Source organism: Mesorhizobium prunaredense, assembly GCF_900156895.1.
Classification (GTDB): Bacteria; Pseudomonadota; Alphaproteobacteria; order Rhizobiales; family Rhizobiaceae; genus Mesorhizobium; species Mesorhizobium prunaredense.
In genome coordinates, this window is sequence record NZ_FTPD01000011.1 from 1 (window position 1) to 54,722 (window position 54,722).

Sequence of the window (54,722 nt, forward strand, 5' to 3'; positions counted from 1 at the left end):
GAGTGGGAGTGAGCGGGCATCGGCGGCGATTTTCGCTGCCGTTCTGCTACCGTTCCGTCAGTTTCTTCTTCCTTTGGAGCTGCGTGGTCTCCTGTCGAAATTCGCATATCCGATCTGCGTCCAATCCCCGGACAATGTAAAGCGGCTTTAGAGAGCGAGAGGGCTGTGGCGTAGAATAGCGTGCACATAGGCGGGTTGCTGCGTAAGTCGACGACTATTGAGACCTAAACTGTGCGCCAGGGCGGCTGCGGCGCGATTGATGTCGCCGCCGCAATGCCCAGCTCAAGAAAGCTTATCAAAGAAGAGATAGACGGCGGCAATCTTGTCGTCCCGGACGATTATGAAATCGGTTCCGGCGTAAGCTGGCGGCTTGCCAGGACTTCCTGACACCCACTGGACCCGACCGCCATCACCCATCTCCTCAGGCGGAGAGAGCGGCTGATATTGGAAGTCAGGATGGGTCGCCTTGATCACGCCTGCGATGCGGTCGATCTCGTCGCGGCCGTGGTAAGCGCCGTTGGGTTCGTAGAACACGGCGTCTTCGTGGAAGACTTCTTCGATCGCTTTGCGTCGACGCACGGGGTCGATCTCACCGAACACGTCGTGGAGATTGCGAAGCAACAAGGTCGATACGGTGGGGGACATGGTTTCTCTCCGTCTGGTGTCGGGTTCGGCTTGCGCCGTCTTGACGAGGGATGGCTCTGCTGCGGGAAGTGCCCCCGAGGCGCTTGCCTCGGCCGCGCCGCGTGCTCCGCTCAAGAAGGCTGCCGCGCCTATGGCGAGAGTGAGAGCTTGCCTGCGAGGTATGGCCGTCTCTTTTGGTTCTGGGGGCATGGCTTTACTCACACGAGGCAGTGGGGGGAGCGTCGACGGCGTTTTCGGAAGTGGTTTCGTCGGATAGAGCCTGGAGGCCACGGTCGAGACTACGAGAACGCCGTGGCAGACCTTTCAAGCAACCACTTCGCCGCTTGAGCCGAGCTCGCCGGCCTTGCGCCGATTGTCGATGCTGAGCGCACCGGCGCCGAATGCTGCGATCTGCAGAAGCCCACCCGCCATCATCACGTTCTTGAGGAAGTGGATCATCTGGTTCTGATCGGCGAAATTGCTGTGAAACGACATCGCGGTTGCCAGCGAGAACAGGGCAAGGGCAGCGGCCACGTAGCGAGCGCGATAGCCGGCGATGAGAAGCAGGCCGCCACCGAGTTCGACTGCGACGGCCACGGCGAAGGCCAGCGGCGGGAACGGCAAGCCGACGGCACCGATCATCCCGGTCGTGGCGCCGTAGGCGCCAAGCTTGCTCAAGCCGCTCATGGCGAAGGGAAGACCGATCATCAACCGGCCGACAAAGGGAAGGTATCGGGTCGCAAACATTGAAAGTCTCCTTGACGTGGACCTCCGCATCTCGTGGCGGACCAGCCGAGTATTGTTGCTTAGACCGCGTATTCGAAATAGAAATGATTGAAAGTCATCGTTGCAGGAATGTCGATGTCAAAGTTGCCCGACTTCGAGGGACTGGCCATGTTCGCCAAAGTGGCCGAGGAGCGCTCATTCGCTGCGGCAGCCCGGACCATGGGCGTATCAGTGGCTACCGTCTCGCGCGCCGTCACGCGTCTTGAAGAACGCCTTGGGGGGCGCCTGTTCAACAGGACGTCCCGGCGACTTGCGTTGACCGACTATGGTCACACGCTCGCCGAGCGGGCGTCCAAGATCTTCGCCGATGCGGAGGAGGCCGAGGACTTCGCGCGCGAGGCCTCGAGTCGCCCGCGGGGCCTCGTGAAACTTGCGGCCCCGCTGTCCTTCGGCACGCGCTGGGTCGCACCCCTGCTGCCGGAGTTTTTTCGACGCTATCCTGAGATCGCAGTCGATCTGCAGCTGACCGATGCGCAGACAGATCTGATCGGCGACGGCTTCGACGCTGCGCTGCGCATCGCCGCTCTGGAGGACTCATCGCTCGTCGCGCGGCTGATCGCACCTGTTCGGCGGTTCGTCGTTGCGTCGCCGGCCTACATTGCAAGGTTTGGTCGTCCGCAGCACCCACACGACCTCGTCGCCCATCAATGTCTGAGCTACACTAAAAGATCGAAGCATGACGTTTGGCGCTTCACGCATCGGAAAACTGGTGAAGAGTCTGCGATTATGCCGACAGGACCGCTACGAGGAACGAGTGCCGAGGCTTTATTGCCGACTGTGCTCGAGGGGCTGGCGATCACCGAACTCCCCGAATTCATTGCGACCCAGTATTTTCCGGATGGGCAGCTCGAACCGATCCTCACAGATTGGGGGCTACCGGAAGGCGGGTTGTACTTCGTGACGCCGACGGCTCGCGCCCGTCCCGCCAAGGTCTCCGCCTTGGCTGATTTCCTGATCGCCGAGCTGACGGATGCGCGGTGGAGTGCGGAAGTGGTGATGGGCTGGAAACCACCGCCACAATTGAGAAGGCGGCCATAGGTCAGCGGAGCAGCTGCGCTTCATTACCGACATTTCTGCAACGATGACTTTCAAGCCTTTCTATTTCGCAAAATAATCCACCCTCCCAGATTTGTCTCGCCGGCAAGGAGACAGATCATGGCACGCAGACTTGAAGGAAAAATCGCCGTCGTAACGGGCGGCATCGGCCTGGCAACGGCCAAGCGGTTCGCAGCGGAAGGGCGCACGCGTCTTCGTGACCGGCCGCCGTCAGGCGGAACTCGACGCCGCGGTCGCGACATCTCGCTTAGGCTGACAGTGATGATGCGCTCCTCCGGAATTTCCCGAAATCCAGGAATCTTGCGTCGATAACGCGGCCAGCATTTGCCAGCGATGGTCGTCACCGGCATACCCTCGAAGAAGCCACTCTCCGAAGTGTCCGGCGTTTTCGCATCCCCATGAGCATCGAACCAGATCATGCCGACGTCGCCTTCGGCGTCGGCGATGCCGCCCACCATGCCGAGCGAGGCCGAACAGGCGCCGATCGAGGCGATCGGGATACGGCCCGCCTTGCGGGCGACCTGCACCGTCTCGGCAAGGCGGATGTTTTGTACCAGAATGCGGGACATCTGGTCCCCCACGGGCAGAAGGCGATAGTCTCCGCCAGTGTTAGCAGCCGTTGGCTCATCAGCGTCGTCAATCACGACCACTTCGACATTGCCGAATACGCCCGCGAGTGAAGCCGGGGCCGCGTCCGGCGCCATTGCCGTCATTGGGCCTCGTCCTTCCGATGCTTTCCAGCGAGCTTCCAAACCATACAGTGGCACCCCTTACCGGGCGCTCAGCAGAAATGTCGATGCGATACCATTGACGCGATGTACTCGGCGCGGAGGCGCGCCCAAAGCTTTGATGGGCCTGTTGAAGGGCCGCAACTTCGGCAAGTTGTTGGTCAGGATGGAGTGATCCACCGCGGGCAGGAGAGCGGCGATTAGGCCACTTCCTCCCTGATGGTCTTGTCATAGAGCGGATAGTCCGAATAGCCTTTGGCGCCGCCGTAATAGAAGGTCTCGCGGTCGTACTTGTTGAGCGGCAGTTTCTCTTTCAGGCGATGGACGAGATCGGGATTGGCGATGAAATGGCGGCCGAAGGCGACCAGGTCGGCGCCGCCCCTGGCGACGATTGCGGCTGCGTCCGCGGCGTTGAAACCGCCGGCGGCGATGACCGGACCCTGGAAGATTGGCTTCAGGTTCTCCGCAGCGACCGGAGGCATTTCGCCGACCTCCGCATTGCCCTTCACGCGCGGCTCGATGACATGGAGATAGGCTATGCTGCGATCCCCCAGTCCTTTCGCGACATGGGCGAACAGGGCCTGGGGATCGCTGTCGTGCATCTGGTTGAAGGTGTTGCTCGGACCAACTCGGACGCCGACGCGATCGGGTGACCAGACGGTGGTCACGGCGTCCACCACCTCGAAGAGGAAGCGCGCCCGGCTTTCGATGCTGCCACCATGGATGTCGGTGCGCCGGTTCGAGCCGTCCTGCAGGAACTGGTCGATCAGATAGCCGTTGGCGCCATGCATTTCGATGCCATCGAATCCGGCTTGCTTCGCTCGCTCGGCGGCGGCGCGATACTGTTCGACCACCGCCGCGATCTCTTCCATCGCGAGCGCCCGTGGCGCTGTGGCCGGGCCAGGCCGGCCTTTGAGAAGAACGCCCAGGCCGGCGTCGCCCTCGGAGGGAGCGACGGGCACGCCGCCATCGGGCTGCAGGCTGACATGGGAGACGCGTCCGACATGCCAGAGCTGGAGCACGATCGTCGCACCCCTGGCATGAACGGCGTCGACGACCTTCCTCCAGCCGGCCGCTTGGTCGTCGGTCTCGATGCCGGGTGAGCCGAAGCCGCCATTGCCTTGGCGGGCGATGTAGGTCGCCTCGGCGATCAGGAGGCCGCCGGGCGTGGCGCGGGACGCGTAATAGTCGGCCATGGCTTGGCCAGGGACATTCCCCGGTATCTCGGCACGCATGCGGGTGAGCGGGGCGAGCACGACGCGATGCGACAGGTCGAACGCGCCGACGTGGATCGGGCTGAACAGGTTGGACATATCTATACATCCTTTGTGATACCGGCGGCGTAGTCTGCAAACGAGCCGGGAGCTGACTATTTGTGGCCTGGGAGTGGGTGCGAGTAGAGAGCCGGCGATCGGCCTCAATCCGTCAGAGAACCTCAAACACATTGAAGACCGGCCCCTCCGTGACACGATGGCCTATACCGATCGCCAGGATGCCGTTAAGCCAGTCCAGGTCCGCGTCGGCCGTCTCGAAGGTGGGCGCGATCCGGAAATAGTAGCCGGCCGGATCGACGATCTCGCCGCGATCCAGGCGATCGAGGACATCGGCCGGGCCATGGCGGATACCGCGAGTGATCATCGTCACAAGGGCGCCCCGGTCGGTCTCGATGGTGAGGCGGACATCGAGCGTCAGGCGCCTGTCGGGCCGTCTCACCTGCCAGTCACTGGCTCCGTCGAGCACCTTGCCGCGCAGTCGCGCCCCGGTGACCTGCCCGCCGCTGACGAGCGCGATCCGTCGGAAGCCGTCGGGGGTCGCGCCGACGGTCGTGACGGCGCGCACCTGGAGCAGCATGGTGAAAAGGTGCCGGGTACGGATCGTCGATAGCGGCCCCTCGGCGACGAGCGCTGCAATATGCGGTTCCATTGGGCGTTATCTCCATCTTGACATCAGCGCTGCATGGAATAGCGGGCCTGCCCAATGCGCAGGCCCACGGGGTTCAAGGCCGTCCCGTCACGACCATGACCATGGAATCGCGTTCCAGCGGTAGGCCGAGCCTGCGGCTTCGACATAACCGAGACCGGGGAACGGAAAGTGGTAGCCCATCACCAGGGTCCGGTCGGCGGCGACCTCGCCCAAGATCCGCTTTCGTGTGGCGATCGCCTGATCGCCGTCGAAATCGAAGATGACGGACCAGTCCGGATGCTGCAGCCCCGAATCCGAGCGATGAGCCACATCGGCCATGTGGATGAACTGCGCGTTCCCCGAGCTGAAGCGGATGGCTGTGTGGGCGGGAGAGTGGCCGGGCGCGGGAATGAGTGTGATGCCCGGCACGACCTCGGCGCCCGGCCGCACGACCTGCATGCGCTGCCGGAGCGGCGGCAGATAGGTCTTGGGAGCGTAGATCGCCGCCTTCTTGAATTCGTCCGGCGCCTTCGAGGCGTTGATGTCGGCCTCGAACCGGTTGCCGGTCCAGTAGCTCAGTTCATCATCGACGAACACATATCGCGCGTTCGGGAAGACATGGCTGCCCGACTTGGTGACCACACCGGCAACATGATCCAGATGGATATGGCTGATGATCACCACCGTGATGCTCTCGGGCGCGATGCCGGCCCGCGCGAGGTTCGGGACCAGGTAGGGAAACCGGCCGGAACCAGGGCCAAGGACGTCGCCGAAGCCGGTGTCGACCAGCACACGATCGGTGGGAGTGTCGACCACGAGCAGGTTGTTCGTGAACTGCGGCGCCGGATTGAGGTGATTTTCTTTGAGGAAAGGCTCGGCCACCGAAGCGGGCTGGTTCGCCGCGAAGATCGGCCAGAACGGCACGTTGCCGTATCCGTCGGAAATCACGGTCGCCTTGAGGTCTCCGATGCTGAAACGATAGTATCCGGCGCCGTGCGGGCTGTAGCCGGACGTTGCCTTGTCGTCCGCAAGCGCGAGGTTGACCAGGCCCGACGGCATGCCGGCTAGGACGGGAACGGCGACTCCGAAACCGAGGAGCCCTCGACGAGTTAGCTTTGGGGTTGTTGTCATTGCAGTATTGTCCTCTTGTGGAGCTGGGATTGCGGTGAACCGTGCCGTCATTCTGGGTCGGGCCCGGGATGACGGCTGAGTTGTCGTGCGCTAGGCCGCGAAGCGCACGGACGCAAACTCGTTGAAGCTATTGACGAGTCCGTGTTCGGTTGGGCCGACGTTGGACCTGAAAGCCTTGGCGCCTTCGACAACGACCTCGTCGGCATCAGTCTCCAGCACCCTCATCGTCTCCGCGATGAATTGATCGAGCGGCATGGCTTCCTCGGCCTCCCGGCTGTTCATGAGATCGGTGCGGACCCAGGGCGGCGCGATCTCGAGAACGCGCACGCCGGTATCCTTCAGCAGGAAGCGCTGTGACAGGGCATAGGAGTGAAGAGCCGCCTTCGTCGCCGAGTAGACCGAGGTGACCGCCATCGGCACGAAGGCCAGGACGGAGCTGGTGTAGGCGATGACGGCGTTCTTCCTGCCCTTCAGGTGTTCAACCAGCGCCGCGGTCATGCGGATCGGACCGAGCAGGTTCGTGTCCACCGTATCGACCACGAGCGTGTCGTCGATCCGGCCGGCGGCCTGATCCGGCAGCATGATGCCCGCGTTGTTGATGACGACATTCAGATCGGGATGGTCGGCGATCAGCTTGGCCGCGACGGTCTCGATGCTCCCCGGATCGGTGATGTCGAGCTCGACTGCCTCCATGCCGGGATTGGCGGCGGTCACTTCGTCGAGATTGGCGCGTCGACGGCCGGAAATGATGACTTTGTTGCCGCGCTCGTGGAGCGCTTCCGCCAGTCCGCGGCCGATCCCGGACCCGCCACCGGTGATGAAAATGGTATTGCCTGTGAGTTTCATGGTTCTTCTCCTTGTGTGAAGCGAGTGTGTAAAAAGATCAGTCGGGGAAATGGTCACCGAACATCGGCAGGCCGCTCAGCGACTGCGCCTGCGTCGCCTCGTCCTGCAGCACGTCCCAGTGCTCGGCGAGTTTGCCGTCCTCGATGCGCACGACGTCCGCCGCGACCCAGGCGGCAGGCCGGCCGTTGCCGGAGAAGCGCCCATGCGCGATGACGTAGTCGCCTTCGGCCAGGATGAGATGGTTCTCGTATCTCAGCGTGTCCGGCACAGTGCGGACCAGGTCGAATAGGCCGTCACGGCCAGGTGCGATGTGGGCGCTGTGCTGGATGTAGCGGTCAGACCAGTAGCGCTCGGCCGCCGCGTAGTCGCGCTTGTTGAACAGCGCATCGAAGGCTTCGAGGACGAGCGCCTTGTTTTGCTCTGGTGTGGTCTTGGACATGGAAGTTCTCCTGTGGTTGGGATCAGAGGGCGGCCAGCGCCGGGCTGCCGGCGCGCGGTTGGGTGGCGAGGACGAGCGACAGGGAGGCGAGCACGCATCCCGCGCCGACCCAACCGATGGCCAGCGGCGAAATGCTCGCCACGGTGAGCGAGCCGAGCGCGGCTCCCATCGAGAACCCGAGGTATTGGAAGGAAGCATTCAGCGAGAGCGCGACGGGCGCCACCTTGGTCCCGGCAATGCCGATGAGTCGTGCCTGCTGGGCCGGGTAGAACGCCCAGGCCGACACGCCCCAAAGCACGACCGCCAACAGGATCAGAGGAAGCACCGCCGCCGGCGGCAGCAGGACCGGGCTTATCGACAGGCTGGCGAAGGCGAGCGTCAGGACAAGCAGGCTGATGGCAATCACCGGCAGGGGTCCGAAGTGGTCGCTAAGCCGCCCGCCCAGCCGCAAGCCGACGACTGCCGCAACGCCCCAGGCGAACAGGACGGCGCTGACGGCGGTCCCGGCCATTCCCGTGGCGGCCGCCAGGTAGGAGGTGAGGTAGGTGTAGACGGCGAACGCGCCCGTCGCCCACAGCATGGTGCCGAGCAGCGCCAGGAGGACGGCCGGCCGGCGCGCCACGTCGAGGCGCTCGCGTAGGCTGGCCACCGGCATGCGAGTGGTGATGTCGCGGGGCAGCCCGCTTATCAGGCCGACGGCCGCGATCAGCGCCATCACGCCGACGGCCGCGAAGTTCAGGCGCCAGCCGAAGTGACTGCCGACCAGCGCGCCGGCCGGCACGCCGAGCGCGACGGCGAGGCTGCTGCCGCCGGTGACTATGGCAAGCGCCGTGCCCCGATGCTTAGGTCCGACCACGACGCCCGCCAGGGCGCTGGCGCTTGGCATGTAGAGACCGGCGGCGAGCGCGAGCAGGATGCGGGCGGTCATCAGGCCGGTATAGTCATGCGCCGACCAGGCGACGAAGTTTGCCGCCGCGAAGGCCAGCATGGAGGCGATCAGCAGACGCCTGCGGTCGACGCTGCCGGTTAGCGCCGTCAGCACCGGCGAGCTCAGCGCATAGGTGAGCGCGAACACCGTGACCAGTTGCCCGGCGCCGGCGAGGCTCACCGACAGGTCGCTTGCCATCTCCGGCAGCAGCGGCGCGATCATGAAGCCTTCGGTACCGATGGCGAAGGTGCCGAGCGCCAGCCAGTAGAGCCTAGCCAGGGAAGGGGAGGCTTTCGAGGAGGAGGCTATCGCCACAGGGCTTGTCGCAATATTAAGATGGTCGGTCATCTTGTTCTCCGGCAAATTTTTAACAGGGCCGGTTCCAGGCCTTATCCGCATTCAGACGAGGATTTGGTCGAAGGCGACCGTCATGAAACGATCGAAAGCACGACCGCTCTTTTCGACTCTCGCCCGCAGCAATGCGCCTTCATAGGCATCGAGCAGGAACGAGGCGAGATCCAGCGCGGGCGCCTTGGTGGAGATCGAGCCGTCGCCCTGGGCTTCGGCGACCACCGCCGCAAGGTCGCTTGACCAGTTGAGGTAGAGGCTGGCTAGGCGCTCACGGATCAGGTCGCTCTGGCCGGAGAGCTCGGCGCTGAAATTGCCCAAAAGGCAGCCGCGGCCGAAATCCGCGGCGGTGAAGTTCGCGTTCAACCGCTCGAAATGGGCCTGCAGTCGCTGCAGCGGCGGAAGGGATGTATCGCCTAGCAGCGCGCGACGCGGATTGTCGCGACCGTAGACATCGACGATCTCGGCGCCGAGCGCCTCTTTGCTCTCGAAGTGATTGTAGAACGACCCCTTCGGCACGCCGGCCGCGGCGGTGATGTCCTGGACGCCGGAGCCGTTGAATCCCTTCTCGATAAGGACCTTCAGCCCGGCGTCGATGATTTGCTGGCGTACGTTGTGTCTCGGCATGTTATTTAATACGACCGGTCGTCTTAAATGTCAAGCGCGCTTATATCCTTTTTTCTGTGATCCCTGGGTCGTGTTCCCAAGCCGGAAACCGTCTGCTCGGCGGATGCTGGACTGATGTTATTGCCCTAGTCGGAGCGCTGACGGTACTTTTCGAGACGGCTTGGGCGCGTCGTCGGACGCCGTAGGATGCAAAAAAATCGTCCGATTGGTCCCGATAGTTGGTGAAACCTCAAAATATTTTTTGTGGCAATTTTCCTTTTAAAATCAAAAGCGTAACTTTTTGACGGACTGTGCGTCGGCTTTTCAGTGCCGCAAGCAAGAAAAAACCCAGCTAGATCAATGACCTAGCTGAGTTAAAAACAATCGAGTGGGAGTGACGGGAAAGACCTAATAAATTCGGCGAAGCGGCTGTTTTTGAGTAGATTAGCGTAGGATCTTCGGCGGTCCGGGAGTTCATCTGCCGCACATGATCAATGACGATCCTGATCGTCTTGTCACAGTAACGCCCGCCATAGTGATTCCACGAAGGATTCGCGTCCGACGCTGTGATGTCGCCCGGCATATTCTTCTGTTTCGAGGACCAGGCCCTGGAGCAGGCGCTTGAACAAACGCAGGCGCGCCGGGTGCGTCACCTTTCAGTGCTCAACCGGTAGAAGCGGACGACGGGCCTCATCTCGCTTAGTGATATCGCTCAGAAGAGCGAAAGTTCGATCCTCACGCCGCTTACCAAAATCGCCGGGCGCGACGTTGAACGGCACATGCACGCCGCCTGGGGTTCAGGGACGCCTGCGAAAATGGACGAAAGCGGCATGCATCTAGAGGAACCAGGCATGCCGCCCATGAGCCCGACGGAATCGGCTTCCCTTGGAAATCCGTGACGGCGCTCTCGGCTGATCGATGAGCATCGGCGACGGCACGGCGACCCCTGTAGCAGGCGGCGGTTTGTGTGAGCCAATCATGAAGGCCTACCGCCAGGAAGCACTGGCGCCTGAGCACGCAAGTCGGACTTGAAATATGAAGGCGCGCGGCGCACGATGGGCAGAAATGCACCCAGAGGGAGACGGGGCGGACGGCTGGAGCGTAGCAACGCTTGGAGGAAGCCATGAACGTCAAAGCGATTCTCGAGGACAAGGGTCGAGCCGTCGAGACGATCGGCCCGAACGAAGCGCTCGCCGTGGCGATCAACAGGCTCGCCGAGCACAGGATCGGCGCACTGGTCGTTACCAATGGCGATCGCAAGGTGGTCGGCATCGTGTCCGAGCGCGACGTCGTCTGCGCCTTGGACAAGCATGGGGCTGCGGCGCTGGAGCAGAGTGTCCGTCACGCAATGACCGCCAAGGTCAAGCTCTGCACCGAGAACCACACGATCAACCAGGTCATGGAGATCATGACCACAGGCCGCTTCCGCCACCTGCCCGTGGTGAAGAACGGCCAACTGGACGGCATCGTCTCGATCGGCGACGTGGTGAAGAAGCGCATAGAGGAGGTCGAGCACGAGGCCGAAGAGATTATTCACTACATCTGGGCGGGGTAAGCTCGCCAAAGGCCCGCCGTCTGGCCGCGACGTCCTTTTTTCAGGTTTTCAGGGTTTCTGATCCCGTGCCGAACCTCCTTCGGCAGCCTGAATAACGGATAAGCAGGCTGCGGGATCGCACACCGTATCAGATACTGAGACTTGGGCATAACGTAGCGACAAACCATGTAAACTTGAGAAAAATCCGATACTAGGGCACAATTTGTAGACGCATCTGAAGTGCGCAGCTATCTCAAACCCGGCCGTCTTGCGCCGAGTGACAGATCGCGGCGGAGGGTTGGCGTCGATGGATCAGGCGTTCTTTCTTCTGTTCGCTGCGGCGTCCGTGATCACGGCACTGACCGTGGTCCTGGCGCGGAATCCGGTTCACAGCGCATTGGCGCTGATGGCGTGTTTCCTGCAGATCTCGGCAATCTTCGTCTTGCTCGAGGCACCGTTGCTCGCTGTCATCCAGATCTTCGTCTATGTCGGCGCAATCATGGTCCTGTTCCTGTTCGTGATCATGATGATCGATGTGCGCGAAGCGGTGTTGCAGCGGTTCTTGCCGGGCGGCAACCTGCCGGCTCTGGTGCTGCTCGTCCTGCTTGGGGTCGAGATGCTTGTACTGGTGCTCTGGAGCGACCGCTTTTCGGTCACGGAGCCCGTCGCGATGCGCGGCGGCGATCAGATCAGGCAGCTCAGCATGACACTTTTCGCCGACTATCTCCTACCGTTTGAAGCCGCCTCCGTGATCCTGCTGGCGGCCCTGGTCGGCGCCATCGTGCTGGCGCGGAAGGAGCAGGGGTGATGGTTCCGCTCTGGTGGTATATTTTGCTCGGAGTGGTCCTGTTCGTGATCGGAGCGGCGGGCGTGCTGCTCAGGCGCAATATCCTGGTCGTGCTGATGTCGCTGGAGTTGCTGCTCAACTCGGTCAACATCAATTTCATCGCTTTCGGGCGTTACTACGACGATTTCCGCGGGCAGATCTTCGCGATCTTCGTCATCGCAATCACCGCGGCGGAGGTTGCGGTCGCCCTCGGGATTCTGGTCGCCCTCGTGAGGAACAAGTCCACCCTCAAGGTCGACGACGTGACCATGATGAAAGGATAGCGGCTTGGACCCGGTGATATCGATCCGGCCGCTGCTTGCCGTCGCCGTCGCAGGCCTGGCGGCCCTTGCAGTTCTCGTTCTGAACAACCGCGAGAAACTCCGCGATGTCGTCTCGCCCTTGGCCGCGATCGCTATGTTCGCAATTGTCGCCTCGATGGCACCCACGGTGTTGGCCGGCGGGACGGTCGATTTGCGCCTGTTCGAGATTCTGCCGGGGATCGACTTCGCTTTCCGGGTCGATGCGCTCGGCATGGTGTTTGCCACCGTCTCGTCGCTCTTGTGGATCTTGGCGGCGATCTATTCCATCGGCTACATGCGCCACTTGAACGAGCACGCGCAGACCCGGTTCTTCGCCTGCTTCGCCGCCAGTCTCGCGGCGGCCGTCGGGGGCGCCTTCGCCGCCAATCTGTTCACGCTGGTGATCTTCTACGAGGTGCTCAGCCTCGTTACCTACCCGCTCGTCTATCACCACGAGGACGAAGAGGGATGGACGGGTAGCCGCAAGTACCTCGTCTATTTGATGGGGGCGTCGAAAAGCGTGCTTCTCGCCGCGCTGGCGCTGACCTACCATCTGGCGGGGTCGCTTGACTTCGTGCCAGGCGGGCTGCTGGCCGGGGTCGATGCCTCGCCGGCGCTGCTGACCGTGGTCTACTTCTGCTATCTGTTCGGCTTCGCCAAGGCCGCGGTGATGCCGATGCACGCCTGGCTGCCTGCCGCGATGGTCGCGCCGACACCGGTCAGCGCACTCTTGCATGCGGTGGCCGTGGTCAAGATGGGCGTGTTCTGCGTGCTGCGGGTGGTGTTCCATGTCTTCGGCACGGGGCTGGTGGACGGGCTGGGGCTCGGCATCGCAACGGCCTATCTGGTCTCGTTCACCATCCTGATGGCGTCCATCTACGCCCTGACGCGGGACGACCTGAAGGCGCGGCTCGCCTATTCGACGGTCAGCCAACTCTCCTACATCGTGCTGGGCGCGGTCCTGCTGTCGCCGGTCGCGATGGTCGGCGGGATCATCCACATTGCGGCGCATGCGTTCTCCAAGATCACGCTCTTTTTCTGCGCCGGGTCGATCTATTGCGCGTCCGGCAAGCGGAACATCAGCGACATGGCCGGCATCGGCCGCAGGCTGCCCTGGACGATGGGCGCGTTCTTCGTGGCCTCGCTCAGCATGATCGGGGTGCCGCCGACCGCGGGCTTCGTCAGCAAGTGGTATCTGGCGCTGGGCTCGGTGGAGGCGGGGGAGATTGCGTTCCTGGTCGTGCTCTTGGTGAGCTCGGTCCTGAACGCCGCCTACTTCCTGCCGGTCAGCTATGTCGCTTTTTTCGGGACGGAGACACAGGAAAGTCCGGCGACGGTCCGTGAAATTCCGATGGTGACGATCCCGCTGGTCGCGACCGCGATCCTGTCGGTGTCGATGGGTATTTTCCCCGGCTATTTTCTCACCCTGGCGGAAGGAGTGGTCAGATGATCAGGCGTGTCGTCGATTTCTTTGGTGAGGCGAGACACGCGGAGCAACGCCGCCGGCTGTTTTATCTGGCGCTCGTTCTGATCGTCATCGCCGATTTTCTGGTCCCCCGCGAACACGCTGAATACCTGTGGGACCGCTTGCCGGGCTGGTCGGCCGTCTATGGCTTCTTGTCCTGCGTCCTGCTGATCTTCGTCTCCAAGTTCCTCGGCCATCAGGGCGGGTTGATGCGGCGCGAGGACTATTATGATTGACTTCGTCCATCCCGCCCTGCTGTTCATTCTTGGCGCCCTGCCGATCCCTTTCCTGAAAGGATCAATCCGCAAGGCCTATCTGATGTTGATTCCCGCGCTGGCGATCCTCGCCGTGCTCACCGTGCAGCCGGGCAGCTACGGCGCGGCGGAGTTCATCGGGCAGGAAATCCTGATTGCGAAGGTCGACAGGCTGAGCATCGTCTTCGCCACCGTTTTCACCATCATGGCGCTGATCGGCATGGTCTATGCGCTGCACCTGACGGGCGCCGGAGAGCATGTGGCGGCGTTCGTCTATGTTGGCAGCGCGCTCGGCGTGGTGTTTGCAGGCGACTACCTGACCCTGTTCCTGTTCTGGGAAGGTATGGCGTTTGCCTCTGCCTATCTGGTCTTTGCCCAGCGCGGCAAGCAGGCGATCCGTGCGGGGTTCCGGTATCTCATGGTCCATATCACCGGCGGCGTCGCCCTGCTGGGTGGCGTCATTCTCCACGGGCTTGCCACAGGTTCGCTGCTCTTCGGCCCGATCGAGGGGGGGATGGGCGTCGCCGCCTACCTGATCCTTGCCGGGTTCATGCTCAACGCCGCGGTGCCGCCCCTCAACGCCTGGCTGACAGACGCCTACCCGGAGGCGACCGTCACCGGAGCGGTGTTCATGAGCGCCTTCACCACCAAGACCGCCGTCTATGTGCTGGCCCGGGCGTTTCCGGGCACCGAGCTTCTCGTTTGGCTCGGCACGGCAATGGCGCTTTACGGCGTCATCTACGCGGTGCTGGAGAACGACTGCCGTCGGCTCCTAGCCTATCACATCGTCAGCCAGGTGGGCTACATGGTGGCGGGCGTCGGCATCGGTACCGAGATGGCGGTGAACGGGGCCTCCAGCCATGCCTTCGCGCATATCCTCTACAAGGCGCTCCTGTTCATGGGTGCGGGGGCGGTGATCCACGTCACCGGGCGGCGCAAGCTCACCGAGCTCGGTGGGCTCTACAGGACCATGCCGCTGACCGTGGCGCTCTACATGGTCGGCGCCTTCGCGATCTCGGCATTTCCGTTCTTCTCGGGCTTCGTGACCAAATCGATGGTGGTGGCCGCCGCCGGACAGGATCACCGCGCGCTGGTGGTGCTGGCGCTGACGATGGCATCATCTGGGACCTTCCTGCACACTGGGCTCAAGCTCCCGTACTACATGTTCTTCGGCATGGACCGGAAGCTGGAGGCGCGGGAGCCGCCCCGCAATATGCTTGTTGCGATGGGAATGGCGGCGGTGCTGTGCATCGCGATCGGGGTGTTCCCCCAACCACTTTACGCGCTGCTGCCCCATCCAGTCGACTTCGAACCCTACACCGGCGTCCATATCACCGAGAGCCTCGGCATACTGATGTTCACCGCATTGGGCTTCGTGCTGTTCCTCAGGGCGCTCGACCCCGAGAACACGATCAGCATCGACACCGACTGGTTCTACCGCAAAGGCGCGCGGCATTTCATGTGGCTCGCCGAAAAACCGCTGGCGCGCTACGAGAAGGCGGTGAGCGACGTGTCCGAGACCGCGGTGCTGCCCTTCCTGCACGGAACCGCACGGGCCGGACTGCGGATCGATCTCAACGGTGTGGACGCCGTCGTGAACGGCGTCGCCCGCTCAATCCTGCGCGGTGGCGGTGCGCTGCGCAAGCTGCAGACCGGCGTCGTGACCCATTACGCGCTGGCGATGATCGTCGGTGTGATCGCAGCCATCGCCGTCTTCGCTGTGGTGTGGCGGTAGGGGTGCGATGGCGTTCCCGCTGCTTAGCCTCATCGTGTTCATGCCCGCCGCCGGGGCAGCGGTTCTGATGTTTCTCCGCAGCGACGATGCGGTGCGGTGGACGGCGCTAGGTGTCACCGTCCTCGACCTCGCTCTCTGCATCGCTATGCTGGCCGGCTTTGACACCACTACCCACGAGATGCAGTTCACCGAGACGCGCCCGTGGGTGCCCGCGCTCGGAATCACTTACGCGCTGGGCATCGACGGAATCAGCGCGCTCTTTGTATTCCTGACTGCGTTATTGGGCTGGATCTGCGTGCTCGCCTCGTGGGTGGCGATCGACCGCAAGGTGAAGGAGTTCATGGTCAGCCTGCTGGCCATGCAGGCGCTGATGCTGGGGGTGTTCTGCGCGCTCGACCTGTTCCTGTTCTACGTCTTCTGGGAGGCGATGCTGATCCCGATGTACGTGATCATCGGCGTCTGGGGCGGCGACGGCCGGGTCTATGCGGCGTTCAAATTCTTCCTCTACACGCTGGCGGGCAGCCTTCTGTTCCTGATCGGTGTCATCGTGCTCTATTTCCACGGCGGCGAAACCTTCGACATCCGCGCCCTGACGGCGCAGGATTTGCCGTTCCGGGTCCAGTCCTGGCTGTTCTTCGCCTTCCTGATCGCGTTTGCGGTCAAGGTGCCGATGGTCCCGGTCCATACCTGGCTGCCGGACGCCCATGTGCAGGCGCCGACGGCGGGTAGCATCATCCTCGCCGGCGTTCTCCTGAAGATGGGCGCCTACGGCTTCCTGCGGTTCTCGCTGCCGATGCTGCCGGAGGCGTCGCTGTATTATTCGACGCTAATGCTTTCGCTTTCGGCGCTCGCAATCGTCTATGGCGGGTTACTCGCGCTGGCGCAGGACGACCTCAAGAAGCTGGTGGCCTATTCCAGCATCAGCCACATGGGTTTCGTGACGCTGGGTATTTTCACGTTGAACCTCCGCGGGCTCGAGGGCGGCATCCTGCAAATGTTCAATCATGGCGTAACGACGGGCGCGTTGTTCCTGTTCGTCGGCCTGATCTACGAGCGGACCCATACCCGCAGCATCGCGGATTATGGCGGGCTGATGAAGGCGGCGCCGGTCTATACCGCGTTTCTTGCGCTGTTCACCCTGTCGTCGATGGCGCTGCCGGGAACGAATTCGTTCGTGGGCGAGTTGCTGGTGCTGTCGGGCGCGTTTGCGGCCAATCTGGCCGTCGGCGCGGCCGCCGTTTTGGGGGCACTGCTGGGCGCGGCCTATCTGCTTGGCATGTACAGGAAAGTCGCGCTTGGTCCAGCCAGCATCGGCGTGCGGTTCAAGATTCGCGACGTAAACGCCCGCGAACTGGTGGCGATCCTGCCGCTGGCGGTCTTCGTGCTCTGGGTCGGGCTCTATCCGAAACCTTTTCTCAACATCATCGGGCCTTCGGTGAGGCATCTGCTCACGCAGGTGCATTCTAACGGGGGCGGCCAATGACCGCTGCCACGCTTTTTCAGTCGATCCTAGCGAGCCTGCCCGAGATCGTGGTGGTCACTGGGGCCTGCATCTTGCTGATTCTGGGACAGCTTGTGCCAAAGGGACAGGGGTATTTCCTCGTCTGGGCTTCCGCTGCAACCGTGCTGGTTGCGGCCCTGGCGACACTGTTACTGGCGGGCGAGGTGCGGCCGGCCTATTCGGGCATGTTTATCGCCGACCGCTTCGCGGTTTTCTTCAAGATGGTGTTCTACCTTTCGACCATCCTGACGTTCCTCCTGTCGCGAAAATATGCCGAGATCGAGGGGATCGCGTTGAGCGAATACTATGTCCTGTTGCTCTTTGCGCTTTCCGGCATGATGATCGTGGCCTCGGCAACCGATCTTCTGTCGATCTATGTCGGCCTCGAGCTGATGGCGCTCTCGACCTATGTGCTCACCGGCTTCCTCAGGAAGGAGCGGCGGTCGAACGAGGCGGCGCTGAAATACGTGGTTCTCGGCGGGGTCTCGACGGGAATCTTCCTCTACGGCGTCTCGCTGATCTACGGGATCACCGGCACGACGCAGCTCGATGCGATGGCTGCGGCGGTGACCGGCGACCCGCTCGATCCCGGATTGCTCCTGGCGGTGGTCTTCATCGTCGCGGGGCTGGTCTTCAAGGTCGGCGCGGTGCCGTTCCACATGTGGGTGCCGGACGTCTATGAAGGCGCGCCGACGACGATCACCGCCTTCATGTCAGTGGGCCCCAAGGCGGCGGGGTTCGCGGTGATCCTGCGCGTGTTCCTCAACCCACTGGTCGCCGCTTCCGACGCCTGGATCATCGTCGCGGTGATCGCGGTGGTGACGATGGCGCTCGGCAGCTTCGTGGCGCTGGTGCAGGACAATTTCAAGCGCCTGCTCGCCTATTCCAGCATCGCCCATGCGGGCTTCGCGCTCTTCGGCGTGGTGGCGGGTGGCGCCGACGGGATTGCCGGCGTGATGCTCTACCTGCTGATCTACGCCTTCATGAATCTCGGTATCTTCGGCATCGTCATCATGATGCGGAATGGCGATTTCTCCGGCGAGGTCATCGAGGACTACGCCGGCTTCGCCAAGTCGCATCGCGGGCTGGCGCTTCTGATGCTGCTCTACCTGTTCTCGCTCGCCGGCATTCCGCCGACAGCCGGGTTCTTCGCCAAGTTCTACGTGCTGGTCGCGCTGGTCGAGCGAGGTTTCGTCATGCTGGCAGTGATCGCGGTGCTGCTGAGCGCCGTCGCCGCCTACTTCTACATCCGCATCGTCATGGTGATCTACATGCGCGAGCCGGAGCGCGCGTTCGAGCCTGCCCTGACGCCGTCCGTCCGCGCCACGCTCGCCTTGACCGCCGCCGGCACCATCGGCATCGGACTGTTTCCGGCGTGGTTTCTGAGGCTTGCCCAGAGTTCCGTGTTCGGCGGTTGACTACGATTGGATTTGCAATGAACCGGCCAACCGAATACTCTTGGCGCTACGAAAGGATGCCCTAGTCGCTGCACGAGGGCCGCACCGCCGGCCAGAGGATTGGTCGGTCGCAGCTTGAGCAAGCCCTCGGTGGGTGACCGGGGCAGCGCGACATGACTGGAATGGAATTCCTGCCGGTTCTCTTCATGGTCGCCGGAATTGTCCTGGTGGCCGTGGCGACGCTGTTCGTCTCCTCGCTCCTGCGCCCGTCCAACCCCTATCCCGCGAAGAACATGCCCTATGAGTGCGGCATGGACCCGGCCGGCGAGGCCGCGGGGGGCCGCTTCAGGGTGCAGTTCTTCATCCTCGCAATCTTGCTGGTGGTGTTCGACGTCGAGGCGATGTTCCTGTTTCCCTGGGCGGTCGTGCTGAAGGAGATCGGGCTCGTCGGCTATGTCGAGATGTTTGTCTTCATGCTGCTGCTTATCGTGGGCTTCGCCTACGCCTGGCTGAAAGGAGCGCTGGAATGGGAGGAGTAGGCGAAACGATCCGCGACAGCGTGCTGTTCACCACGGCCGACAGCGTGATCAACTGGAGCCGAAGGTCGGCGCTGTGGCCCGAGACCTTCGGCATTGCCTGCTGCGCCATCGAGATGATCTCGGCGGGTTGTGCGCGCTACGATCTCGACCGGTTCGGTGTGGTATTCCGGCCTTCGCCGCGCCAGTCCGACGTGATGATCATCGCCGGCACCGTGACGCGGAAGTTCGCGCCCGTCGTGCGCCGGCTCTATGACCAGATGCCGGAGCCGCGCTGGGTCATCGCGATGGGCACCTGCGCGATCTCGGGCGGGGTCTACAACACCTACGCCGTGGTACAGGGGGCGGAGACTTTCGTGCCGGTGGACGTGCATGTGCCCGGCTGCCCGCCGCGGCCCGAGGCGCTGATGCATGGCATCCTTCTGCTCCAAGAGAAGATCAAGAGGTCCCGCGCGCTGGCCGGGACGCCTCTGGATCGGGTCGCGGCGCCATGAGCGCGAAGACGCCCCTCAACCGCGCCCCCATTGCGGAGCGTTTCGGGGGGGCAATCGAGGATCTTGGCTTCGCGCATGGCGTTCATGCCTTTGCCGCTCCGCCTGAAACGATCGTCGAGCTTTGCCGGTTTCTGAAGGAGCACCCGGCGCTCAGGTTCGATTTCCTGTCCGACATCTGCGGGGTCGATCATCACCCCGAGGCACCGCGCTACGAGGCGGTGTACCACCTCTATTCGCTGCCGAACAAATGGCGCGTTCGCATCAAGTGCCGGCTCGGCGATCCGCCGCGGGTCCCGTCGGTGACGGGGGTCTGGCGTACCGCCAACTGGCATGAGCGCGAGGCCTGGGACATGTACGGGATCAGGTTCGAGGGCCATCCCGATCTGCGCCGGATCTACATGTGGGAGGGGTTCGAGGGTTTCCCGCAGCGCAAGGACTTTCCGCTCCGGGGCTACAGGGACAAGCTGAACCCGTTTGGCGCCGAAGGGCCCCCGCCGACGCAGCCTGACCTCGCCACCAGGAACATACCGTAAGGGAGATCATTCCACGACAGGAAGCTGAGATGACCGAAGTCACGGAACTGAGCAGGCCCGAAGGCGACGTGCCCGACACCAGGGAGGTGCTTCTCAATCTCGGCCCGCAGCATCCCAGCACGCATGGGGTGCTGCGGCTCGTCCTTGAGCTGGACGGCGAGTATGTCGCGCGCGTGGACCCGCATATCGGCTACCTCCACCGCGGCACCGAAAAACTGGCCGAGAGCTTCACCTACACCCAGATTTTTCCGCTGACCGACCGGCTCGACTACCTCTGCCCGCCGTCGAACAATCTGGCCTTCGCGCTGGCGGTGGAGAAGCTCCTGGGCATCCAAGCGCCGATCCGCGCGCAATATATCCGCGTGCTGATGGCCGAACTGGCGCGGATCTCCGGTCATCTCATGATCACCGGCGCGCTGCCGATGGACCTGGGCGCCATGACCGCGTTGCTTTACGCCATGCGCGAACGCGAAATGATCATGGACCTGATGGAGATGATCAGCGGGGCGCGGATGCACACCTCGTTTTGCCGGGTCGGCGGTGTGCGCGAGGATCTGCCCGACGGGTTCTTCCCCAAGATCAGGGAGTTCTGCGAAATCTTCCCGAATCGGATTCGCGACTATGAACGGCTGGTCGAGAACAACCGGGTGTTCCTGAAACGCACGCATGGGATCGGCGTGATCTCCGCCGAGGACGGCATCGATCTTGGCCTGAGCGGCCCGAACCTGCGGGCCTCGGGCGTCGACTGGGACATCCGCCGCGACGAGCCTTACGAGATCTACGACCGGCTCGCTTTCAACGTCATTACCCGCGATGAGGGTGATTGCTACGCGCGCTGGCGATGCCGCGTCGAGGAGATGCGCGAGAGCGTCCGGATCATCGAGCAATGCCTTGACCAGATGCCCGAGGGGCCGTTCCAGGTCGATATGCCGACCATCGCTTTCCCGGTGGACAAGGACAGGGTGCACTGCTCGATGGAGGCGCTGATCCAGCATTTCGACCTCTCGGCCTATGGCTTCAAGGTGCCGAAGGGCGAGGTCTATTCGGCGATCGAGGCGCCAAAGGGCGAGCTCGGGTTCTACATCATCAGCGACGGGTCGCAAAAACCGTTCCGGATGAAAGTGCGGGCACCGTCGTTCGTCAATCTGCAGGCACTGTTCGGGGTCAGCAATGCACGCTACCTGGCGGACATGATCGCCGTGCTGGGCAGCCTCGACCCGGTGATGGCGGAGGTGGACAAGTAGCAGGGGATTTGGACGCGATGAACATGCGCGAAAAGATCGAGGCGGCTGCGGCGCGGTATCCTGACCAGCGCTCAGCGATCATGCCCGCGCTTCTGATCGCGCAAAAGGACCATGGCCATCTGCCCGGCCCGGTGTTGGAAGAGGTCGCCGATATCCTCGGTGTCGAGCGGATCTGGGTCTACGAATTGGCGACCTTCTACACCCTCTTCCATACCGAGCCGGTGGGTCTGTTCCACTTGCAACTCTGCGACAACCTATCCTGTATGCTGCGCCGATCCGAGGACCTGCTGAGGCATCTGGAGACTGTGCTGGGGATCGAAAAGGGCGGCACGACCCCGGACGGGCTGTTCACGCTTTCGACCGTCGAATGCCTCGGCGCTTGCGAGATGGCCCCGGTGATGCAGGTCGGCGACGACTATCACGGCGACCTCGACATTGCGCGGATCGATGCGCTCTTGGACAGGCTGCGCGCGACGGCGGGGCAAGCTACGGGCGCCGCCGATCTCGCCGCCGCAGCACCGCCGGGTGAATAGCGCCATGTTCGAACCGGTCCTTCTCAGGAACATGGACGTGCCGGATGGTCATCTGCTCGCGACCTACGAGGCCGGCGGCGGCTACCAGGCACTGGCGAAGGCGCTGCGCGAGCACACGCCCGACGAGATCGTCGACCTCGTCAAGCAATCGAACCTGCGCGGTCGCGGCGGGGCCGGCTTCCCGACCGGGATGAAATGGAGCTTCGTGCCGAAGCGGGCCGGTAAGCCGAAATACCTGTGCTGCAACGCCGATGAGGGCGAGCCCGGCACCTTCAAGGACCGGATCATCATGGAGCGTGACCCGCACCAGCTGATCGAGGGCATGGCGATCAGCGCCTACGCGATCGGGGCCGAAACCGCCTATGTCTATATCCGCGGAGAATACGTGCTGGCGATACGGCGGCTGGAGCAGGCGATCGCCGAGGCCCATGAGAAGGGTTATCTGGGAACGCGGATTCTGGGCTCGGATTTCAGTTTCGTCGTGCATATCCATTGCGGCGCCGGCGCCTATATCTGCGGCGAGGAGACCGCGATGCTCGACTCGCTCGAAGGCAAGCGGGCGCAGCCGCGTCTGAAACCGCCGTTTCCGGCGGTCGAAGGGCTCTACGCCAGCCCGACCGCGATCAACAACGTCGAGACGCTGGCCTGCGTGCCGCATATTCTGGCGCGCGGGCCGGACTGGTTCCGCGGCATCGGCCCGGACAAGAGCCCCGGCCCGAAGCTCTATTGCCTCAGCGGGCAGGTGCGGAAACCGGGCCTTTACGAGCTGCCAATGGGCATACCGCTGCGCGAACTGGTCGAGGACCACGCCGGCGGGCCGCCACCGGGGCGCAAGATCAAGGCGGTGATTCCCGGCGGGGTCTCGGCGCCCCTGATCCCGGAGTGCGGGCTGGACGTTGGGATGGACTTCGACTCGCTGGCCGCCGCCGGCTCGATGCTCGGCTCGGCCGGGGTGATCGTGATCGACGACTCGACCTGCATGGTCAAGGTCGCCACCCGGATCATCGAGTTCTTCCATCACGAGTCCTGCGGCAAGTGCACGCCGTGCCGCGAAGGGCTGAATTGGGTCGTGAAAGTGCTGCGCCGGGTCGAGGCGGGGCAGGGCGCGCCGGGCGATCTGGAACAGCTGGAGGCGCTCTGCAAGGGCATTTTCGGCAACTCGTTCTGCGCACTGGGCGACGGCGCGGCTATGGGGCTCAAGGCGGCATTGGCGCATTTCGAACATGAATTCGTCGCCCATATCGAGGAGCAGAGGTGCCCGTTTCACTGAGGAGCGCGCAGGGAGAAGGCCGCAAGAAGTCATGGTTAGCGTCACGATCGATGAACAAACGCTGGAAGTGGAGGCAGGCTCTACGGTGCTGCAGGCCGCCGAGCGTTTGGGCATCGAAATCCCGACCTTCTGCTATCTGAAGCGGCTGCCGGCGCTGGCCTCCTGCCGCATGTGCCTGGTGGAGATCGAGGGGCAACGGCGGCTGCAGCCTTCCTGCGCCACCGCGGTCACCGACGGCATGGTGGTGCGGACTAACACGCCGCTGATCGACGAAACGCGCTCTTCCATGCTCGACATGCTGCTCGCCAACCACCCCCTCGACTGCCCGATCTGTGACAAGGGCGGCGAATGTGAGCTTCAGGACCAGGTGATGGCGTACGGGCCCCGCGAAAGCCGATTCCGCGATGCCAAACGTGTGTTCCACTCCGCGGACATCCGTCTCAGCCCCGTGATCATCATGAACGTCAACCGCTGCATCCAGTGCCAGCGCTGCGTCCGGATGTGCGAGGACGTGGTCGGCGCAGTCGCCTTGGGCACCATCGAAAAAGGCATGGATACCGCCGTCACCGGCTTCGAGGGCAGTCTCGCGAGTTGCGACCAGTGCGGCAATTGCGTCGAGGTGTGCCCGGTCGGCGCGCTGATGAGCTTCCCCTATCGCTACAAGGCACGGCCCTGGGATCTGGTCGAGACCGACACGGTCTGCCCGCATTGCGGCACCGGCTGCCAGCTCACCGTCGGCGCGCGCAAGGGCGAGTTCATGCGGGTCCGCTCGAAGTGGGAGCATGGCGTCAATCGCGAAACGCTCTGCGTTCGGGGGCGCTTCGGCCTCGACTTCGTCGGGAGCCGGGACCGGATCAAGCGGCCGATGATCCGTCGTGACGGCGCACTGGTTCCGGTTTCCTGGGACGTAGCCGGGGACTACCTGCGCCGGCGCCTGTCGGCCGTCGAGAGCAAGGCTGCGGGCGGGCTGGCCTCGCCGCGCCTGCCCAACGAGGTGCTTTATCAGTTCCAGAAGCTGATGCGGACGGTATTCCGGACCAACAACATCGACTGCTCGTCGCGCTGGTCCACGCCCTTCGAGACGCTCGGCCCGTTGGTGGCGGGCTTCTACACCCGCGCGCCGCTGGAGGAGGTGATCGGCAACGACTGCGTGCTTGTCGTCGGGGGCAACGTGACCGACGAAAACCCGGTCACCGAATACCTGCTGCGAGACGCGGCGCGGCGGCGGCAGACAACGTTGATCATGCTCTCGGCGCGGCCATCCCGGCTTGATGCCGATGCCCGAGCGGTCGTTCGCGTTGCGCCGGGCGCTGAGGCCGCGAGCCTCGCCGCGGTGGCAGCGGCGCTGGTCGCGGGAGCCGGTCAGAACTCGGTGGGCGAAGTTATTGCGGACATCGATGCGACAACCGGAGGGCCAGCAGCGACCACCGGCAGCGACGGGCCGGACCGTCTGGCCGCCCTACTGCTGAAAGGTCGAAGCGTCACCGTGCTTGTCAGCGCCGACCTCTTGAGGCTTTCCGAAGCGCGCGCAACGCTGCAGCAGCTCACCAACCTGTTGCGGGTTCTCCGCGTGCTCGGCAAGGGCCCAGCGATGCAGTTCCTCTTCGACCGAGCCAACCAGCTAGGCGCTTGGGACATGGGGGTTCTGCCGGCGGTCCTGCCGGGGCTGCGCCCGGTCGGTGATCACGCGGCGCGCACAGCTCTCATACGGGCCTGGGGCGCCGAAATTCCGCCCGAGCCGGGCGCGGATCTCGACGCAATGCTGGCGCTTTGTGACAAGGGGCGGGTAGGCGCGCTTTATATCGTCGGAAGCGACCCCCTGATGACCTATCCCGACCGGGGATTCGTCAAGCGGGCGCTTGATGCCACCGATCTCCTGATCGTGCAGGACACCTTCCTCACCGATACCGTGGGTCTGGCCGATGTCGTCCTGCCTGCGGCGGGTTATGGAGAGGAATCCGGCACCTTCACCAACAACGAGGGCCGGATCCAGGCGGTCCGCAAGTTCCGCGAACCCGCCTTCGAGGCGCGGGGCAATCTGGCGATCTTGGACTTCGTCGCAGCGCTCCGCAACCAGGCAATGCAACCGTCGATGCAAGGCGAAATCTTCCGCGAGATTGCCCGGCTGGTTCCGGCCTACCAAGGGCTGACGCAGGACGGGCTTGGGGCCGACGGAGCATTCACCAAGGCGGCTCCCGGCCCACCGGCCGGCGCGTTCTTCGCCTCTCCACCTGCCCCGAATGCAGCAGACCGGCTCATGTTGGTCACCGGCAACTGCCTGTTCCACAATGGATATCTTTCCGAACGCTCGGAGATCCTGAATACGGTGGCGGATGACCCATATGTTGAGATGAGCGCGTGGGACGCCGCGCAGCTTTGCCTTTCGGATCGCGATCAGGTGGTCGTGCGATCCGCCCAGGGCGAACTGAGGGCGCAGCTCAAGGTCAACAGGCATTTTCCCCCGGGCCTCGTGTTCGTGCCTGAAAACTATAGAGACCTGCGTCTCAACAGCCTTATGCGGCGGGGCGAATACCCTTGTCCGGTGGAGGTTCAAAAGGCGCACGCTGCCTTCGCCACCGGAGTCGGGGCGCGCCCTGAAAGTCGCGGCCAAGGCATTGCCGAGCTTCCGGGCAGTTCACCCTAATCGGCTCCCCCGGGTTTGCATCCTCAGTGATAAGGGGTCCCGGCAATGTAATCGCTCAACGCTTGCTCGGTACGGAGCAATTCGTCGAGCCGGTGCTTGACCACGTTGCCGATGCTCACCACGCCGACAGAAGCGTCGCCATCCATGACCAACACATGGCGCGTGCGTCGGTCGGTCATGAGCGACATCACAAAGGGCAGCAAATCCTGTGTCGAACAGGTCACCACACTGCGGTTCATGATGTCGGCGACCCGCATTGTGGGCGCCTCGATTCCGTATTCAGCCACCGCATAGCAGCAGTCCCGCTCCGACAGCGTGCCCAGGCATTCCCCGGGCGAACGGCTGACGACCACGAATCCGATGTTGTTGTCCCGAAACAGCCGCAGGACTTCTACGACCGTCTGATCTGGTGTGACCGAGATGAGCTCGGGAGATTTGGTCTTCAAGATTTGGCGGACAAGCATCTGAGCCTCCTGTGCTCCGGCTTGACGGCTGCCGCGCGTTCACGTTCGGCGGATATTCCGCCACCAGTCGTATCCCTGCGGCTCGCTCGTCTCGACCAGCACGTCCTGTTCGGTGTTCAGGCGCGCGGCGACCACGCCGCCGCCGGTCGTCGCCTTGCCCGGTTTGTCGAGCAGATCGTCGCGCCCGACCACCAGGTCACGCGAGGAAAAACTCGAGAATTCGTACTGTTGGCCGAGCGCGATCGCGTCCGCCGGGCAGGCGTCCTCGCACAGCCCGCAGAACAGGCACCGGGCCATGTCGATCTCGAATTTTGCCGGGCGCCGGTTGCCCTTCTCGTCCTCGTAGGGGATGACTTCGATGCAGTAGCAGGGACAAATCCGCGCGCAGAGTTCGCAGGCCACGCACTTGATCTCGCCCTCTTCGTCGCGCTTCAGGAAGTGATGCCCGCGGTAACGCGAATAGGGCAACCATTTTTCCTTGTCCGGATACTGCATGGTCACGGATCTGGAGAACATGTAGCCGAAGGTCAGCGCAAGGCCGTCCGCCAGATCGGCGAAGAACGCCCAGCCGATCCATGTTCCACTTCTGTCCGGTGCGTGCGACATCGCCGCCTCGCTGCGGAGCCGCTGCGGCCCCTAAAGAAAAGCAACACCAGTTATGATTATGTTCGCCAATGACAGTGGAAGCAAGACTTTCCAACCGATCGCCATCAGTTGGTCGTAGCGATAGCGCGGGAAAGTGAAGCGGAACCACATAAACAGATAGACGAAGAACGCGACCTTGAGTACGAACCAGAGGAGCGGCGGCAACGGGATCAGCACGCCGTTCCAGCCGCCGAAGAACAGGATGACCGACAGGACCGACACCAGCAGCATGACGGCGTATTCGCTGACCATGAAGAACGCAAAGCGGATGCCGCTGTATTCGGTATGGAACCCGGCCCCCAGATCGCCTTCCGCCTCCGCCAGGTCGAATGGAATGCGCTGCGCTTCGGCCAGCCCGGCGACGAAGAATACGAAAAACCCGACCGGTTGGTAGACGATGTTCCAGACATCGGCCTGTGCCCGCACGATATCGAGCAGGCTCATGGATTGCGCCAGCATGACCACGCCGATGACCGCGAACCCCATCGGGATCTCGTAGCTGATCATCTGCGCGCAGGTTCTGAGGCTGCCTAGGACCGCGTATTTGCTGTTCGCGGCCCAGCCGCCGAAGATGACGCCATAGACCTCGATCCCGATCACCGCGAAGACGAAAAGGAGGGCCACATTCATGTTGGAGACGTAGAGTGTGATCTCGTGACCGAGGACCGAGATGCTTTCGCCGAAGGGGATCGCGACGAACACCACAAAGGGCGGGGCGAGCGCCAGGATTGGCGCCAGTTTGAACAGGAAGCGGTCGGCTTCGGCCGGGATGTGGTCCTCTTTGGTCAAGAGCTTGATGCCGTCCGCCACCGGCTGCAGCAGCCCGTGCCACCCCACGCGCATCGGCCCCATCCGCTGCTGGATGTGCCCGGCGATCTTGCGTTCCACCCAGGTCAGCGGCAAAGGCAGCAGCAGCAGGATCGCAATCAGCAACGCGACCTTGAAGGCGATCAGGCCAAGGGCGACGACAAGTTCCATAATCCGCGGCTACTTGTTCATCGGGTTGAGACTTACGATACTAAGCACTGCGCTTGTCCGGCTTCGCGGAAACGGCAGTCTGCCGGCGGCGACGCAGCTTGTGCAATGGTATCACAGTCTTACCGTTGCTGGCCATGGTGTGTGTGTCGCTTGGCGCTCAAACGGGCCCGCACATCGAGCAATGGCACGCAATGACGGGACCAGATGGCCCCAGCGCCTAATACTGAACGCCTCCACAAACAGCCCCCTTTTTACCGTTCAACAACGGCATTCGGCACGAGACACATTCCTAAGGGCCAGAACGCAGGGCACCGAACCGCTTAATCGGTGCAGGTGACGCTCCCCCACTAAAGGGCAATCCGAACGAGTTGCCGCCCGCCCGGCCAAAAAAGAGACCGACAACGCAGACGAGAAATGGGGAAATCTCGGCAGCGTCATCGGTCCAACGGACCAAAGGCGAGGAGGGTTTGGTGCATTGTCAATGCTATCGGTCATTTCCTGACTGACGACCCGCTTCCTCAGCCGCGATGGGAACAAAAGACGCGCTACAGCCCATCGACCCGTCAGAGCACAAGGCCTCGTTGCGAAGTGGTCTCCTGGCTTCATGGGCTGGCTCAGCAACGGTCGAGGCGAAGCGCTCCAGAGCTGCTCGTCGCGCCTAGGACCATAAGGGTCGGAACGGGATCTGATCGTGACCTTCGACGTGTCCAAGGCAAAAGTCGACAAATGGCGCGACTGCGCCCATTGCCGGCCCGCGGCTTCGATCGACCGGGAGCCCACTAGGCTGAAATCCTCGGCGACGCTCTCACAGCCCATTGTTAGATTCGCTTGCTCGTGTTGAGCGCTGCGGCTGCGGAAGGTGGCATGGAGAAGGACCATGTCTAACAGGAACAGAGGCCACATCGTCGGTCAGAAGCCTCCTCTGAAACCGCGCGAGGTTTGGAGCATTAGAACACGACTGCAGATGTCCGGCGCGGAACGGGATCTGGCACCTCTTCAATCTCGCCATCGAGCAAGCTTCGAGGTTGCGACCTAGTCACCATCACGGTCGGCGACATTGCGCTTTCCGGCGTAGTTTCGCGACCGAGCAGTGATTGTCCAAAGGAAGACGGGGCGGCCGGTACAATTCGAGATCACAGAGCAGACGCGAGCCGCCGTCGGTGCAACGCTTCTATTGGTTTTCGGCCCGCCGCAAACTCCATCGTGCAAGTTGAATATCGTTGTTGAACAGAATGCATTGGTTTCAAGGGCGTCCATGGGCACTTCCGCGAGATTGCTCCCAGCGGGTGTCGGTGCTAAATTTGGTAGAAGCTGCCGCACTGATGTGTCCGAGTGCGCCGCCTGCCGCCGCCGATGTGTTCTTGGAGTGGCCTAGAGGTGGCAGGTTTGGAGACCGGGACGATGAGCTTGACGCGCCGCGATGTTTTGATCGCCGGGAGTGCGGGATTTGCCGGAGTCGCGCTCTTCTCGCCGCCGAGCGCGCGTGCGAACGATGAAGCGTTGGATCTCGTCGAGCAACTCATCGGACGGAAGGCCACGATGTCAGATCGCCTTCATCTGATTATGCCGGCGGACTTCCCGACCGGCTACACCGTGCCCATGAGTCTTTACATCGACAGCCCCATGACCGAGGCCGACCATGTGAGGCAGATGCGCGTGTTCGCGCCGCGGAACCCGCTTATCGAAGTCGCCAGTTTCCATTTCGTCCCGCAACGCAGTCTACCTCGCGTGTCGACACGCATCCGGCTTGCCAAACCGCAACACGTCGTCGCTGTCGCTGAAATGAATGACGGCGTCTTGCTGATGACCACGACGTGGGTCCGTGTCGCCACGGATGGCTGTGCCTGAGATCGGAGAGAGACAGTGACCACCCCGACACCCCGCGTGATCGTGCCGAGCGCCGCGGCGAAGGGAGAGATTTTTCAGGTCAAGACCATCATCAGCCATGAGATGGAAACAGGGCTACGCCATGATGATCAAGGCAACGTGATCCCGCGCAAGATCATCAACAAGTTTGTCTGCCGATACAACGAAACCGTGGTGTTCAGTGTCGATCTCCACGAGGCGATTTCGGCCAATCCGTTCTTCGAATTTTCCTTGCGCGCGACGGAGAGCGGCCGGCTCGATTTCGTTTGGGAAGAAGATGGCGGTGCCGTCTATACGTTGTCGCACCAGTTCACGGTCGGTTGAGGTGGCGGCGCAATCGAGCTGCGCGAATTATGGCGTGACAAGTTGAGTGGGAGCGTGATCGGAAAACTGCGAAACAGACGGGTATTCAGCATGCGCCCCGTCGCGAGATCTGCGATTGCCACGGGCCTCGTGCTGCTCGTCAGCCAATCCGGCGCGGCGGCGGAGGCCGATCAAGGCGCTCAACTCGCCGCGACCTGTGCGTCCTGCCATCGTCTCGATGGCGGCGGCACAGGCATTCCCAGCATCATCGGGCTTGGTGAGGAGAGGCTCACCAACGCCCTGCTTGCCTACCGGGCGAGCGAGAGTTCAAATCACATCATGCACGCTATCGCGCTGTCGCTCAGCGACGAGGAGATCGCGAGCGTCGCGCGCTATGTCGCGAAGCAGGGAAGTAACCCGCGATGAAATCCTGGACGCGTCGCGAGTTCAGCCGCCTCGCCGGAGCAGCGTTGCTAACGGCACTCAACCAGCCGAAGGCGCGGGGCCAGGCCAAGGCGCGTGTCGTCGTGATCGGCGGCGGCATCGGCGGCGCAACGGTCGCCAGATATCTCGCCGCCAGCGCCACGGCTATCGAGGTGACCCTGGTCGAGCCGCGGCAGAGCTACGCGACCTGTTTCTTCAGCAATCTCTATCTCGCCGGGCTGCGCCCCTTCGAATCGCTCAGTCATGGTTATGAAGCGCTGGCAAAACAATATGGTATCATCGTCGTCCATGAGTCCGCCGCGGCGATTCACCCGGCGGCGAAAACCGTTGCGCTGAACAACGGTTCAAAGCTCAGCTACGACCGTCTCGTTGTTGCGCCAGGCATTGCGTTCAGGGATCGGGCGCTTGAGGGCTATGACGAAGCGGCGATGGAGATCATGCCGCACGCCTGGAATGCAGGGCAGCAAACCAGGCTGTTGCGCCAGCAACTGGAAAGCATGGAGGACGGCGGGCTGTTCGTGCTCGTTGCTCCGCCGAATCCGTTTCGCTGCCCGCCCGCCCCCTACGAGCGCGCTTCGCTCGTCGCATCCTATTTCCAGCGCCGCAAACCCAAGGCCAAAATTCTGATCCTCGATGCGAAAGACAGCTTCAACGCGCAGGACCTGTTCCAGGACGCTTGGAACCGCCATTATCCGGGAATGATCGAATGGCTACCGGCCCAGTTCACCGGCGGGGTCACGGCAATCGACGCGAAGACCCGGTCGGTGATCACCGCGGGAGCAACATTCAAGGCCGCGGTGGCCAATGTCATCCCGGCGCAAATGGCCGGACGCTTGGCGCAGCAGGCAGGGCTCGCCAATCGGTCGGGCTGGTGTCCGGTCGATCCGGTCACCTTCGAATCGGCGCTGCAGCCCGGTGTCCATCTGGTCGGCGACGCGATCATCGGCGGGGATATGCCGAAATCCGCTTTCTGCGCCAACAGCCAGGCCAAGGCCTGCGCCTTTGCCATCGCGGCCGATCTCACCGGATCAGCGCGTTTCCCGGCGCATTTGTTCAACACCTGCTACACCTATCTCGCCCCCGACGATGCGTTCAGCAACGCCATCAGCTTCAAACCCGTCGACGGGAAGCTCAAGAGCGTCATCAGCTTCGTCAGCAAGGTCGAAGAAAGCTCCGAGGTCCGCCGGCAGGCTGCGCGCGCGGCGGAAGGCTGGTATGACGCCTTCACGCACGACGTGTTTGGTTGATCACCGTTGCCAAGTGAGGCCAACCGCCGAGGCGGTCTAGGCACGACGACACGGGGCAAGGCGGGCCATGGACAAGATGATGGAATCCACACCGAGTCATGCTCAACCCGCGCCGCAACGTGTCCCGCTGTTCGTGTCGTGACGGACGTACCGCGGCCCTGTCGGAAAGGGTAAGGTTATGCGTGGGCCTGCCCAGCGATGCGGCATCCCTCGTCATCACATCCGGCATTCGGTTTTGCTTCGCCCGCGCGCCTCGGTGTCAGCGTATCCCGATGAGTGTCGCGATCGCAGCACCGAGACGCATGTCATCAAGATGGTCGAACTTGTGAATGTGCAAGTATCCGCGCCGGTCGATTAGAAGCGTTGTCGGCGTGCCCTGCATGCCATAGGCGCGCATGGTCTGTGGACCCTCGCTGCCCGGATCCTGCGCATCGATGCCCACGGGGAAGGTGATGCGACACTCATGCAGGGCCGCGAGCGCAGCGCGCGTTCCTTGCGCTTCGTGATGCTCGAACACGGTGTACAGGCCGATCACGGCGAGATCGTTCTCGGGGAACGCGTCGCGCGCCCGGACAGCTTGCGGCAGGCCGTGACTAACGCAAACCGGGACACAGTATCTGGAACGCCACCGCGAACACAACCTTGCCGCGAAGTTCTGCCAGCGGCGAGCGAGCATTGAGCCAATGGGCGATCTGCCAGTCCGGCGCCGGACGGAGTTCCGCCATCAAAAGTCTCCCTCCCTCGCATAGGGCCTCGACCACAGAATGGCCTGCAGCAACACGGCCTTGCTCCAGGCGGCGTGCATCGCTTCGACCTCGGCGGACGCATGCCCCTTCTTGGCGAGGAACGGCTTCATGGTGACCGAGATCGGAACGGCGAGTGCGAGCACGTAGCGCATGGGGATATGGGGCGCTGCCGAGACCCCGTCCGTCCTGTTCTTGCCGGAGCGGTGATGGCGGCGGCCGATCTCGTCCTGCCAGGCAAGCCATGCCTCGTCGTAGTCAGCCCGGCAGGTGTCGAGGATCCATTGGCCGAAGCGCTTGCGCACCGCATCGAGATAGGCGCCCAACGGCTGATGCGTCTTGGCGTCGCTGAAATAGGCGAGGAGGTGCGGCGTGCTGCCGACGAACCCGTACCAGACGTCGAGGATGGCTTCGACTTGATCCTCGACGACGCCGTGCGCCTGGCGCAGCGCGGCGACGTCCGCGTCTCCGAAGAGCAGCGTTGTCTTGAGCGTCGCGAGATCGTCTTTCGTGAGCGGCGACTTGGGCAGCGTCGTATCGCCGAGCCGGTAACCCGGAATGGAACTGGTCGTCATGGAATGTCCTCCTTGGGCTTGCCGAGATAATTGCTACTAGCTATTACTGCAGCGCGAATCCAAGCCGGTCAACACTGATTAGGAGCAATCATGCCTGTTTCGCCAGAGGCTCTCGAAGCCGCCCATCTGATCGACCGGCTGGAGCGCCTCGCCCGCTCGGGCGAGCAGTCCGGGCGGCTCAATCCCGCTCAGTGGGACGCGCTCAGGTATCTCGCGCGCGCCAACCGTTTCTCGCGCACGCCAGCGGCGCTTGCCGACTATCTTGCTTCGACGCGGGGCACGGTGTCGCGGACGCTGGCCTCACTTGAGTACAAGGGCTATGTGTCGCGGGGTCCAAGCGCGCGCGACGGGCGTTCGGTCGAGTTCGCACTCACTCCGAAGGCGGAACATGCACTGGCGCGCGATCCCCTGCGCATCGTCGCCACAGACATCGAGCAGGCAACCGACGGCAATGTGGCGAAGCTGCTTGACGGACTCAGGCGCACCCTTAGGAACTCAATCGCCCGCAACAATGGCCGCGCGTTCGGCGCCTGTCTCTCATGCTGGCATTTTCGCGTCCGCGTCCGGCTATCGTCCCGGACGCCGCACCATTGCGGCCTGCTCGACGAACCCCTTTCCGAAGCCGACAGCCGCACCATCTGCGTCGAGCAAGAGCCGGCAGCCGCTGCATAGCTGGATTGAGCGATTGTCCGTGCCATGAAGCCGCTGTCGACGGCAAGGCCGAGGAAAGCTCCGGGGTCCGCCGCTAGGCGGCGCGCGGCGGAAGGCTGGTACGACGCCTTCACGTGACGTGTTTGGTTGAAGGCGAGGCTCAGCTCCGCTCGACGGCCGAGCCAGCCATGACCGAAGCGCCGACAGTATGGCGGGCACGCTCCACCTCGGCGCCGGATCGTTGCTCCGGGATCAGCGCTGGAACAGGATCGGGCAGCCGCTCCAGCCGCAGCGAATTCACCACCACGAGGATGCTCGAGCCGGCCATGACCGCCGCCGCAAGGATTGGCTGCAGAAGTCCGAATGCTGCGAACGTCAGGGCGACGAGGTTGTAGCCGAACGCCCACATAAGGTTGGTCAAGATGGTCCTGCGGACCGCGCGGGCCACGTCGACGATCCAGGGCAGCATCCACAATCCGTCCGCAGGCAGCACGAGCGCCGCAGTCTCGCGGGCGAGATCGGTGGCGGAGCCGACGGCGATACCGACATCTGCGGCGGCCAGGACCGGCCCGTCATTCAGTCCATCGCCGACCATCGCCACCGAACCGTGGTCATGGCGGAGCCGATCCAGGGCCAGCCGTTTGGCCTCCGGCGAAAGGCCCGCTTGGACGTCCTTGATCCCGACCAGGGCCGCGATCCGCTCCGCCGCTTGCGCCAAGTCGCCGGTCAACAGCGTGGCGTCGAGCCCGCGCTCGCGCAGGGCCGCGATCGCGGCCTGCGCCTCGGGAAGCGGTGAATCATCGAGCGACAGCACGGCGTGAACCTGCTCGCCCCAACCGACATAGACCACCGAATGACCGCTCGCCTCCAGCGACCGCGCACGCTCGGCCAGCGACGGGGGAAGCGGCCAGCCCAGATCATTCATCAATCTGCCGTTCCCTGCCGCCACGGGCCGGCCTTCGGCGCTGCCGCGGATACCACGGCCGGGAACCGTCCGGACATCGCGGGTGACGAGCGGCGTGATGCCCCGCTGAGCGGCGGCTGCCGCGATGGCCCGCGCCAGACCATGCTCGGAAAGGCGCTCCAGACCGGCGGCGCGCGCGAGTACTTCGTCGATGCCGACCTCCTCGCAGTCGACGCCGACGAGACGCGCTTTGCCCGCCGTCAGAGTGCCGGTCTTGTCGAAGGCGAGCAACCGGACACGCGCGAGGGTCTCGAGCACGCCGGGGTCGCGGACGAGGCAGCCGTGCCGCGCCAGCCGGCCGATGCCGAGTGATGTCGCCATCGGGGCAGCGAGGCCGACGGCACAAGGACAGGCAACCACCAGTACCGAGAGGCCAATCAGCAACGCCCGATCGAACGGCAATGACTGCGCCCAGTAAACGATCGTCAGCCCGCCGAGGGCGAGGACGAGCGGCACGGACACGCCAACGACGCGATCGGCAAGGCGCTGGGTTGGACTGCGACGGCCCAGCGCTTCGCGCACCGACCGGCAAATACGCGCCCAGCGGGTTGCAGTTCCGTCACCACTGCTTTGGATCAGGAGCGGGCCGTCGATATTGATACTGCCGGCAATCACCTTGGAGCCGGCGCCCTTTGTCACTTGCCGGCTTTCTCCGGTAATCACGGCTTCATCGGTGTTCGATTCCCCCTCGACAACCACGCCGTCGACTGGAATGCGCTCGCCCGGCCGGACCTGCACCAGCATTCCGGCCGTCACCTCCCGCACCGGGCGGCGGACCTCTGCCGCGCCGTCGACAACGGTTGCGCTCTCGCTTTCGGCGGCCAGGAGAGGTTCGAGGTCGCGCGCCGCCCTGGCGCGGCCAACTGCCTCGAGATAGCGGCCAACGGTGAACAGCATCAGCACCATCACGGCGGTGTCGAAATAGACATGCGTGCTGCCCTCGAACACGGCAAATGCCGAATAAACATAGGCGGCAGCGACGCCGAGCACGATGAGCGCCGACGACGTCACGCGTCCCTGAATGACATTGAGCCACATGTCGCGCAGATAGGGTCCGCCGAGAATCACCACCGCCGGCGTCGCGAAGATCCAGAGCAAAAGGTGAATCCACGGCAGCACGCCCGCATCGACCCCGGTAAATGCATCCGAATAGAGGAGAAGGCTGAACATCATGATATTCATAGACAGAAAGCCGCCCACGCCGAGCTGGATCAGAAGCCAGGCGGCCTCCCACTCTTCGTGTCTGCCGCTCTTCACCTGAAAGGCGATGCAACAGCCGTAGCAGCAGAACGCGCAAGCCTCACCGTTGAGCCTGCGCTCCATTGGGCGCCGGCCAACAGGCAGCGAGCAATGGCTACACAAGATATTGCCATGCGCAGTCATGCGGGATGTCCGCCCAGCCAAGCAAGGCCGATATGCGCGTCGGAAGGCAGGAGACCACGGCCAAGCGTGATGAGACCAAGCAAAAGAATAAAGCCACCAGCCAGCCGCACGCCGCGCAGCCGCCAGGCTGGCCCGAGTATCCGGCCGACGCCGCCCATCATCAACATCGCAGGGAAGGTTCCCAGTCCGAACGATGCCATGACGAGAAACCCGGGAAGCGCTCCGGCGGTGCTCGCCGCCTGGGCGGCGAAGGCATAGACGAGGGGACATGGCAGGAAGCCGTTGAACACGCCAAAGGCGAGCGGCGCAGCGCTGCTCCGGGCCGTCAGCAGACCGCGCAGGGACATTGCAAATGTGCTGCCGCCGAATCCGATCGCAAGCCGATGAAAGACCTGCAGCAAGCCGAAGAACTGCAATGCCATGGCAATCATGAGCAGGCCAGCGGCAATCGCGAGAATTCGTTGGGCGATGTCGAGGGAGCCGTTCAAGAGCGGCGCCGCCGTTAGACCTTGCGTGGTGCAGATGACCTGACCGAGCGCGCCCGCGAGCCCGCCCAGAAAGCAATAGGTTGTTAGTCGGCCAGTATTATAGAGCAGGTGGCGAAGGACGGTTGCGCCTCCCCCCCGCTGATCGCGGCCCAGCGCGCAGGCAAAGCCACCGCACATGCCGATGCAGTGAAAGCTGCCCGCGAACCCAGCGGCGAAGATCACGAGGTAATAGGTCATTGGCAGACCTCCTGCCGACGCGCCGCTCGTTCAACGAGAAATGTTGCTCCGCCCCGCTAGTGGCGCACGAGGTAAGCCACCCATACGAAGAAGGCGACGGTGGCTATCGCGCCGCCGATAAAGGCGATCGCTTGGTACGGACTCGCATTTGCGAACGAGAAAACGGTATCTGCAAGCATACGCCGCCTCCTGGTCAGCCGAAATAAACAAGTGCAACGTTCATGGCGAGCGCGGCGAGCAGTAGGACAAGATTCAGAATCGCTAAACCCATTACGATCTTAGCTACCAGCATCTCCTGCTCCTTCACTCAACTCGTCAGCCATCACCTAGCGTGCGCGACCGTGCTCCCTAGCCGATCCTTCCCGGCCCGACCCCGCCCCAATAAAGGTAGGCGTAGTAGAGCCCCCAGACGAAAAGAACCGTGTAGACGACCAGCAGCCATACCGGGAGATATCCGTGCCGCGCCTGGATGGTGCCGCCGGCATATTCTTCCAACTCGTGCTCGTGGTCCGAACCTTGATCCGAGCCGTCACTCTCCGGTGTGCTTGCCGGCGTGCTTGGCGTTGTCATTTTCCACTTCCCTTTCGTAGAATCTGGTGGCCGCGTCATCGGCGCCGTGGAAGGCGCCCGAGAGAACTCCCCAAATGAAGACGCAAAGCGCCCCAAGGCTCATCAGCAAGGCGCTCAAGTAGGGTCCGGTGACCTCAAATCCGAGCATAACTCAGCCTCCTTGGGCGGTATCTTGTTTGCCGGTCAAAGATCCGCCGTTACCTTCGCCGAGTTCGGAAGCCTTTTGCGCCGGGCTCGCGCCCGGAACATAGGCGTTATCCGGAGAAACCGCTTCCAACGTCAGATCATTAAGCGCCGCGCGATCCGTGTCGCTGATCGTCAGCGGCTGCAATGTGAGCGGGTCCTTATAGGCGGAAAGTGCGAGGACGTAGTACGAGAGCGCCCAGCGGTCCTCCTCGGGCAATGCATCCCGATAGGAGGGCATGGGCGTGCCGCTCAATCCGGTCGTCATGGTGCGGAAGATGTCTTCGACCGCTGTTCCCGACTTGAACTGGCCGCTGGTGAGGTCGGCCGGCACAATGCCAAAACCGAGATCGTCCTTCAGCCCGGCCGCCTTCTGGCCATCGCCCTTTCCGATCATGCCATGGCACTCCCAGCATTTCGCAATCTGCCAAACTTCCTTGCCACGATCGAGGATTTGCTGAGAAGCAGTGGGCGGCTTTGCGATGTAGAGAGGAGGGCCGGGTGGCTCTTCGATGAAAAATGCATAAGGCTCCGCCGGATCGGAGCGGTCCACCGCCAGTTCGTACTTAATGTACTGGATGACGGCGAGCCGATCCGTGAGAGGCAGTTCATACCAGGCCGGCATCGCCGTGCCGCGTACCCCGCGGGTGATCGTGCGCAAGAGGTCACCGTCAGTCGGTAGTGGCTCCTTGGTCAGCCGGAACTTGAACACAGCAGCCGCGAAGCTTCGCGGGCGCTGTATGTGAAGGAAGGTCGCAGCAGGCCCATTGCCGTCTCCATTCACGCCGTGGCAACCGAGGCATCGCCGCTCATAGACCTCGCGGCCATGGGCGATCCATTCGCTCGAACGCGGGAATGTGACTTCGGTGACTTCAAGCTGCTGCGGTTCAAAAAGATCACGCCACTTGCCGCGGTTCATGCCGAGCTTCTGGACATAAGCAATGAGGGCTTCCAGGTCTTTCGTCTCGGCGGCGATCTTGATCGCGTCGCCTTTGTATTCCTCGTTTGGTATCACAATGACTGGGACCTTGCCACGCGCCTGCATCGGGACGAACAGGAGCCCGTCAGCGTTCGGTGTGAGCCTGATCTGCTCCTTGCTAGCGAAGTCGAACAGCCCCTCGGAAACAGGCGTCCTTTCCAGCGTACGATTGCCGGCTCCATCATCGACGATCTTGACCGGCTCGGCCGGCTCATCGAACAGTCCGCGGTACGGTGCCATGATCGAATCCGGGGAGAGCATGCGCGGATTCCAGAAATGGGCAAGATGCCACTCGTCGCTGAACTTAAGTCCGACCCGCATTAGATCCGGTCCGATGCGCCGTGTGCCGAACAGGTGCGGCACGTCGTAGGCGAACTCGCCTGACTCGGTCACCGGACCCCAGCGGCGCGTCTCGCCGGTCACCGGGCGCACATACTGGGAATGACAATACCAGCAACCTTCGCGCAGATAGACATCGCGACCGAGCTGTTGCAGCGGCGTGTAATCGGTGGCCTCGGTCATCATCCATTTGAGCTGGCCGAAATCGGTGCGGACCACGGCGGTCACCCGGTTGGTTCGCGCCGAAGGTTCGAAAAATGGTAGGAAGCCTTGGGTGACGAGGGCGGCGAAGAAGAAGAAGATGCCGGCTACCAGCGTAACGAATCGCGCGCTCATTGGGCCGCCCCGCCAGCCGGAGCCGGTGCCGCACCGAATACCTGACCTTCCGCCGCTTCGGCGGGGCGGGTCAGCGCCGTCATCATCAGATTGATGACGAGAAGCGACATGCCGATGTCCATGCTGATGCCGCCGACGGTACGCACCAGCCAATAGGGTCGCATCGAGAGCACCGTGTCGAGCCATTCGGTGCCGGCCATCCACTGGAAGCCTTGCTGCAGTCCGGCGGCGGTCAGCACCAGGCCCATGGTGGAGATACCGACGGTGATCAGCCAAAATGCCCAATTGCCCATCGTGAACGACCAAAGCTCGCGCCCGCAGGCCCGCGGCCAGACATAGACCAAGCCGCCCATTGCCCAGACCACGAACGTCCCGAACACGGTGAGGTGCGAGTGCGAGATGACGAAATCCGTGAAATGGGTCGGTTGCTGGATCGAGCGCAAGGCCTCGGTCGAGCCCTGGAAGCACCCCACCAGATACATGATCGAGCCCATGATCAGAAACTTCGCCGGGAGGTTCTTCCCGAAGCCGTCCCAGCGGCCCTTCACGGTGCCGAAGAAGTTCACCAGCACCGTCCACACCGGAATGATCAGCAGCATGGAAGTGACGATCGCGATCGTCTCGGCCCAATCGGCGATCGGGCTGTAGAGATAATGATGGATGCCGACGAAGGGGTAGAACAGGGCGAGGGACCAAAAGCCGACGAGCGAGAGCTTGTGGCCATAGATCGGATTGCGTACGCTGATCGGCAAGAAGTAGTAGATCAGCACGTAGCCCGCCGGTGTGAGCCACAATCCGACGATGTAGTGAATGTAGAGGCCGTGAAAGGCCGCGCTGTTGATGCCAGAGATCGTGTAGGGCAGGATGATACCCAGTACGAGATTCATCGTCGTCCAGACGAAAGCCCCGATCAGATACCAGAGTGCGACATAGAGCGGCGGCTCGAGGCGCCGGCCGATGGCGATCAGGAATTGTGCGGTCGCCACGGCGACAACGAGAAAGATCGGGATTTTGGCGAACAGCGGGAACTCGCCCGCTTCGAGGCCGTGGTTTTCGCCGAACGGCAACGCGATGAGCGCCGCCGCCACGGTGACATTCCAAAGCCAGGCCAGCGGTACGCCCCATTGCGGCCATGGCACCCGCACACCGCATAGGCGCGGCACCAGGTAATAGCATTCACCGATGAAGAGGGAGGAAAAGGCGCCAAAGATGACACCGTTGACATGGACCGGCCGCAACCTGCCGAAGGTCAGTCCCAGGGTGGTGCCGAGATAATCGGGATAATTGAAGAGGCCCGACAGCGCCACGCCGACCGAAGGCGCGACCAAGAGCCAGAACATGCCCCAATAAAGCCAAGTTCGTACAACCGGCCAGTCGACCAGTTCATCCAGGTCGATGCCGGCAAATCTGCCACGCAATGTTTCTGCCACGGCGTGCCCCTCCCATCACGCGCGCTTGAGCCGCGCGACTCTTCAGGACTCAACTCCAAACTATACCAGCATCAAGAACCCGATGTCGGTTGCAGGTTTCAATTGTCTTCCGGCGCAAGTCGTCCTCTACGCAGCCCGCGCCAAGCCGAAGAGAACTAATGCTTGCCGGGGACCAACACCGAGCCGGCGTTCGACCAGTGGATGTACGCTTCCAAGGCCTTCATCGCCTCCGAATCGATCTCGATCTTTTCGCCCTGGTTAGGCTTCTCGATGCACCAGTTGATCATGTCGCGCAGCGTCGCGAATTTGCTCGTTTCTACCTGGAACTTCGGGTAGGACTGCGGGTGGGTGTCCGAGGCCATGGGATGGCACATTGCGCAGGCCATTCCCGTGGTGGAGAGGACGACGTTCATCTGTTTGGCGGTCGCCGCATCACCGTGGAACAAGAGGTCGCCCTTCCTGACCTCCTCCATGAGCAAGTCTTCGTATAGTTTCAACTGCTCCGGTGTGTGCGGTGCCTTGTGGGCACTGGTGGGACCGACGAAGACGGCGACCGCCGCAATCGCTACGACGAAGGACGGACGGCACAACGTGCCGAGAACTGTCGCTCTGATTGTCATAGCCATTCCTCCTTTGGTATGGCCACCCTTAGTATGGCCACATATTGTCGGCCATTCGCGGTCGCAACTTCTCGGGCTGACTAAGCGAGGAATCCGGGTCTGACTGAACGAACACCTCCTTGCGGCCCCACATGATGTACTCGACGTCGACCTTGTCGTCGGCGTTCACATTCACGGTTTCCCAACCGACCCCATCGTAGTGATCGCCGGGGTCGGCCCGGATCATCGGCTTGGTCAGCTTGGGCACGCCTTCCGGCGCATAGGGCCACGGCCAGGAGGTCGCCAGCATGCCGATCGAGCGCATGCTGCCGATCTCGTTGTAGAGCACCTGGTGGACGTGACCGTGGATGTTGGTGACCTTGGTATAAGGCTTCAGCACCTCATTCACTTCGCGCCAGTCGCGCACCCAGAAGTTCCAGGGCGGGTAGTATTCATAGAGCGGATTATGACTGAAGATGACGATCGGTTTGGATTTGTCCCAGTCGGCGAGTGTCTTCTGCATCCAGTCGAGCTGGTCGCGGCCGACACCGGCCCACGCGCCGGCAACCGTTCCGTCGAGGGTCGCCATATGGCCCATGCGCTCCTCTGGCGTCATCTTCTTCACTGTCCAGTAGTCCGGCCCCCGGCTGACCGTATCGAGCCCGATGAAGCGCACGCCCTTGTGATCGAAGGTCCAGTTGGGTTGGCCGAACAACTCGCCCCACTTCTTGCCCATATCCAGATACCAGTCATGCTCGCCCGGGATGTAGTACTTCTTGATCGTCAGATCCTTGAGGAGCTCAACGCCAAGCTCGAGTTCCTCGATCTTTCCCAGCTGGGCCAGGTCGCCGCCGAAGATCAGGAAGTCGGCCGGCGGATCCATGGCCTGGACCTCTTGCACGGCGCGCACCACCTTGTCGACGAAGCGCGTGTTGAGGGATCTCTCGTAGAGATGGGTGTCCGAAATCCAGGCAAACTTGAACGGCGCTTCGGCGGCGTGAGCGACATCGATGGTGTTGAGCAGCGGCCACCACGCGAAGGTCTGGCCGACGGAAGCGGCGCCGAACAGCAGCGATCTGTGAATAAAGGTGCGTCGGGTGATTTGCAGCGAGTCGTCGGGGCGTACTCCAGGCTGCTGCAGCACCGCATGCATTTCGCGCCGAATGCGGTCAAGCTCGTCAGACATCAGGATTCCTCCTCAGTGCAGACCGTTTCTTAAAGCGTCGGTCTTCTCGCAGGAACGCGACCCTGTTGCATCAGTGGGTCGCCCATTTTCTTATTTTTTCAGTTCAATCGTCAGACTGGTAGGCTGATTCTCCGTTACCGTTACGGGCTGCTCGATGGGTCCGGTGAAGGGGTGGATCGCCACGAGCGTATAGTCGCCGGGGGGTACATCGGGGATGCTGAACTTGCCATCGGCGCCGGTGATCGCGTAGTAGGGATTGTCCACCACATAGACCCAGCCTTCCATCCAGCCATGCGCGTCGCAGTCGATGCGGACTGTGCCGGCGCGCTTCAGTTCGACGGGTATGCGCTGGTCCTTGTTGGGCAGCGCCAAGTTGAAGGCGGTGCGCTTGCCATAATAGCCATGGGTGTTGTGGAGCATTGGGTCGCTGTTGACGACCTCCAGCGAACCGGCCGGTATCATCTGAACCGCAGGCTCGAAACGGCATTTGAGGTTGTTAAGCTCAGGCGGCTTGCCGGGCTCCGGCCAGGCTTTTCCCTTTGCCACGTCGACCAGGTACAGCGCCGCGTTCAGCACGGCCTGATCGCCTCCGACCTCGATCAGCGGCTCCTCGCGGGGGGCCCCGCACACCTCGACATCCTTGGTGGGGATGATCTTTGTTGTCGGCACGTCCCCGCGGTAGACGACCGTACCCTCGATCGTTCCGCCTCCCGTGACCGGACTTTCTTCGTAGGCTTGCGTTGGCGCGGACATCGTCGCAACGAAAGCGATCGCCGCTAGCCCGCTCATCAATTCGCGAATCGTCATAGGCGCCACCTCCTTCATGAGGGGCAACTTCTAAAAATAGAGCCAAACCAGTACCATGTCTAGCCATTCAGCAACAAAATATGATAAGGTTGGGTAGTCTAGGCGAGTTTGCTAATCACAAACGTCGGGGGTTTTGGGACGTCTTTTCTCGAGGTACCGGAGGTACTTGATGAAGCGACGGCATGGACTCCTCGCTCCGGGCCTACGGTCCCTCCTATCCCATTTCTCCGTCATATTCGCAGCGGCCCTGTCGATCTGCCCACCGCTCGCGCGGGCTGACACGGTCGGTGGCTCATTCACGCTCACGGCGCCGGACGGAACGACGGTCACCGATGAGACTTATCGCGGCAAATGGCTGCTGGTTTTCTTCGGCTATGCTTCTTGTCCCGACATCTGTCCGGCGACACTGTCCGAAATCGCCGTGGCGATTGAGGAACTCGGCCCCGACGCAGCAAAACTGCAACCGATCTTTATCACCGTCGATCCTGAACGCGACACGCCTGAAGTGATGGGGAAATACACCGGGGCGATCGATCCAAGGATCGTCGGACTCACCGGCAGTCCGCAGCAGATCGCCGCAGTTGCCCAGGGATATGGCGCTTACAGCGCGCGCCACAAAACTGGAGCGGGCGCCGAAGACTACGTCGTCGACCATAGTACTTACATCTACATTATGGATCCTCAGGGCAAATTCGTCCGAGGCCTGGACTTCGACACGCCAACTGGTCGCATTGCCGACATGCTGCGCAAAATCATGGCGCAATCTCGTGAGTGAAAGAAGCCTTCGATGGGGTTGCGGATAGGGCAAAATTCGAGGTGCAGCAAAGGTCGTCGCGATGGGGCGATCTAGACCCGCGGCGACCGGAAATTGGGGGGAGCATGAGCGATAGCCGTTGGCAGTCCCGGGAGGCCGGCGTCACGAGTTATGACGGGTTCTTCGCCGACGCCATCGCGCGGCTGCAGGAGGAGCGGCGCTACCGGGTGTTCGCAGACCTTGAGCGGATCGCTGGCCGCTTTCCCCATGCTGTGTGGCATTCCCCGCAAGGACCGAAGGACGTCGTCATCTGGTGCTCCAACGACTATCTCGGGATGGGACAACACCCGAAGGTCGTCGCAGCCATGGTCGAAGCGGCGACCCGGATGGGGACCGGGGCCGGCGGAACGCGCAATATTGCTGGCACCAATCATCCGCTGGTCGAACTCGAGGGCGAGCTTGCTGATCTCCACGGCAAGGAGGCGGCGCTGGTCTTCACGTCCGGCTATGTCTCGAACCAGACCGGCATCTCGACCATCGCCAAGCTGGTCCCCGATTGTCTGATCCTGTCCGATGCCCTCAACCACAATTCGATGATCGAGGGCATCCGCCAGTCCGGCACGGAGAAATGCATCTTCCGCCACAACGACGTCGATCATCTCGAGGAATTGTTGAAGGCGGCGGGTCCGGATCGGCCAAAACTCATCGTCTTCGAAAGTCTCTATTCGATGGGCGGCGACGTCGCGCCAATCAATCGCATTTGCGAAATCGCCGATCGTTACGGCGCAATGACCTATCTCGACGAGGTCCATGCTGTGGGCATGTACGGCCCTCGCGGCGCCGGCATCGCCGCGCGCGACGGCGCCATGAACCGGATCGATGTGATCGAAGGCACGCTCGCCAAGGCCTTCGGCTGCCTCGGCGGCTATATCACGGGAAGTGCTGTGCTGATCGATGCGGTTCGTTCCTATGCTCCGGGTTTCATCTTCACCACCGCGTTGCCGCCGGCGATCTGCGCCGCGGCCACAGCGGCGATCCGGCATCTGAAAACCTCGCAGTGGGAGCGCAAGCGCCAGCAGGACCGCGTCCGGAGGGTCAAGGCGGCGCTGGGTGCCGCTGCGCTGCCGGTCATCCTGAGCGACACCCATATCGTTCCCGTGGCGGTCGGCGATCCGGCGAAATGCAAAGCGGCGAGCGACCTGCTGCTGAGCGAGCACGGCATATATATCCAGCCGATCAACTATCCGACCGTGGCGAAGGGAACCGAGCGGCTGCGCATCACGCCGACACCCTGTCATGAGGACATCATGATCGATCAGCTCGCGGCGGCTCTGGTCGATGTCTGGAATCGACTAGGGCTGCCACGGGACAAACTCGCCCGCGCGGCCAAATGAAGCGTCGCCGTCGCCCGTACCGTTCCTCGAAGATTAAGTCTTAAGGATCAAGGAAATGGCTGCCAAGGAAATCATGTTCTCGTTCGAGGCTCGCGACAGAATGCTGCGCGGCATTGACACCCTGGCGAATGCGGTGAGGGTCACGCTTGGCCCACGGGGGCGCAACGTCGCGATCGGCAGCGAGCACGGTGCGCCGCGGGTCACCAAAGATGGCGTGACCGTCGCCAGGGAAATCGAACTCGACAACAAGTTCGAGAACATGGGCGCCCAGATGGTGCGCGAGATCGCAACAAAAACCTCCTATCAGGCCGGCGACGGCACGACCACCGCCGTCGTGCTCGCGCATGCGATCGCCCGGGAGGGTGCCAAGGCGGTGGCCGCCGGCATGAATCCCATGGACCTGAAGCGCGGCATCGATCTCGCGGTCGAAGCCGTCGTCGCGGAACTCAAAAACAACGCCACGAAGGTCACCTCGAACGTCGAGATTGCGCAAGTCGGCACCATCTCGGCCAACGGCGACAGGGAGATCGGCCGCTGCCTCGCCGACGCCATGAAGAGGGTCGGCAATGACGGCGTGATCACTGTCGAGGACGGGACGTCGCTCGAAACCGAACTCGAATTCGTCGAGGGCATGCAGTTCGACCGCGGCTATATCTCGCCCCATTTCATCACCAATCGCGCAAAGATGCGGGTCGAGATGCAGGATGCCTATGTCCTCATCAGCGAGAAGAAACTGTCCAGCCTGAACAAAATACTGCCGTTGCTGGAGAAGGTGGTGCAGGCCGGCAAGCCGCTGCTCATCATCGCCGAGGATGTCGAGGGTGAGGTGATTGCGGCGCTGGTGGTCAACAAATTGCGCGGCGCTCTCAAGGTTGCAGCCGTGAAGGCGCCGGCCTACGGAAACCGCCGCAAGGCGATGCTGCAGGATCTCGCGCTGATGACCGGCGGAACGGTGATCTCGGAGGATTTGGGCATCAAGCTCGAGCATGCTTCCCTCGATATGCTCGGGCGCACCAAGAAGGTGATGATCGACAAGGCAAACACCACGATCGTCGGCGGCGCCGGCAAGCGGGCAGGCATCGAGGCCCGCATCGCCGAGATCAAGCTCGAGCTTGCGGAAACCACCTCCGATTACGACCGCGAGAAGCTCCAGGAGCGGCTGGCCAGGCTCGCCGGTGGCGTCGCCGTGATCCGGGTCGGCGGTGCCACCGAAGTCGAGGTCAGGGAGAAGAAGGATCGCATCGATGACGCGATGAACGCGACAAGAGCCGCGGTTGCAGAGGGCATTCTCCCGGGCGGCGGGGTCGCCTTGCTGCGCGCCGGCAGGGCGCTCAAGAAGCTCAAGGGCGGCAACGAGGACCAGCAGGTCGGCATCGCGATCGTCAGGAAGGCGATCACCTGGCCGGCTCGGCAGATCGCGATCAATGCCGGCCTGGAAGGCTCGGTCGTCATCGCCGGGATCCTCGAAAACGACGACAACGCCTATGGCTACGATGCCCAATCGGGCGTGTACGGGGATCTGGTGTCAAAGGGCATCATCGACCCGGCCAAGGTGGTGCGAACGGCGCTGCAGGGCGCAGCCTCGGTGGCGGGCCTCCTCATCATGACGGAGGCCATGGTGGCCGAAGTGCCTGGCCCGCCGCCGCCGGAGCTTGCCGGTCACGAGCATCATCATCACGATATGGATCTGGATTTCTGACCGCTTCGCGGGACCGGAGCAGCCCACCGGATCGCTGTCCTCGTCCTCGTGATTTGGCGCTCTGTCGGGCGTCTCCCCGCTCTTCGAACGGCGCCCATACGCCGCCAGGCCCACCCCAACCTTCGCGACTTTGTGGCCTTCAAATATTCGGTCGCGCGCTGCTCGATAAAGTTAGCGCGCGACAAGTTCTCGGCGTCGATCACACGGTCGTAGATCGATTACTGCTCCTTCCTGAACAGGTCCTGGAAGATCAGCTGGCCCCAAGTGCGGCCGCGTGCGTGCACCAGCGCGCCACCCTCGTTGAGCTTTCCCAGCTTGACGGGTGCGAACCCGAGTTGTTTGGCCAAGGCCGCCACGGGAGCGATCGCGTCCTCGTCGTCGCTCGACAGAAAGACGACCCGGTGCCCGCCCTCGACGATCGGATCGGCAGCCAGGGTGGCCGCAATCAGGTGATTGAAACCTTTGACGAGCTTGGCGCCGGTGAACGCCTTCGCGACGAAGGCGGAGGACGGAAGACCGTCCAGCTCTTCAGGCACTGGAAACGCGTTCGTCGCGTCAATGACTGTCTTGCCTTCCCAGCTCGGCAGGGCCTTCGCAACCTCGCGATGCTCCCCGAACGGGACCGCCAAGATGATCGTGTCGGCCTCGAGTGCATCCCGCAGCGACTTGGCGACGACCGTGGGTCCAATCGCCCGAGCCTGCGGCGCCAACACCTTTGGCGGCCGGCGGCTCGCGACGGTCACCTCGATGTTTTTGCGGGCGAAGGCGCGGGCGAGGGCCTGGCCTATCTTACCGAATCCTACAATCGCGTAGCTCATACTGCTTCTCCGATCCGTGTTGGTATTGATTCCCAGGCCTTCAACGGCGCTGGGTTATCCGTTCTGCTGTGTGGCGACCTTTGCGTAGAAGTCCCGTCGTGAACGACTTCCGCGCGGCCGGGCCGACCATCAGCACGGAAGTCGTTCCACCATGGACATGCTAGTTCCCGCCGATCAGCCACCTCCGGCGATCCGGCGCGAATTCAGATGGCCGAGAAGCCGCCGTCGACAGACAACTCCAACCCATTCACGAAGCTCGAATCGTCTGAAGCAAGAAACAGCGCGACTGCTGCAATTTCCTCAGGACGCCCCATCTTTCCCCGCGGGATCAGGGATTCGAATATCTGCTTCGCCTCCTCGGTGAGAACTTGGTCCTGCATCGGTGTGGCGATCGGCCCCGGGTGCAGCACGTTCACCCGGATATTCCTGCCCTTGAGTTCGTTGAGCCACCCGCGTGCGAACGCGTGCAGCGCCGCCTTGCTCGCCGCATACACGCTGTAACCAGGAAAGCCTTTGATCGAAGCAACTGACCCGGTCATGAAGATCGACCCGCCATCGTTGAACAGCGGCAACGCCTTCTGGACCGTAAACAGCGTGCCGCGCGTATTCAGGCCGAAGGTCGCGTCGAAATGCTGCTCGGTAATCTCGCCCAGTGGGACGGCTTCGCCCGTGCCGGCGCTCGCGTACAGGACGTCGATCTTGCCCTTTTCTCGCTTGACCGTGTCGAACAGACGGTCGAGATCGTCGAGATTGGACGCGTCGCTGCGCACGCCGGTCACGTTCCGGCCTATCAGCTTGACGGCCTCATCGAGCGCCTCGTGCCTCCGGCCCGTGATGAAAACATAGGCGCCTTCTTCAACGAACCGCTTGGCGCTCGCCAGCGCCATGCCGCTCGATCCACCCGTGATGACTGCAACCTTACCCTCAAGCTTTCCCATGACTTCTCCTTTCAGGCTCCGCCTTTGATCGTTCGGGGAGGTCCCCGAGAGCCTCGAGATAGGTCTGCCGGCGTCAGGCTTTGAGTGCGGAAGCGCGCAGATCGGTGGTGCGAAATCTATCCGGCTGGACGACTGACGCCAGCCGCGACGATCGGTGTCAGCCGTCCGGAAATGGGCCGTGCTTGTGGGCATAGGCAGTGATCACCCGCCCGTGCTATCCCACAATCGAGAGGATGTTCGATGGTGTTGGACTCGGGCTTTCGAAGGCAAACCCCGCGGTGCGGGATTGCACCATGATCGACTGGGATGACGTTCGCTACTTTCTTGCCGTTGCGCGCGGAGGCTCGGTGCGGGCTGCCGCCGAGCGCCTCGGTGTGAACCACTCGACCGTGCTGCGACGCATCGCCCAACTCGAGGAACGCCTCGGGGTGCACATGTTCGAAAAGCTGCCTTCGGGCTACCGCCTGACGGCTGCAGGCGAGGAGGTCCTCGAGTTCGCGGACCAGATGGAAGCGTCGTCGCACCTACTGGAGACGCGCGTCTTCGGGCGCGACCAGAGCGCGCGCGGGCTTCTGCGGGTGACGCTGCCACCGTTCCTCGCAACACACCTGCTCATGCCGGACTTCGCCGATTTCGCGCGTCTGCATCCTGACATCGAGATGGAAATCTTGTCGTCCGGCGAGGTGGCAAATCTGACCAACCGAGAGGCGGACGTCGCGATCCGCATCGTCTCCGACCGCAAGACCCTGCCGCTCAATCTTCACGGCCTGATGGGACCGGAGCTGTTCGGCGGCGTCTACATGTCCTGCGATCGACTAGCCGAGTGGCGTGCGGGCGCGCCTGATCCCACCCGGTGGATCGTCGTAAACATTCATGGCATCCCGACCTGGGCCCACGAGGGTGAGGTTCGTACCACAGGGGTTCCGTTCAGGACCCCGGACGCCGAGGCGCAGATCGTTGCAGCACGGCAAGGGATCGGGATCACGAGACTGCCGTGTTTCGTCGGAGATGCCGACCCCCTGCTGGCGAGGGTGCCGGGCACCGACCCGCACATATACGGAACGCTCTGGCTTCTCACACAGGGGGAGACACGCAAGACGAAGCGCGTGCGGCTCTTCACCGAGTTCGTATCCCGCAGGCTCGCCGCGTACGCTCCGCTTCTCGCAGGGCTAACCATATCGCGCGACTGACGCCCGGCAGGTCGACGGCGACGCTTGCCGTAATCCGGTCGGAAGCCGAGCTGCGATCGCTTGAAGCGGCGTCGTTCAATCCGCGAATGTTGCGCCGTATCGCAACCGGCGCGAAGGCCACCCTACTGAGGGCGACGGACTTCACCGTCGCTGACGGTCTTTTTGGCAGGCTGGAGACGCCGCTTTCCATCGTATAACGATTGGTGCAGCCTGCGGTGATCGAACATCCTGCGACGGGATTCCAAGTGGGGTCTGTCCACTCTATCTGAGTTTCAGCCGTCTTGCCCTCCCGAGCGTTCCTTGACCCGCCGCCGCATCAGACCGCTCCGCGTATCGGATTGACGACCTGGAGTCCGGCGAAGTCTTTTTCGTTATCCGTCACCAGCACGCATTCGTTCGCACCGGCGACAGCGGCGATGATCATGTCCAGCCCGCTGCGGGGCTTGCCGGCCGCTTTTCCGTCTGCCATCAGCCGAGCCCAGATCAGCCCCGCCTTGTCGTCGAGCGATATGATGCGGCCCGCAAACAGCGCTTGCGGCCCTTCGGGCCCAGAGAACCACTTGTCGAGTGCGTCGCGTTTCTTGCCACGAGGTTTCTCCAGAACCCCGCAAAGGATTTCCGCAACGGTCAGCGAGGCGATGAACAAATCCTCGTCACGCTGTCTCGACATCCATTCCAGAAGCGATTCCGACGGCTGCGATTTGACGACATTGCCGATGATGTTGGTATCGAGGAGGTAGCGTGTCACAGGTCGATCTTGCGTCCCTCTTCACGGGGGCGGGAAAAATCGAGATCAGCGCCTACTAGTGGAGAACGACGCAATGCGGCGAGGATTCCGCCGAGCTTGGGCGGCTCGCCAGCGATCGACTTGCTCACGGTGGCACGGAGCACTGAGGCCTCGGGCGTATCCTCTGACAGGCGCCGGGCGAGCGATCGGATCAAGTCACGATCGGCGTCCCGGCCAAGCACTTCGAAGCGCGCCAAACCGCGTTCACCAAGACGGGATCGATAGTTTTGGATTGCACGCTTCTGTGAACTTGCCATGGGACCTCTCGTTTATTTCCAGTAATATAGCCGGAAAGTAGGCTTTTAACAAGGTGCGGGGCGGCGCACAGCCCGCCGGCGATCCGGTGGCGAAGACCCTAAAGTGCATGATGTGCGTTGCTTGACGGTACTTTTCGAGGCCTGGCGCGTCGGTCGCAGAGCGCCATGAGGGGCATAAATCTTTAAGACAAGACCGTAAGATTTTGAGGTCGGTATTCGATGCTGTAAACAAGAAAAAACCCAGCTAAATCATTACTAGCTGGGCTTGAAACAATCGAATGGGAGTGGCGGGGAAACGGCGGCGATAGCATGTTCAAGCCTCCATCAGCCTGGAGGTCAGGAATTCGATGAAGCGCTGGGTCTTGGCTGGAATAAGGCGAGTTTCGGTGACGGCGTGAATGCTGACCGACGATCCCTGCCATTCGGGCAGGATGCGCCGGAGCCGGCCAGAGGCCACGTCTTCGGCGACGATCTTCTCGGCAAGCAGGGCGATGCCCTGGTGGTCGACCGCCAAGGCGCGGATCATCCCGACGCTGTTGAGCGTGAAGCGGCCGCGAACGCCGGCATCGACCTTGTTCATCCCCTGGTGCAAAGTCCAGGTCGGGGTCCGCGGCATGCAGATGCATTCATGCTCGGCCAGCTCCGCCGGTGTCGCCGGCTCGCCTGACGCTTCGAGATAGCCAGGAGACGCATAGAGGTGGCGCGAATGCCGCCCGATCAGGCGTGCGATCAGACTGGAATCTTCCAGTCTGCCGATGCGGATCGCCACATCGAACGGCTCGGCCACCAGATCGACGCGGCGTGGGGTCAGGTCGAATTCGAACGTGATGCCGGGATAGTGCCGCGCGAAATCGGCGATGATCGGCGTGAGGTAAAGCGTGGCGAAGTCGACCGGGAGCGAAACCCGCAGGACGCCGCTCGGCTGCTCAACCATCGCGCCGAGCTGCTCATGCGCCAGCCGTGCCTCGTCGACGATTCGCTTGCTTCGCTCATAATAGAGCTGGCCGGCCTCGGTGAGCTCGATCTTGCGCGTCGTGCGATGCAACAGCCTCAGGCCGATCGCCTTCTCCAACTCGCCGATACGTCGCGACAGAGTGGAGTTTGGCATGCCGAGAGCCTCCGCCGCCTTCCGAAAGCTCCTGGCTCTGGCCACCTCCACGAACAGCGCCATGTCGTTCAAATGGTTCAACAGATTGCTCCATAAATGGAAAGATGATTTCTATCCTTCCGGATTTATCCTAATACTGGAATTGTGCACAAGGGACTCCAACGAATGGAGACCCTCATGAATCCACTGTTCACCCCGGCCCGCATGGGCCGCTACGTGCTACCCAACCGGCTGGTCATGGCGCCCATGACCCGCAGCCGCGCCGCCTTCGACGGTACGCCGGGAGAACTGGCTGCCGAATATTATGCCCAGCGCGCCGGTGTCGGCCTGATCGTCACCGAAGGCACCCAGCCCTCGGATGACGGCCAGGGCTATCTCACCACCCCGGGCATCTACGCGCCCGCCCACGTCGCCGGCTGGCGCAAGATCACGTCCGCCGTGCACGACAAGGGCGGCCACATCTTCATCCAGCTCATGCATGCCGGGCGCATGTCGCATCCCGACAATACGCCGCATCATCGCCAGGGCGTCGCGCCGTCCGCAATCGCGCCGGGGACGGGCATGTTCACGGCGACGGGAATGCAGGAGATTCCTGCGCCACGCGCGCTGACGACCGAAGAAGTGCGCCAGACCGTCGCCGATTTCCGCCACGCGGCCCGCTCAGCGATCGAGGCCGGCGCCGACGGCGTCGAGATTCACGGTGCGAACGCCTACCTCGTCCAGCAATTCTTCGCGCCGAGCGCCAACACGCGCACTGACCAATATGGTGGCACCATCGAGAACCGCGCCCGCTTCGCCATCGAGGTCGCCACCGCGATCGCCGAGGAGATCGGCGCGGACCGCACCGCGATCCGCCTGTCGCCCGGCACGACCATGTGGGGGATCGACGAAGGCGCCGAAGGGCCGGATCTCTACCGCCATCTGGTCGCTGAACTCGACAAGCTCGGGCTCGGCTATCTGCACATCATGGACCTGGGCAACGAGCCGTTGCTGGCCGACATTCGCAAGCTCTGGCACCAATCGCTGATCCTCAACCGGCCAAGTCGTCCGCGCGACCAGATTGGCGCTGACCTGGCTTCGGGGTTGGTCGATCTCGAAGCCTATGGGCAGATGGTCCTTGCCAATCCGGACTTCGTCGTCCGGCTGAAGGCCAAAGCAGCGATGAACGAGGCAGACCCAAGCACTTACTTCGGTGGCACTGCGCGAGGCTACATCGATTACGCCGCCCTGAGCGCCCGAACCGATACCAGTTCATGACAGGAGATTAGATTGTTTCAATCACCGCATCCCTCGAGTGCCTCGGATAAGAAGGCACTTGCCGAGACCGCAAGTTCAAGCGCGACGGGGACAAAAAAGGTCCTGCTCGTCGGCGCAACAGGATTCCTCGGAGCCAAGATTCTCCGCAACCTAACGCTTGATCCTAGCGTGGCCGTCGTTGCGATGTCGCGTAAGGGCGCGCCCTCAAATGATAGCGCCGACGTCGAATGGGTGCGCGGCGACATGATGGATCCAGCGTCATTGGATCGTGCTTTGCAGGGCGTGGACGTCGTCGTCAGCTCGGCCAACAGCTACATGAAGGGAAGCCTCGACACGGATTTTCAGGGCAACAAGAATCTTATAGAGGCCGCCGCAAGAGCCAATGTTGGCCGATTTGTCTTTCTCAGCATCGTCAGCTGCGAGGCGGCGTCAGCAGTACCGCATTTCCACGCCAAGAAAGTGGCCGAGGATCTGATCAAGGCTTCGGGGGTGCCATATGTATTTGTCCGCGCCCCTACATTTCTCGATCAGAGCTCAGACTATATTGCGAAAGGTGTGAAAGCTGGCCGGTTCCTTGCGATGGGCGATAAGACGACAAAATGGTCCTATGTTTTGACAGATGATCTGGCCTCATATCTAGCAAAAGCCGCGACATTTCCTGGTAGTGAAATCAACAACCAAACGATCGATGTCGGCTGGCGCGATGGGGCCAAGAGCCAGCAAGAGGTCGCCGACATCATCTCCGAAATTACGAGGAGACGTCTTAAGGTCCGGGCTGTGCCGTGGCTGGTTTTCCGCTTGCTGGCGCGCCCGGTCAAGGTTTTTTCCGAGCTTGGCTATGACTTGATGCAGATGTTCCTGTTCTTCAAGAAGGGCGTCTATGTTTCGAATATTTCGAAACAGGAGCACTTCTTTGGACCCGCGCCTACATCCCGAGATGCGATCGCGCGATGGGCGAAAAGTCATCAGCTAATTTCGTGATGCATCGCGATGGCGGATCGGCCTGACAGTCCCGCCGTGGATCGCGCGGACTTGGTTGCGGACCTGCGCGGCTTCTCGGAGGCCACGGGCTCACCACCATATCCGACCTCACAGTAGCGGAAGCCGCTTGGCAGCATGATCAGGCGTAGCAACCGTCCCATCCATCCACTCCCGGCGGACAGCCATCCGTCGGAGAGTGCGGCTATCTTGCACAAATAGCCACAATCCGCACATGCGAAGGGGCTCGGGTCATGCCAGCAGTTGCGTCGCCACGCCGAGCAACGGTCCAGCCTCGGCGAGCTTTTGGTCGAGCGTATGTATCGTGGTGCCATGCTCCGATGCCGTGGCGAGATGCAGCGCGTCGCCAGCGCGAAGCCCGAGACCATGCTGATCGACAAACTTTGCCGCCGTGCGGAAATGCCCGCCGGTGACCGGCAGCACGGTGAAGCTCTCGGCGGCC

The 54,722-nt window shown here is 62.6% G+C and carries 58 protein-coding genes and 4 pseudogenes (1 of these 62 running past the window's edge); 29 read left to right on the forward strand and 33 right to left on the reverse strand.

Annotated elements, in window-relative coordinates; all coding sequences use genetic code 11:
- Positions 1 to 282: 282 nt before the first annotated feature.
- Positions 283 to 645 (reverse strand): nuclear transport factor 2 family protein, encoded by a 363-nt coding sequence (locus BQ8794_RS10280; RefSeq protein ID WP_077376461.1) that lies wholly within the window; start codon positions 643 to 645, stop codon positions 283 to 285.
- Positions 646 to 948: 303 nt separating this feature from the next.
- Complete coding sequence (locus tag BQ8794_RS10285; RefSeq protein ID WP_077376465.1) at positions 949 to 1,371, reverse strand: DoxX family protein; 423 nt, start codon at positions 1,369 to 1,371, stop codon at positions 949 to 951.
- Positions 1,372 to 1,485: 114 nt separating this feature from the next.
- Between BQ8794_RS10285 and BQ8794_RS10290 the strand changes: the two genes are divergently transcribed.
- Both BQ8794_RS10290 and BQ8794_RS36040 read left to right on the forward strand, forming a co-directional pair.
- The gene (locus tag BQ8794_RS10290; RefSeq protein WP_077376640.1) at positions 1,486 to 2,448 is read left to right on the forward strand and encodes a LysR family transcriptional regulator; all 963 of its coding nucleotides are present in this window, start codon (positions 1,486 to 1,488) and stop codon (positions 2,446 to 2,448) included.
- A 117-nt stretch (positions 2,449 to 2,565) separates the two neighbouring features.
- Positions 2,566 to 2,704, forward strand: a pseudogene (locus BQ8794_RS36040) (SDR family NAD(P)-dependent oxidoreductase); the annotation flags it as partial.
- Between the two features lie 91 nt (positions 2,705 to 2,795).
- On the opposite strand, the pseudogene BQ8794_RS37175 reads toward BQ8794_RS36040, so the two are convergent.
- The 8 genes and pseudogenes from BQ8794_RS37175 to BQ8794_RS10330 all read right to left on the reverse strand — a co-directional run.
- Positions 2,796 to 3,179 (reverse strand): annotated as a pseudogene (locus BQ8794_RS37175) (arginase family protein); the annotation flags it as partial.
- 215 nt (positions 3,180 to 3,394) lie between these two features.
- The gene (locus tag BQ8794_RS10300) at positions 3,395 to 4,507 is read right to left on the reverse strand and encodes an alkene reductase (protein WP_077376471.1); all 1,113 of its coding nucleotides are present in this window, start codon (positions 4,505 to 4,507) and stop codon (positions 3,395 to 3,397) included.
- Between the two features lie 112 nt (positions 4,508 to 4,619).
- Complete coding sequence (locus BQ8794_RS10305) at positions 4,620 to 5,117, reverse strand: DUF3237 domain-containing protein (RefSeq protein ID WP_077376474.1); 498 nt, start codon at positions 5,115 to 5,117, stop codon at positions 4,620 to 4,622.
- An 87-nt stretch (positions 5,118 to 5,204) separates the two neighbouring features.
- A complete protein-coding gene (locus tag BQ8794_RS10310) occupies positions 5,205 to 6,227 on the reverse strand; it encodes an MBL fold metallo-hydrolase (RefSeq protein WP_167378694.1) in 1,023 nt (340 codons plus the stop codon).
- Between the two features lie 90 nt (positions 6,228 to 6,317).
- Complete coding sequence (locus BQ8794_RS10315) at positions 6,318 to 7,073, reverse strand: SDR family oxidoreductase (RefSeq protein WP_077376480.1); 756 nt, start codon at positions 7,071 to 7,073, stop codon at positions 6,318 to 6,320.
- Between the two features lie 37 nt (positions 7,074 to 7,110).
- On the reverse strand, positions 7,111 to 7,512 hold the full coding sequence (locus BQ8794_RS10320; protein ID WP_077376483.1) for a nuclear transport factor 2 family protein: 402 nt from the start codon (positions 7,510 to 7,512) through the stop codon (positions 7,111 to 7,113).
- Positions 7,513 to 7,534: 22 nt separating this feature from the next.
- A complete protein-coding gene (locus BQ8794_RS10325; RefSeq protein WP_077376486.1) occupies positions 7,535 to 8,788 on the reverse strand; it encodes an MFS transporter in 1,254 nt (417 codons plus the stop codon).
- Between the two features lie 51 nt (positions 8,789 to 8,839).
- Positions 8,840 to 9,415, reverse strand: a complete 576-nt coding sequence (locus BQ8794_RS10330; RefSeq protein WP_077376489.1) for a TetR/AcrR family transcriptional regulator — start codon at positions 9,413 to 9,415, stop codon at positions 8,840 to 8,842.
- A 1,102-nt stretch (positions 9,416 to 10,517) separates the two neighbouring features.
- Between BQ8794_RS10330 and BQ8794_RS10335 the strand changes: the two genes are divergently transcribed.
- From BQ8794_RS10335 to nuoG, 15 genes are all read left to right on the forward strand, one after another.
- Complete coding sequence (locus BQ8794_RS10335; RefSeq protein WP_077376492.1) at positions 10,518 to 10,949, forward strand: CBS domain-containing protein; 432 nt, start codon at positions 10,518 to 10,520, stop codon at positions 10,947 to 10,949.
- Positions 10,950 to 11,235: 286 nt separating this feature from the next.
- On the forward strand, positions 11,236 to 11,736 hold the full coding sequence (locus BQ8794_RS10340) for an NADH-quinone oxidoreductase subunit J (RefSeq protein ID WP_023800377.1): 501 nt from the start codon (positions 11,236 to 11,238) through the stop codon (positions 11,734 to 11,736).
- Positions 11,736 to 12,038 carry an NADH-quinone oxidoreductase subunit NuoK gene (gene nuoK, locus BQ8794_RS10345; protein WP_023800378.1) on the forward strand — a complete coding sequence of 101 codons (303 nt, stop codon included), beginning with the start codon at positions 11,736 to 11,738 and terminating at the stop codon, positions 12,036 to 12,038. The genes BQ8794_RS10340 and nuoK overlap by 1 nt, the downstream gene beginning before the upstream one ends.
- A 4-nt stretch (positions 12,039 to 12,042) precedes the next feature.
- Positions 12,043 to 13,506, forward strand: a complete 1,464-nt coding sequence (locus BQ8794_RS10350; protein ID WP_077376495.1) for a monovalent cation/H+ antiporter subunit D family protein — start codon at positions 12,043 to 12,045, stop codon at positions 13,504 to 13,506.
- Positions 13,503 to 13,757: a hypothetical protein gene (locus BQ8794_RS10355; RefSeq protein WP_077376498.1), complete on the forward strand. Its 255-nt coding sequence runs from the start codon at positions 13,503 to 13,505 to the stop codon at positions 13,755 to 13,757. The genes BQ8794_RS10350 and BQ8794_RS10355 overlap by 4 nt, the downstream gene beginning before the upstream one ends.
- Complete coding sequence (locus tag BQ8794_RS10360; RefSeq protein ID WP_077376501.1) at positions 13,750 to 15,510, forward strand: Na(+)/H(+) antiporter subunit D; 1,761 nt, start codon at positions 13,750 to 13,752, stop codon at positions 15,508 to 15,510. The genes BQ8794_RS10355 and BQ8794_RS10360 overlap by 8 nt, the downstream gene beginning before the upstream one ends.
- A gap of 7 nt (positions 15,511 to 15,517) precedes the next feature.
- Positions 15,518 to 16,993, forward strand: a complete 1,476-nt coding sequence (locus BQ8794_RS10365; RefSeq protein WP_077376503.1) for an NADH-quinone oxidoreductase subunit M — start codon at positions 15,518 to 15,520, stop codon at positions 16,991 to 16,993.
- The gene (locus BQ8794_RS10370; protein ID WP_077376506.1) at positions 16,990 to 18,429 is read left to right on the forward strand and encodes an NADH-quinone oxidoreductase subunit N; all 1,440 of its coding nucleotides are present in this window, start codon (positions 16,990 to 16,992) and stop codon (positions 18,427 to 18,429) included. The genes BQ8794_RS10365 and BQ8794_RS10370 overlap by 4 nt, the downstream gene beginning before the upstream one ends.
- 152 nt (positions 18,430 to 18,581) lie before the next feature.
- Positions 18,582 to 18,947 (forward strand): NADH-quinone oxidoreductase subunit A, encoded by a 366-nt coding sequence (locus tag BQ8794_RS10375; protein ID WP_023800384.1) that lies wholly within the window; start codon positions 18,582 to 18,584, stop codon positions 18,945 to 18,947.
- Positions 18,935 to 19,438 (forward strand): NuoB/complex I 20 kDa subunit family protein, encoded by a 504-nt coding sequence (locus BQ8794_RS10380; protein ID WP_077376509.1) that lies wholly within the window; start codon positions 18,935 to 18,937, stop codon positions 19,436 to 19,438. Before BQ8794_RS10375 ends, BQ8794_RS10380 begins: the two co-directional genes overlap by 13 nt.
- A complete protein-coding gene (locus BQ8794_RS10385; RefSeq protein ID WP_077376512.1) occupies positions 19,435 to 19,971 on the forward strand; it encodes an NADH-quinone oxidoreductase subunit C in 537 nt (178 codons plus the stop codon). Before BQ8794_RS10380 ends, BQ8794_RS10385 begins: the two co-directional genes overlap by 4 nt.
- A gap of 29 nt (positions 19,972 to 20,000) precedes the next feature.
- Positions 20,001 to 21,215 carry an NADH dehydrogenase (quinone) subunit D gene (gene nuoD / locus BQ8794_RS10390; protein ID WP_077376515.1) on the forward strand — a complete coding sequence of 405 codons (1,215 nt, stop codon included), beginning with the start codon at positions 20,001 to 20,003 and terminating at the stop codon, positions 21,213 to 21,215.
- A 17-nt stretch (positions 21,216 to 21,232) separates the two neighbouring features.
- The gene (locus BQ8794_RS10395) at positions 21,233 to 21,748 is read left to right on the forward strand and encodes an NADH-quinone oxidoreductase subunit NuoE (protein WP_077376518.1); all 516 of its coding nucleotides are present in this window, start codon (positions 21,233 to 21,235) and stop codon (positions 21,746 to 21,748) included.
- Positions 21,749 to 21,752: 4 nt separating this feature from the next.
- Entirely contained in the window at positions 21,753 to 23,018 is a 1,266-nt protein-coding gene (gene nuoF / locus BQ8794_RS10400) for an NADH-quinone oxidoreductase subunit NuoF (RefSeq protein ID WP_077376522.1), read from the forward strand.
- 31 nt (positions 23,019 to 23,049) lie between these two features.
- On the forward strand, positions 23,050 to 25,662 hold the full coding sequence (gene nuoG / locus BQ8794_RS10405) for an NADH-quinone oxidoreductase subunit NuoG (RefSeq protein ID WP_077376525.1): 2,613 nt from the start codon (positions 23,050 to 23,052) through the stop codon (positions 25,660 to 25,662).
- A gap of 23 nt (positions 25,663 to 25,685) precedes the next feature.
- Here nuoG and BQ8794_RS10410 read toward each other — a convergent pair whose 3' ends face one another.
- From BQ8794_RS10410 to nuoH, 3 genes are read right to left on the reverse strand one after another with little or no spacing between them, the layout of a single operon-like run.
- Positions 25,686 to 26,126 carry a CBS domain-containing protein gene (locus tag BQ8794_RS10410; protein ID WP_077376528.1) on the reverse strand — a complete coding sequence of 147 codons (441 nt, stop codon included), beginning with the start codon at positions 26,124 to 26,126 and terminating at the stop codon, positions 25,686 to 25,688.
- A 39-nt stretch (positions 26,127 to 26,165) separates the two neighbouring features.
- On the reverse strand, positions 26,166 to 26,732 hold the full coding sequence (locus BQ8794_RS10415) for an NADH-quinone oxidoreductase subunit I (RefSeq protein WP_077376531.1): 567 nt from the start codon (positions 26,730 to 26,732) through the stop codon (positions 26,166 to 26,168).
- A gap of 30 nt (positions 26,733 to 26,762) precedes the next feature.
- Positions 26,763 to 27,749: an NADH-quinone oxidoreductase subunit NuoH gene (gene nuoH, locus BQ8794_RS10420; RefSeq protein WP_077376534.1), complete on the reverse strand. Its 987-nt coding sequence runs from the start codon at positions 27,747 to 27,749 to the stop codon at positions 26,763 to 26,765.
- Between the two features lie 877 nt (positions 27,750 to 28,626).
- Between nuoH and BQ8794_RS37350 the strand changes: the two are divergent.
- The 5 genes and pseudogenes from BQ8794_RS37350 to BQ8794_RS10445 all read left to right on the forward strand — a co-directional run.
- Positions 28,627 to 28,920 (forward strand): annotated as a pseudogene (locus tag BQ8794_RS37350) (site-specific integrase); the annotation flags it as partial.
- Between the two features lie 230 nt (positions 28,921 to 29,150).
- Positions 29,151 to 29,597, forward strand: coding sequence for a thiosulfate oxidation carrier protein SoxY (locus BQ8794_RS10430; protein ID WP_077376537.1), 447 nt, complete (start codon positions 29,151 to 29,153; stop codon positions 29,595 to 29,597).
- A gap of 15 nt (positions 29,598 to 29,612) precedes the next feature.
- On the forward strand, positions 29,613 to 29,939 hold the full coding sequence (gene soxZ / locus BQ8794_RS10435; RefSeq protein WP_174654410.1) for a thiosulfate oxidation carrier complex protein SoxZ: 327 nt from the start codon (positions 29,613 to 29,615) through the stop codon (positions 29,937 to 29,939).
- Between the two features lie 90 nt (positions 29,940 to 30,029).
- Positions 30,030 to 30,344, forward strand: coding sequence for a c-type cytochrome (locus BQ8794_RS10440; RefSeq protein WP_077376540.1), 315 nt, complete (start codon positions 30,030 to 30,032; stop codon positions 30,342 to 30,344).
- Positions 30,341 to 31,609 carry an NAD(P)/FAD-dependent oxidoreductase gene (locus BQ8794_RS10445; RefSeq protein WP_077376543.1) on the forward strand — a complete coding sequence of 423 codons (1,269 nt, stop codon included), beginning with the start codon at positions 30,341 to 30,343 and terminating at the stop codon, positions 31,607 to 31,609. Before BQ8794_RS10440 ends, BQ8794_RS10445 begins: the two co-directional genes overlap by 4 nt.
- Positions 31,610 to 31,868: 259 nt before the next feature.
- Here BQ8794_RS10445 and BQ8794_RS37180 read toward each other — a convergent pair whose 3' ends face one another.
- The 3 genes from BQ8794_RS37180 to BQ8794_RS10455 are packed head-to-tail and all read right to left on the reverse strand — an operon-like array spanning position 31,869 to position 32,927.
- Positions 31,869 to 32,144, reverse strand: a complete 276-nt coding sequence (locus BQ8794_RS37180; protein WP_309508715.1) for a TlpA family protein disulfide reductase — start codon at positions 32,142 to 32,144, stop codon at positions 31,869 to 31,871.
- A 58-nt stretch (positions 32,145 to 32,202) separates the two neighbouring features.
- Positions 32,203 to 32,334 carry a hypothetical protein gene (locus BQ8794_RS37185; RefSeq protein ID WP_342187962.1) on the reverse strand — a complete coding sequence of 44 codons (132 nt, stop codon included), beginning with the start codon at positions 32,332 to 32,334 and terminating at the stop codon, positions 32,203 to 32,205.
- Complete coding sequence (locus tag BQ8794_RS10455; RefSeq protein WP_077376545.1) at positions 32,334 to 32,927, reverse strand: protoglobin domain-containing protein; 594 nt, start codon at positions 32,925 to 32,927, stop codon at positions 32,334 to 32,336. The genes BQ8794_RS37185 and BQ8794_RS10455 overlap by 1 nt, the downstream gene beginning before the upstream one ends.
- 90 nt (positions 32,928 to 33,017) lie before the next feature.
- Between BQ8794_RS10455 and BQ8794_RS10460 the strand changes: the two genes are divergently transcribed.
- Positions 33,018 to 33,599 (forward strand): MarR family winged helix-turn-helix transcriptional regulator, encoded by a 582-nt coding sequence (locus BQ8794_RS10460; RefSeq protein ID WP_077376548.1) that lies wholly within the window; start codon positions 33,018 to 33,020, stop codon positions 33,597 to 33,599.
- A gap of 139 nt (positions 33,600 to 33,738) precedes the next feature.
- Here BQ8794_RS10460 and BQ8794_RS10465 read toward each other — a convergent pair whose 3' ends face one another.
- From BQ8794_RS10465 to BQ8794_RS10505, 10 genes are all read right to left on the reverse strand, one after another.
- A complete protein-coding gene (locus tag BQ8794_RS10465) occupies positions 33,739 to 35,865 on the reverse strand; it encodes a heavy metal translocating P-type ATPase (protein WP_077376551.1) in 2,127 nt (708 codons plus the stop codon).
- 56 nt (positions 35,866 to 35,921) lie between these two features.
- Positions 35,922 to 36,650: a sulfite exporter TauE/SafE family protein gene (locus BQ8794_RS10470; RefSeq protein WP_077376554.1), complete on the reverse strand. Its 729-nt coding sequence runs from the start codon at positions 36,648 to 36,650 to the stop codon at positions 35,922 to 35,924.
- A gap of 56 nt (positions 36,651 to 36,706) precedes the next feature.
- Entirely contained in the window at positions 36,707 to 36,829 is a 123-nt protein-coding gene (locus BQ8794_RS36995; protein WP_280174578.1) for a hypothetical protein, read from the reverse strand.
- A 169-nt stretch (positions 36,830 to 36,998) separates the two neighbouring features.
- Positions 36,999 to 37,220 carry a hypothetical protein gene (locus BQ8794_RS10475; protein WP_077376557.1) on the reverse strand — a complete coding sequence of 74 codons (222 nt, stop codon included), beginning with the start codon at positions 37,218 to 37,220 and terminating at the stop codon, positions 36,999 to 37,001.
- On the reverse strand, positions 37,180 to 37,368 hold the full coding sequence (locus BQ8794_RS10480; protein ID WP_077376560.1) for a hypothetical protein: 189 nt from the start codon (positions 37,366 to 37,368) through the stop codon (positions 37,180 to 37,182). Before BQ8794_RS10480 ends, BQ8794_RS10475 begins: the two co-directional genes overlap by 41 nt.
- 3 nt (positions 37,369 to 37,371) lie before the next feature.
- Entirely contained in the window at positions 37,372 to 39,057 is a 1,686-nt protein-coding gene (locus tag BQ8794_RS10485) for a cbb3-type cytochrome c oxidase subunit II (RefSeq protein WP_077376563.1), read from the reverse strand.
- On the reverse strand, positions 39,054 to 40,487 hold the full coding sequence (locus BQ8794_RS10490; protein ID WP_077376566.1) for a cbb3-type cytochrome c oxidase subunit I: 1,434 nt from the start codon (positions 40,485 to 40,487) through the stop codon (positions 39,054 to 39,056). The genes BQ8794_RS10485 and BQ8794_RS10490 overlap by 4 nt, the downstream gene beginning before the upstream one ends.
- A gap of 155 nt (positions 40,488 to 40,642) precedes the next feature.
- Positions 40,643 to 41,107 carry a c-type cytochrome gene (locus BQ8794_RS10495; RefSeq protein WP_077376569.1) on the reverse strand — a complete coding sequence of 155 codons (465 nt, stop codon included), beginning with the start codon at positions 41,105 to 41,107 and terminating at the stop codon, positions 40,643 to 40,645.
- Between the two features lie 28 nt (positions 41,108 to 41,135).
- Positions 41,136 to 42,272: a metallophosphoesterase family protein gene (locus BQ8794_RS10500; RefSeq protein WP_077376572.1), complete on the reverse strand. Its 1,137-nt coding sequence runs from the start codon at positions 42,270 to 42,272 to the stop codon at positions 41,136 to 41,138.
- Between the two features lie 90 nt (positions 42,273 to 42,362).
- Positions 42,363 to 43,061, reverse strand: coding sequence for a carboxypeptidase regulatory-like domain-containing protein (locus BQ8794_RS10505; RefSeq protein ID WP_425293532.1), 699 nt, complete (start codon positions 43,059 to 43,061; stop codon positions 42,363 to 42,365).
- Between the two features lie 187 nt (positions 43,062 to 43,248).
- Here BQ8794_RS10505 and BQ8794_RS10510 point away from each other — a divergent pair, with 187 nt between their 5' ends.
- From BQ8794_RS10510 to groL, 3 genes are all read left to right on the forward strand, one after another.
- Positions 43,249 to 43,854: an SCO family protein gene (locus BQ8794_RS10510; RefSeq protein WP_077376575.1), complete on the forward strand. Its 606-nt coding sequence runs from the start codon at positions 43,249 to 43,251 to the stop codon at positions 43,852 to 43,854.
- Between the two features lie 104 nt (positions 43,855 to 43,958).
- A complete protein-coding gene (gene hemA / locus BQ8794_RS10515; RefSeq protein ID WP_077376578.1) occupies positions 43,959 to 45,227 on the forward strand; it encodes a 5-aminolevulinate synthase in 1,269 nt (422 codons plus the stop codon).
- A 55-nt stretch (positions 45,228 to 45,282) separates the two neighbouring features.
- Positions 45,283 to 46,926 carry a chaperonin GroEL gene (groL, locus tag BQ8794_RS10520; protein ID WP_077376581.1) on the forward strand — a complete coding sequence of 548 codons (1,644 nt, stop codon included), beginning with the start codon at positions 45,283 to 45,285 and terminating at the stop codon, positions 46,924 to 46,926.
- 218 nt (positions 46,927 to 47,144) lie between these two features.
- On the opposite strand, the gene BQ8794_RS10525 is transcribed toward groL, so the two are convergent.
- Positions 47,145 to 47,744, reverse strand: a complete 600-nt coding sequence (locus tag BQ8794_RS10525) for an NADPH-dependent F420 reductase (RefSeq protein WP_077376584.1) — start codon at positions 47,742 to 47,744, stop codon at positions 47,145 to 47,147.
- A gap of 203 nt (positions 47,745 to 47,947) precedes the next feature.
- On the reverse strand, positions 47,948 to 48,682 hold the full coding sequence (locus BQ8794_RS10530) for an SDR family NAD(P)-dependent oxidoreductase (RefSeq protein WP_077376587.1): 735 nt from the start codon (positions 48,680 to 48,682) through the stop codon (positions 47,948 to 47,950).
- Positions 48,683 to 48,975: 293 nt separating this feature from the next.
- Between BQ8794_RS10530 and BQ8794_RS10535 the strand changes: the two genes are divergently transcribed.
- Entirely contained in the window at positions 48,976 to 49,872 is an 897-nt protein-coding gene (locus BQ8794_RS10535; protein ID WP_077376650.1) for a LysR family transcriptional regulator, read from the forward strand.
- Between the two features lie 187 nt (positions 49,873 to 50,059).
- Here the strand turns inward: BQ8794_RS10535 and BQ8794_RS34575 are convergent.
- From BQ8794_RS34575 to BQ8794_RS10555, 4 genes and pseudogenes are all read right to left on the reverse strand, one after another.
- Positions 50,060 to 50,137, reverse strand: a pseudogene (locus BQ8794_RS34575) (ABC transporter ATP-binding protein); the annotation flags it as partial.
- 51 nt (positions 50,138 to 50,188) lie between these two features.
- Complete coding sequence (locus BQ8794_RS10545) at positions 50,189 to 50,620, reverse strand: PIN domain-containing protein (RefSeq protein WP_077376590.1); 432 nt, start codon at positions 50,618 to 50,620, stop codon at positions 50,189 to 50,191.
- Complete coding sequence (locus tag BQ8794_RS10550) at positions 50,617 to 50,916, reverse strand: hypothetical protein (protein WP_077376593.1); 300 nt, start codon at positions 50,914 to 50,916, stop codon at positions 50,617 to 50,619. The genes BQ8794_RS10545 and BQ8794_RS10550 overlap by 4 nt, the downstream gene beginning before the upstream one ends.
- A gap of 313 nt (positions 50,917 to 51,229) precedes the next feature.
- The gene (locus BQ8794_RS10555) at positions 51,230 to 52,105 is read right to left on the reverse strand and encodes a LysR family transcriptional regulator (RefSeq protein ID WP_077376596.1); all 876 of its coding nucleotides are present in this window, start codon (positions 52,103 to 52,105) and stop codon (positions 51,230 to 51,232) included.
- A gap of 84 nt (positions 52,106 to 52,189) precedes the next feature.
- Between BQ8794_RS10555 and BQ8794_RS10560 the strand changes: the two genes are divergently transcribed.
- Positions 52,190 to 53,281 (forward strand): alkene reductase, encoded by a 1,092-nt coding sequence (locus BQ8794_RS10560; RefSeq protein WP_143744515.1) that lies wholly within the window; start codon positions 52,190 to 52,192, stop codon positions 53,279 to 53,281.
- 12 nt (positions 53,282 to 53,293) lie between these two features.
- Entirely contained in the window at positions 53,294 to 54,262 is a 969-nt protein-coding gene (locus BQ8794_RS10565; protein WP_077376599.1) for an SDR family oxidoreductase, read from the forward strand.
- A gap of 249 nt (positions 54,263 to 54,511) precedes the next feature.
- On the opposite strand, the gene BQ8794_RS10570 is transcribed toward BQ8794_RS10565, so the two are convergent.
- Positions 54,512 to 54,722 carry the end of a type II toxin-antitoxin system VapC family toxin gene (locus BQ8794_RS10570; protein ID WP_077376602.1) on the reverse strand. The gene runs 215 nt beyond the window's last position, so only the last 211 of its 426 coding nucleotides appear in the window; its start codon lies off the right edge, out of view; the stop codon is at positions 54,512 to 54,514.

Coding starts and splice junctions, on each gene's coding strand:
- BQ8794_RS10280 (WP_077376461.1), bottom strand. CDS start 645: ATGTCCCCCACCGTATCGACCTTGTTGCTTCGCAATCTCCACGACGTG.
- BQ8794_RS10285 (WP_077376465.1), bottom strand. CDS start 1,371: ATGTTTGCGACCCGATACCTTCCCTTTGTCGGCCGGTTGATGATCGGT.
- BQ8794_RS10290 (WP_077376640.1), top strand. CDS start 1,486: ATGTCAAAGTTGCCCGACTTCGAGGGACTGGCCATGTTCGCCAAAGTG.
- BQ8794_RS10300 (WP_077376471.1), bottom strand. CDS start 4,507: ATGTCCAACCTGTTCAGCCCGATCCACGTCGGCGCGTTCGACCTGTCG.
- BQ8794_RS10305 (WP_077376474.1), bottom strand. CDS start 5,117: ATGGAACCGCATATTGCAGCGCTCGTCGCCGAGGGGCCGCTATCGACG.
- BQ8794_RS10310 (WP_167378694.1), bottom strand. CDS start 6,227: ATGACAACAACCCCAAAGCTAACTCGTCGAGGGCTCCTCGGTTTCGGA.
- BQ8794_RS10315 (WP_077376480.1), bottom strand. CDS start 7,073: ATGAAACTCACAGGCAATACCATTTTCATCACCGGTGGCGGGTCCGGG.
- BQ8794_RS10320 (WP_077376483.1), bottom strand. CDS start 7,512: ATGTCCAAGACCACACCAGAGCAAAACAAGGCGCTCGTCCTCGAAGCC.
- BQ8794_RS10325 (WP_077376486.1), bottom strand. CDS start 8,788: ATGACCGACCATCTTAATATTGCGACAAGCCCTGTGGCGATAGCCTCC.
- BQ8794_RS10330 (WP_077376489.1), bottom strand. CDS start 9,415: ATGCCGAGACACAACGTACGCCAGCAAATCATCGACGCCGGGCTGAAG.
- BQ8794_RS10335 (WP_077376492.1), top strand. CDS start 10,518: ATGAACGTCAAAGCGATTCTCGAGGACAAGGGTCGAGCCGTCGAGACG.
- BQ8794_RS10340 (WP_023800377.1), top strand. CDS start 11,236: ATGGATCAGGCGTTCTTTCTTCTGTTCGCTGCGGCGTCCGTGATCACG.
- nuoK (WP_023800378.1), top strand. CDS start 11,736: ATGGTTCCGCTCTGGTGGTATATTTTGCTCGGAGTGGTCCTGTTCGTG.
- BQ8794_RS10355 (WP_077376498.1), top strand. CDS start 13,503: ATGATCAGGCGTGTCGTCGATTTCTTTGGTGAGGCGAGACACGCGGAG.
- BQ8794_RS10360 (WP_077376501.1), top strand. CDS start 13,750: ATGATTGACTTCGTCCATCCCGCCCTGCTGTTCATTCTTGGCGCCCTG.
- BQ8794_RS10365 (WP_077376503.1), top strand. CDS start 15,518: ATGGCGTTCCCGCTGCTTAGCCTCATCGTGTTCATGCCCGCCGCCGGG.
- BQ8794_RS10370 (WP_077376506.1), top strand. CDS start 16,990: ATGACCGCTGCCACGCTTTTTCAGTCGATCCTAGCGAGCCTGCCCGAG.
- BQ8794_RS10375 (WP_023800384.1), top strand. CDS start 18,582: ATGACTGGAATGGAATTCCTGCCGGTTCTCTTCATGGTCGCCGGAATT.
- BQ8794_RS10380 (WP_077376509.1), top strand. CDS start 18,935: ATGGGAGGAGTAGGCGAAACGATCCGCGACAGCGTGCTGTTCACCACG.
- BQ8794_RS10385 (WP_077376512.1), top strand. CDS start 19,435: ATGAGCGCGAAGACGCCCCTCAACCGCGCCCCCATTGCGGAGCGTTTC.
- nuoD (WP_077376515.1), top strand. CDS start 20,001: ATGACCGAAGTCACGGAACTGAGCAGGCCCGAAGGCGACGTGCCCGAC.
- BQ8794_RS10395 (WP_077376518.1), top strand. CDS start 21,233: ATGAACATGCGCGAAAAGATCGAGGCGGCTGCGGCGCGGTATCCTGAC.
- nuoF (WP_077376522.1), top strand. CDS start 21,753: ATGTTCGAACCGGTCCTTCTCAGGAACATGGACGTGCCGGATGGTCAT.
- nuoG (WP_077376525.1), top strand. CDS start 23,050: ATGGTTAGCGTCACGATCGATGAACAAACGCTGGAAGTGGAGGCAGGC.
- BQ8794_RS10410 (WP_077376528.1), bottom strand. CDS start 26,126: ATGCTTGTCCGCCAAATCTTGAAGACCAAATCTCCCGAGCTCATCTCG.
- BQ8794_RS10415 (WP_077376531.1), bottom strand. CDS start 26,732: ATGTCGCACGCACCGGACAGAAGTGGAACATGGATCGGCTGGGCGTTC.
- nuoH (WP_077376534.1), bottom strand. CDS start 27,749: ATGGAACTTGTCGTCGCCCTTGGCCTGATCGCCTTCAAGGTCGCGTTG.
- BQ8794_RS10430 (WP_077376537.1), top strand. CDS start 29,151: ATGAGCTTGACGCGCCGCGATGTTTTGATCGCCGGGAGTGCGGGATTT.
- BQ8794_RS10440 (WP_077376540.1), top strand. CDS start 30,030: ATGCGCCCCGTCGCGAGATCTGCGATTGCCACGGGCCTCGTGCTGCTC.
- BQ8794_RS10445 (WP_077376543.1), top strand. CDS start 30,341: ATGAAATCCTGGACGCGTCGCGAGTTCAGCCGCCTCGCCGGAGCAGCG.
- BQ8794_RS37185 (WP_342187962.1), bottom strand. CDS start 32,334: ATGGCGGAACTCCGTCCGGCGCCGGACTGGCAGATCGCCCATTGGCTC.
- BQ8794_RS10455 (WP_077376545.1), bottom strand. CDS start 32,927: ATGACGACCAGTTCCATTCCGGGTTACCGGCTCGGCGATACGACGCTG.
- BQ8794_RS10460 (WP_077376548.1), top strand. CDS start 33,018: ATGCCTGTTTCGCCAGAGGCTCTCGAAGCCGCCCATCTGATCGACCGG.
- BQ8794_RS10465 (WP_077376551.1), bottom strand. CDS start 35,865: ATGGAGCGCAGGCTCAACGGTGAGGCTTGCGCGTTCTGCTGCTACGGC.
- BQ8794_RS10470 (WP_077376554.1), bottom strand. CDS start 36,650: ATGACCTATTACCTCGTGATCTTCGCCGCTGGGTTCGCGGGCAGCTTT.
- BQ8794_RS36995 (WP_280174578.1), bottom strand. CDS start 36,829: ATGCTTGCAGATACCGTTTTCTCGTTCGCAAATGCGAGTCCGTACCAA.
- BQ8794_RS10475 (WP_077376557.1), bottom strand. CDS start 37,220: ATGACAACGCCAAGCACGCCGGCAAGCACACCGGAGAGTGACGGCTCG.
- BQ8794_RS10480 (WP_077376560.1), bottom strand. CDS start 37,368: ATGCTCGGATTTGAGGTCACCGGACCCTACTTGAGCGCCTTGCTGATG.
- BQ8794_RS10485 (WP_077376563.1), bottom strand. CDS start 39,057: ATGAGCGCGCGATTCGTTACGCTGGTAGCCGGCATCTTCTTCTTCTTC.
- BQ8794_RS10495 (WP_077376569.1), bottom strand. CDS start 41,107: ATGACAATCAGAGCGACAGTTCTCGGCACGTTGTGCCGTCCGTCCTTC.
- BQ8794_RS10500 (WP_077376572.1), bottom strand. CDS start 42,272: ATGTCTGACGAGCTTGACCGCATTCGGCGCGAAATGCATGCGGTGCTG.
- BQ8794_RS10505 (WP_425293532.1), bottom strand. CDS start 43,061: ATGAGCGGGCTAGCGGCGATCGCTTTCGTTGCGACGATGTCCGCGCCA.
- BQ8794_RS10510 (WP_077376575.1), top strand. CDS start 43,249: ATGAAGCGACGGCATGGACTCCTCGCTCCGGGCCTACGGTCCCTCCTA.
- hemA (WP_077376578.1), top strand. CDS start 43,959: ATGAGCGATAGCCGTTGGCAGTCCCGGGAGGCCGGCGTCACGAGTTAT.
- groL (WP_077376581.1), top strand. CDS start 45,283: ATGGCTGCCAAGGAAATCATGTTCTCGTTCGAGGCTCGCGACAGAATG.
- BQ8794_RS10525 (WP_077376584.1), bottom strand. CDS start 47,744: ATGAGCTACGCGATTGTAGGATTCGGTAAGATAGGCCAGGCCCTCGCC.
- BQ8794_RS10530 (WP_077376587.1), bottom strand. CDS start 48,682: ATGGGAAAGCTTGAGGGTAAGGTTGCAGTCATCACGGGTGGATCGAGC.
- BQ8794_RS10535 (WP_077376650.1), top strand. CDS start 48,976: ATGATCGACTGGGATGACGTTCGCTACTTTCTTGCCGTTGCGCGCGGA.
- BQ8794_RS10550 (WP_077376593.1), bottom strand. CDS start 50,916: ATGGCAAGTTCACAGAAGCGTGCAATCCAAAACTATCGATCCCGTCTT.
- BQ8794_RS10560 (WP_143744515.1), top strand. CDS start 52,190: ATGGAGACCCTCATGAATCCACTGTTCACCCCGGCCCGCATGGGCCGC.